This window comes from Streptomyces hygroscopicus subsp. hygroscopicus, assembly GCF_030269125.1.
In the GTDB taxonomy this organism is placed as follows: Bacteria; Actinomycetota; Actinomycetes; order Streptomycetales; family Streptomycetaceae; genus Streptomyces; species Streptomyces hygroscopicus_C.
In genome coordinates this window covers 1-56,025 of record NZ_BSSM01000001.1, presented here as the reverse complement: position 1 = coordinate 56,025, position 56,025 = coordinate 1, and the positions used below count along the sequence as shown (strand labels likewise).

Genomic DNA, 56,025 nt, shown 5'->3' with positions numbered 1-56,025 from the left:
GAGCGGGCCCGCTCCGCCTTCCTGGCGGAGGCGGGGAAGCAGCTCGCGGCCTCCCTCCACCACGGCCGTACGGTGCGTGCGGTGGTGCGGGTGGCGGTCCCCGCCCTGGCGGACACGGCCATCCTGTTCCTGCCGGTCCGGGGACGTTGCGTGGCCTGGCACCTCTACGGGCCGGACGAGTGCGCCGGCCAGTTGCCGGCAGTGGCGTTGGACCAGGCTCCGTCAGTGGCCCACGCCCTGAGAGGACTGGTGGAACAGCCCGTACTGTGCGACTGGCAGGAAGTGGTGCGGCTGGGCGGAGCGCTGCCGCGGGATCCGAGTCCGGCTGGTCAGGCCTTGGTGGTCACGCTCCCCGGGCCCGGGATGCCGGCCGGCGTACTGGTGCTGGCGCACGGGCCGCAGCGGACGGGCTTCGGCGCGGCGGACGTCGAGTTGGCGCGGCAGTTCGCCGCGCGTGCGAGCCTCGCGCTGGAGGCCGCGACTTTCTATGCCGAGCAGGTGCACACCGCTGCCGTGCTGCAGGACGGGCTGGAACCCGACCCGCTTCCGCACGTGGCGGGGGTCCACCTCGGGGCCGCGTACCGGCCCGCCCGCGAAACGTTGCGGCTCGGCGGCGACTTCTATCAGGTCCGGGCGGACGCCGAGGGCGGTGTCGGCTTCTTTTTCGGCGACGTCTGCGGCAAGGGAGTCGAGGCGGCGGTGTTCGCCGGACGGGTGCGGCAGAGCCTCCGATCGCTGGCTCTGGTGGAATCCCGGCCCGTAAGGATGCTGCAGCTGCTCAATGAGGCGCTTTGGGAGGGAGATCCCACTCCCTTCACGACACTGGTGACGGGGTCCGTCGGTTCGGCGCGAGACGGCGCGCTGGTCGTCGTGCTTGCAGGTGGCGGGCATGTGCCACCACTGGTGCTGCGCAAGGACGGCAGGGTGGACGAGGTGCACATCGGTGGGACGCTGGTCGGCGCCCTGCCCGACCCGGACTTCCACCAGACGGAGATCCGGCTGGCAGCCGGCGAACTGTTGCTGTTGTACAGCGACGGTGTGACCGAGGCGCGCGGTGGGCCGACGGAGCAGGAGATGTACGGCGAACGGCGGTTGATGCGCGACCTGGCCGCCTGCCTCGGCATGCCGGCCGGCGCGGTCGCCGAGCGGATCGACCTGCGCACCGGACAGTGGCTGGCCGGAGCCGACCACGACGACCTTGCCGTTCTCGCCGTGCAGGCCCCCGCCCTTGCGCCGTCAGCGGACGTGGAGCGGCCGCGGTGACCGCCGAGCGCTCCGACCCCATCGAGAGTGTTCGCACGGCCTTCGACGACCACCTGGCCCGAGCGGACGAGACGGCCGCCGTGGCGCTCGTCCTGGACCTTCTCGCCCGCGGCGTCGGCGCCGAGGACGTGCTGCTCGACCTGATCGCACCCGCCCAGGCAGCGGTCGGCGAGCGCTGGGTGACCAACGAGTGGAGTGTGGCCCAGGAACACGCGGCCACCCATGTCAGCAACCGGGCCGTCGCCGCACTCGCCGCCGTGACCGTGGTCCCCGACCACCCTCTCGGGAGCGTGGCGGTGGCCTGTCCGGACGGCGAATGGCACACCCTGCCCGCCCATATCGTTGCGGAGGTGCTACGGCTGCGCGGCTTCGCGGTACGGTTCCTCGGTGCCGGTGTACCCACCGCACACCTGATCTCGTATCTGCATCAGAACGGCTCTGATCTGGTCGCCCTGTCGTGCATGCTGGCGGTGCGCCTGCCCCGGATATACCGCACGATCGAGGCGTGCCGACTGGCGCGGGTACCGGTCCTGGCCGGTGGGGCCGGCTTCGGGCCGGACGGTATCTGGGCTCGTGCGCTGGGTGCCGACCTGTACGCGCGCACCGCGGTGGACGCCGCTGACCTGCTGGCGGAGCAATGGCCGCCGCCGCTGACCGGGGCGCCCGCAGTGGACCACCTGGCTGACGGGGAGTACGCCCAACTCGTCAGCCGCCGCGGTGATCTTCTGCGGCACCTGGTCGACCACCTGCGCCGATGCTTCCCGCCGATGCGGCGATGTGCCGGCGAGCGGCATGAGGACGCTGTCGAGGACCTGGGGTTCCTGGTGGACTTCCTCGCCGCCGGTGTCTTCGTCGACGACCCGCGCGTTTTCACGGACTTCCTGGTGTTCCTCGCCGATTTGCTGGCCCCCCGCGGGATACCGCCAGCCGGCCTGGACCTGGTGGTTCGGGCCCTCTGCGAGCCGCTGAGCGATCTTCCCCGCACCCTGACCCACCTGGCAGCGGGTCGAGGACGACTGGAGCGCGCCGGACACACCTGGACGGACGCCTGAGCCCTGCGGCAGGTTACCGGAGACGCACGCTGGTGGCGGCCCGACTCCGCCCCTGGCCCGGACGACGGGCCACTCTTCGACCCACGGGGACTCCGGAGGAAGCGGAACATCGTTACACGCGGGCATGTGCGGCAAGTCACCTGGGTACTCCCGCTCGCGCTGCTGCTTCTCACGCGCCTCTCATGGACTGGATTTCATGAGGTGGCATCAGGCGTCATGCCGGTTGGACGGGACAGGCCCTGACCTGCGCGATAGGGATCGGTGAGCATCGGTCAGACGTCCGTTCGACCGCTGGGGGTCAAGGGGTCGCAGGTTCAGATCCTGTCGTCCCGACTCGAGAGAGTCGTGGATCAGGGCCGGCTTCGGAGACATCCGGGGTCGGCCCTCGGTCGTGTTCGGGGACGGGCGCGGCGGTCGGGTCACCGGAGCCTGCCGGTGCCGCCCGAGCCGCGTACCCCCGGGGTCCGAGGGGTAGGGGACGGACGTGAGGGGACCGGGGGAAGAGGGGCTGGACGCGGCGCGGGTCGCCGAGGTGCTGGTGGAGGGGAACCCGGGGCGCCGGGGGTCCGGATACCGCGTCGGGGACGGGTGGGTGCTGACGGCCGCTCATGTCGTCGCGGGAGCCGCGTCCGCGCGGGTACGGTTCGACGCCGACCGGCCGGGGGAGTGGAGCGCCCCCGCACGGGTCGCGCTGGAGGCCGGGGCCGCCGATGTCGCGCTGCTGGAGATCGAGCGCGTACCGGAGGACCGTACCGGCATCGCGCCGCCGCGCTATGCCGCCGTGCCCGACGCGGACGTGGTGCTGTCCTTCAGCGCGATGGGGTTCCCGCGGTTCAAGCTGCGCGCGGACGGCGACGCGCCGGGCCGGTTCCGGGACTCCTGCCACGCCACCGGCACCGTCTCGGTCCTGTCCAACCGGCGCGAGGGCACCCTGGAACTGGCCGTCGCCGCACCGCCCGCCGACACCGAGCCGCACCGCTCCCCCTGGGAGGGCATGTCGGGCGCGGCCGTCTGGTGCGGGGGCGCGGTGATCGGCGTGGTGAGCGCGCACCACCGGTCCGACGGCCTCGGCAGGCTCGCGGCGCGGCGGGTGGAGCGGTGGTACGAGTCGCTCACGGACGCCGAGGCGGAGTGGTTCCAGCGGTACGCCGGTCTGCCCCCGCGCGCCGCGCTCGGCACCGCCGACGGCGTCGAGGGGCACCGCCCGCTCGTCGGTCTGGCGGGGCTCCCCTCCGACCTGCCGCTGCGCGAACTCGCCGAGCTGGTCGACGCCTTGACCGCCGTGCCGGCACTGCGCAGCGGCAACGGCCTGGGTCTCGTACTGGACAGCATCAGCGACCGGGTGGCGGCCAACAGCCCCCGTGATCCCCGGCTGCGGATGGACGTCTACGGTATCGTGCGCACCTGTCTGCGCTATCCGGGCACGCTCGATCAACTGCTGGAGGCGGTACGGCTGTTGGAAGGTCCTTCGCCCGAAGTCGACCGGGTGGACGGCGCGGCGGTCAGGCTCGCCCGGTTTCGCGCCTGACTCGATCTCGCGGCGCCGGAACGCCGCAGGGTTGCGGGGCGTGCGGTGCTGGGTCATGCTGGTTGATACATCGATAGTGCATAACTGACAGACACGGGAGGGGACTTGGCAGCCATGGAGCATCCGATGCCTGCCGTGGAGTCCGGTCTCGTCGATCTCTCGGGCGTCTCCCTCGAAGCGCTGCGCTCCCTGGACGGCGGGGCGTTCACCGAGTCCCTGGAGAATCTGCTGCACCACATCGACGGCCCGCAGGCCATCGCGGTGTCCTACGGCGGCCCCGGCGGCTCCCGCCTCGACTGAGCGACGAGGTGATCAGCAGGGTGCTGTGGGGGACACGTGGCCGCTGACGCCACGACGACGGGGGAACAACCGTCGTACCACCGGCTCTCGGCAGCCGGTCTCAGGGATCTCGCGCATGGTGAGGGCGACGGCACGGTCATAGCGGAACTGCTGCGCGCGGAGCGCAGCCGCCGGCTCCTGTTGCTGAGAGCACTGCGTAACGGAGTCTCCGGGGACGGTGTGGGCCCGGACGGCGTGGATTTCTTCGCCCAGGGCTGGGACCTGCTGGAACGCGCCCAGCGACACGCTCCCGAGGCGTGTGAGGAACTGCTGATGTCCCCGAACACCGGCATGTGGGTGTCGCTCGCGGTGCGCCGCGTCAGGGGACGGGCCTATGAGGACGCGCCGCACTGGGTCGCCCTCGGGCATCTGGCCGCGCTCGCGGCCGCCGCGGCGGCACGGGCCGGGCTGGACTTCGACATCACCGTTCCCATGCGTCGCGGCCGGGTGCACCTGCCCACGCTGGGCTGCGCGGTCCTCGCTGACCGCAAGCCGTGGGACGCCGCCTTGGTCACCGGGCGTGACGGTCGGGTCCGGGTCATCGGCGCCGGGGGCGAGGTAGCGGTCCCCGCCGACCCGGAGCGGCGCGCGCGTGACTGGATGCCGGTACGCCGTATGACGCTGGGGGCAGGGGCCAGGGCGAAGACCTTGGTGCTGGAGGAGCTGGACCCCTACCGTACGTTCCCCCGCCCGAGCGAGCCCCGCCTGCTGCCCCCGGCTGAGGCGGCGTACTGGGAGTCGTCGCTCACCGCGGCCTGGGAGGTACTGCTCCGGGATGACCCGGGTACTGCCGAGGCGATGCGCCGGGGCCTCGTGTCGGTGGCGCCGACCCCCGTGAGAGAAAGGTTTCGGCCGCATAGCAGCACGGCCGGTGATGCCTTCGGCGGCGTCACCGCGTCCCGGCCGGACGACGTCGCCCAACTCGCCGCCACCCTCGTGCACGAGTTCCAGCACACCAAGCTCGGCGGGCTGATGCACCTGGAGCCGCTGATCGAGGCGCCGACGGCCCCCGAGGCACCCGAAACCCTGTTCTACGCCCCGTGGCGCGACGATCCCCGCCCACTCGGCGGACTGCTCCAGGGCATCTACGCCTTCCTCGGCGTGACCCGCTTCTGGCGCAGTCACCGGTATACCGCCGATCCGGCCTACGCCCCCCTCGCCCACTTCGAGTTCGCGCTCTGGCGCACCCAGGTATGGGCCACGATCAATTCCGTTCACGGACACGAGCGGCTGACCCCGCTCGGGCGGTACGTGGTCGAGCGCCTGGCCGACCGCTGTGCCGCGTGGCTGACCGAAGAGGTCCCCGCGACGCCGCTGCGCCTGGCCCGGGAGGCCGCGACGGACCATCACGCCCGTTGGCGGGTCCACCATCTGCGCCCCCCGGCGAAGGCCGTCGAGGAAACCGTCCGCGCCTGGCAGCAGGGCGCCCCCCGGCCGCCGTCGGCCCTTGCCGCCGAACCCCTCCTGGTCCCCGACGCGGAGGCAGGTTTCTCGGACAGCACCGCGGTCCTCGCCCGGTACCACCTCAGCGAACCCGATGGACCCTGGCGGCGCCCCGGCGGTGTCGACGGCGCCGACACCGCCGAGGTGCGGCTGATCCTCGGGGAACGCGCCGAAGCCCGCGCCGCGTTCATCGCCCGGTTGTCGGACAAGGGGGCACCCGTCTCCGCCTGGCCGGGACTCGGCCGCACCCTCGCGGCGGAGCCGGCCCAGCAAGCCGCCGCCGGCCTTCTCCTCCACCACCCCGAGCGCGCCCGCGCGGTACAGGACGCCATAGCGGCGATGACGGGCCGCCGCGCGGATCCTGTACGGCTGGCGGCCTGGCTGGGGTCATGAGGCGGAGAACCGAATTCGCCGGGACACTCTGATCCGGAACACGCTGATGTGGGGGCCTGCGGCAGGACAGAGCCCCCACTCCCCGTTACAGCGGCAATGGATCGATGTCGCAGTTGGCCCGCTCCCGCTCCCGGAACTGCACGGTCGCCGGGTGCCGGGTCCCCGAGTCCGCCTGGAGGCGCGGGGCGTCGAGGACGCGCTCCATGCGGATCAGGGTGTCCTCGCGCAGCGCCCTGCAATCGGCCTCGGCACCGGTCGCGTCGAGGTCGAGGGACAGGTTGGCGGCGCAGGCCAGCGTGGTCGGATGGTCCTCGCCGAAGGACTCCCGGCACAGGACCAGTGTCTCCTCGCCGCGACGCCGCGCCTCCTCGTGGTGGCTCAGGGCGGCCAGGTCACTGGCCAGGTTGATGGCGCAGACCAGGGACAGGGGATGCGCCGCGCCAAGCCGGTCGGTGAGCGAGCGGAGCGCGGCCTCGTCCAGGCGTCGTGCCTCCTCGGGCCGGCCGAGCAGCCGCAGGGTGACGGCGAGGTCGACATCCGCGGACAGGACGTGCGGGTGGTGCGGGTCGTAGATCTGCCGGTAGCCCTCGCACGCTGCGAGACCCCTCGTCCGTGCCGCCTGGAGGTCGCCGTTCTGGCGCAGCGCGATCGACAGGGCCAGCGCGGAGGCGAGCGACTGGGGGTGGGTCTCGCCGTAACGGCGGGTGAAGTGGGCGTGTGCCTCGGTGGCCAGCTCCAGCGATCGGACGTGGTCACCCGCCTTGCGGGATGCTTCGCTGAGCTGGCGCTTGGCCTCGACCGTGGCCGGGTTGTTCGGGCCGAACACGTTCTCGTAGGCGTTGAGCACGGACTCCTGAAGAGTGAGCGCTCCGATGTAGTCCCCGGTCTCGCGGGTGTCGATGGCGACGTGGTGCTCGGAGTGCAGGGTCCGCCGGTCCTCCCGTCCGAAGAGCCGCAGTTTCAGGGCCAGGACCTGCCGGTCCAGTTCGAGTGCGCCGTTGAAGTCGCCCATCAGGCGCAGGCTCACACAGAGATTGTGCGAGACGCTGAGTGTGGTCGGGTCGTCCTCGCCGAAGGCGCGGTGCGCTCGGTCGTACGCGATCCGGTCCAGCTCGGCGCCGGCCGCGAACCTGCCCTCCACACGCTTTACGGCCGCCTCCAGTTGGAGTGTGTCGATCGCGTCTTCCCGTGTGTCCTCGCCGTCCGCCGGCGCGGTGCGCTCGTACACCTCCCTGAGGTGGTTCACCAGCCGCGCCGCGTCGTCGAACCGGCCCACCACCCAGTACATGAAGCAGAGCCACTGCCCCATCAGGAGGGTCTGCTGGTCCTCCTCGCCGAAGATGTCCAGCCAGGACTTCCATGCCTGCTCGGAGAAGTCGAGCGCCACCTCGTGATCGCCCCACCAGTACAGGTACTTGGCGATGTTGCTGACCAGTTGCCGTACCCAGGGCTGGTCGGACCGGATCGCGTCAGCGGCGATGGCATGACTGTACAGCTCCGCGTATCGCGGCCAACTCGTGGGCTCGGACGGCGTTTTGGGGTCCGCGGCCGCCAGCAGGGTGTGCGCCCCGTGCCGCATCCGCGCCTGCTCCTCGGGCGACATACGGTTGTTGAGGACCAGCTGGACCAGGCGGTGCATCTCGATGGAGTTCGTCCGGTGGTCGATCCGCGCGAGCGAGTACCGGTTGACCTCTCTTATGGCGCGGGCGAGCCGCATCGGGTCGTTCAGCGCGGCGTCCAGCTCAGGGAAGATGCTGCTGTTGCCGAGGCCGGAGAAGATCGAGCGGGAGATCGGGTCGGGCGCGAAGTAGGAGCACAGCTGGAGCAGGCGCAGGGCCGCGGGGCTGCGGGTCTCCAGGTGGTCGAGGGACACGTTCCACGCGGCGGCGACCGGGAGCTGGTAGTCCGGCGGCGGGGCCACCTCCAGCAGTTCCATGCGCTTGTTCTCGAACAGCCGCAGGTACTCGGACGCCGGCATCCCTGTCTCGGCCCGCCAGGCCGCGGCCTGTTCGAGGGCCAGCGGCAGATCGCCGAGCGCCTCGGCCAGCGCGTCGGCCTCCTCCTCGCGCAGCGGCGGTCCCGAACGGCGCAGCAGCTCCTTGCTCTCCTCACGGGTGAAGACGTCCACCTCGAGGGAGCCGCCCACCTGCCCCCAGCGCCGGTTGCGGGAGGTGACGAGGATGGTGCCGTGGCCGCCCTGCGGGAAGTAGTGGCGCACCTGCTCGGGGTTGTCGGCGTTGTCGAAGATGAGCAGCCAGCGCGAGTACGGCCGGCCCTCGCGCAGCGCCTCGCGGACGGCGGGGCCCGCGATGTTGGCCTCGGTGGTGGTCACCAGGCCCAGCCGCTGGGCCAGTTCCACCAGGGCCTGGCCGATCTGGCCGGGCCGCTCGGAGGGGATCCACCACACGATGTCGTACTCGGACTGGTGCCGGTAGGCGTACTCGATCGCGAGCTGGGTCTTGCCGACGCCGCCCATGCCGTGGATCGCCTCCGGCAGCACCGTGGTGGTGCCCTCCCGCAGCCGCTGGTCGAGCAGCTCCAGCAACCCGCTGCGACCGGTGAAGTTGGGGTTGCGCGGCGGCAGGTTCCCCCAGACGCGCGGCTGTGTGGTGCGCTCTCCCTCCACGGTCTCCTGAGGCGGTGTCGGCATCGATGAGGCTCCTTCGGAAACGGTCCGGGATTCCGGCTCGGCGGCGGGTCCGTCCGCATCGGAGGCCGAGGCGGGCGGCGCGGATCCCGTGGATGTGCGTCGCATCTTTTCCAGGCTGAACTTTTCCAGGCTGACTGCGTAGCGCCGATCGTGCCAGCTCAGCACCTTGGCCAACATCGCGGCGCGCTGGTCGTACCGCCCGGACAGGGCGCGCAGCGCGGTCAGCTCCACCCGGAAGAAGGTGATGTTGCGGCTGGTGACGCTGGGCATCGCCAGCGTGTCCAGCGGTTCGTCGGGAGACGGCAGCAGGGAACGGGTCGCCTCGTCCCCGGCCAATAACCCCCGGACGTCGTACAGCACCCGCGCGGTCGCGCTGCGGCGCCCCAGCGCCAGCAGCTCCTCGCGGACATCGGGCGCGAAGTCGAACACCACGTCCGTGGGCCCGTCACCCTGCGCCGGTACGGTCCGCACCAGACCGCTCATCAACAGCTCGGAGACGTGCACCGGGGCCGCGTCCGGGGTGGCCGCGACGAGCGCCCGGATGACGGGCAGGCTCAGCGGCGCGGCGGCCAGCCGGGTCGCCAGCGTGAAGGCGGTGGGGCTGGCCGCCGCCCGGAAATCGGAGACGCGTTCGGCCGCGGGCACCGGGCTGTACGGGTCGGGCACGTCCTGCGCCCAGGGCAGCGCACGCGCCGCGTCGGGCCTGCTCTTCCACTCCCGCGCCTGTACGGCGGACAGGTCCAGCCATTGCGGCTCGGCACCCGACACCAGCCGGATCAGCGCGGCCGCCCACCGCTCGGACAGCGCCAGCACGGGGACGACGACGGGGACGGCCGCCTCCGCCTCGGCGCCGGCCTCCCCGATGTCCTGCGCACCGGCCGGAGCCTCGCGCTCCGCCCAGCGCCAGGCGCTGTTGGGGGTCCACGGACGCGGGGAGCGGATGCGCATCCGGTACACGTCGAGCCCGGTGCGGAACCACAGATGCGGGGGCAGCAGGTGCACCACGGCGACCGGGTGCGCGCGCCCCCATTCGCGCAGCAGCGGATGCACGGTGCCCAGGCGCCAGCCGGTGGCGATGCCGTCGGTCAGCACCAGTACCACCCGGCGCGCGCCCGCGGCCGAGCCGAGCGGCTCCTCGGCGCGCACCTGCGCCGGAGTCGTCTCGTCGGTCCCCAGCAGCCGCACCACCCGCACCCGGGTGAACTGGCCGGCCCGCTCCAGCTCGTCGACGAGATCGCCCCCGACCGGGCCGTCCCACACCCGCATCGTGGGATGCGCGTCGACGACGAGCACCGCCTCCACGGGGTGCCGCCCGGCCGCCCGGCCGAGGCGGCTCAGCACGCGGGCGGCCTCCCGGCGGGCCCGCTCGGCCTTCGCCGGTCGCTGTTCGTCGTCATCGTGCATGGGTGCTCTCAAGGCGCCGTAGTGACGGTGAGAGGGCGGTGGAGTCCCGCAGACTCCAGGCATGCGTGACATCCACGAACCAAGCCTCGCAGCGCGACCACCCCCGAAGCAAGGACGCACGGAAGCACGCGGGCGGTGTACGGCGCAGCATGGCGGAAGCAGGGTGGCGGATTCGGAGCGGACGCGGGCCGGTGGAATCACGCCGGTGCATGTCGGGCACCCCCACTCACCTCTCGAGGACGGTTGGTGGACACACGGACCCGGCCGGCCGCCTCACGGCTTCACCGGCGTGAGAGCGGGCCCCGGCGGCTCCGGCTTGCGCTCCGGATCGTCGAGCAGGATCGCCAGATGGCGCCCCACATGGTTGTCCCACCCCTCCGGCCCCATGGCCAGTGCCTCCTTGCGCCAACGTCCGGTCCGCTCCAGCAGCCCGGCCAGCCCCCGGTCCTGCACGATCTCGGCCACCGCCTCCTTGAAGGCGGGATCCGCGCAGTCGCCGCGGTGCCAGATCATGGCCGGAACACCCGCCCTCAGCCCGGCCAGATACTCCTGGCGGCTGGTGGCCGAGTCCGTGCCCGGCGGCTCGCTGAGCACCAGACAGACGGCCTGCTCGTCCTCCTTCAGCTCCCGCTCCAGATGGAAGTGCGAGTGGCCGGGGCGGTTCCAGTACGAGTGCGTCTCCGCCGGACGCTCCTTGAACTGGCGCCACTTGTTGTGCCAGGGGCGGTGCCACGCGGCCTTGCGCAGGCGTTCGAAACTGCGCACGAGGACCGTGTAGTCCATCACCAGGGGGGTGGGCGAGTCGGAGTCCGCCTCTTTGTGCCACCACTCGACGGGTTCCCCCAGCAGCTCCCACGGAAGGATGAATTCCAGTACGACCGGTTGCCGCAGGTCCGACCAGCGCTCCTCGGTCTGCTCGATGAGCGTGTCCACCTCGGCCGGCAGGTCGTCGCGGTGCAGATGGAGTGTCTCGCCCGGCACCGGGTGCCAGCTGTCGGCGTCCGACTGGCGCCAGTGCGAGAGGTAGTACCGGTCGGGGTCGACGCCGTCCGGCTCGAACTGGATCATCAGATAGGCGGGCATCAGCGAGGCCGGCTGATCGGTGAGGCTGTCGCGCTGCCACTCCGCCATCTGGTCCTCGAAGCCCCACGTGCGGGCCTGCCCGCGGTTCCAGCGGCGCAGCCGCTCGGCGGCCTCGCGCAGCCCGTCCTCGACCAGTTGGTCGGCGGCCAGCGACAGGAACGCCATGCTCACGGGCAGCTCCCGCGCCGCCGAATTGCCGCCGGCCAGGCGTAAGAACACCGCCCAGCCCGTGTCGCACCAGGCGGGCAGCTCCTGGGTGCGCGAGCGGCTGGCCCGGCGCGCCATCGCGGCCAGCGTGGCCGCGGAGCGCAGTTCCATCAGGTCGGGGCGCAGCGGGTGCAGATCGGCGCCGTCGAAGAAGTCGACCGCCTCCCACTCGTCCACCAGGCGGTGCAGCGCCAGCACGGTGACGGACTGCTCCTCCACATAACCGAGGCAGCGCACCAGGCAGGGCAGCCCGTCGGGGATCCGCGCGCACACCTCCACGAGCTGCAGCAGATACGGGCGCAGCGCCCTGTTCTGCAACGGCTCGACGGACGTGCCCAGTTCCTGGCTCAGCATGGTCACCAGCAGCTCGGCACTGGTCGGGTGCCGCAGGGTGGCCGATCCCTGGAGCACGTCGACGACTTTGGCCACCAACTCGTTGCGTACCCGCGCTGGGTTCCGCCCTTCCACCCCCGTGACCTCCGATCGCCACCTGTCGCCGTCCGTTCCCACTGACGGTGCCGACCAGCGTACGACCACCCGTCCCCCCACGTCAGGGTGTTGGGACAGCGCGGCGACCGTACCGCCTCGGCGCCTGTGTCAGCGTTCTCCCTCTTCTTCCTCCCCCGAGATCAGCACCTTCACGTGTGTCCCGTCCGGGGCGACCAGCTCCGGGTGCAGGGTGAGGCGGATCCGATGGGTGCGCGAGGACTCCACTCCGCCCTCGGCGCCCGCCTCGACCACCCAGAACCGCACCTTGCCGTTCGCGCCGCCCTTGCGGCTCACCACGACGTCCGCCTCGACCTCGACGGGCCCGAGCTCGAACCGCACGACACCGGACGGGCCCCGGGTCAGGGCGTCGTTCAGCTCCTGGCCCAACTCACTGATCATTTCAGCCAGTTCGATCACCTGTCGATCCTATCGGGGGAGGGCGGTCCGACGCAGGGTGAAAGGGCGTCAGTCCGCCGAGACCCCTGGTTTCGATCCGAACGGAGCCGGTGCCGCTCCCCGTCGCTCACCGGGAGGCGTCGCCGGTGCCGCACGCGGTTCGTACGCAGGGCCATACGGGTGATGCCGCGTCACCTCCTCTTGATTCACGGTCACCCTGCTGGCGTACTGCAAGTACCAACCAGTTGGGCCGCCCATCCCTCCGCTGGGGAGCGAGGCAGCCGACTGGGACCGTACGGCCCCAGCTCGCGACGTCGTGACGGGCACCCTGGTGGGGAGACGGATCCTTCAGCTGACGCCTCGGCACTCCTGGCGCCGGCTTGTGCCGCGGCTCAAGGACCCGCTGAGAAGAGGAACGCAGTATGGCCAGCATCACCGCAGTCAACACGGCAACCGACGGCAACCGGGGCGGGACCGGGGACGCTCTGACGATCACCGGCAGTGGCTTCACCGCGGTCGGCTCCACCGTGAGGGTGAACTTCGCCGCCGCGTCGGAGACGATCGTGGTCAACGGCACCGTCGCCACCGCCACCACGGTCACCACCACCGTCCCGACCCTGACCGGCGCCGGCGTGTACAGGGTCTCGGTGACCATCCCGAGCACCAACTCAAGCAGCAACAGCCTGACCTTCTACGACATCGCCGCCCCGGTGTGCGATTCGCTGAGCGTCACCACCGGGATCGTCACCCCCACGACGCCGACGAACATCATCGGGACCGGCTTCGCGGGAGCGTCGGCGACGGACGTCAGCTTCGGCACCAGCAACCCGGGCACGACGGGCTTCTCCGTGACAGGGGACACCCTGATCACCTGCATCCCCCCGACCGGAGGCACCTTCGTGACGGCCACCGAGACGGTGGACGTCACCGTCACCAACCTCGGTGGCACCAGCCCCGTGACCAGCAACGCCCAGTTCACCTACTACAACCCTCCCGCCCCGACAGCCGCGAACCCCGCCACGAGCGCGGCCGTCGACCTGCCCCGCTCGGTCGATGTGACCGGCAACTTCCTGGGCGAGGCCAGCGGCGTGGAGTTCTTCCTCACGGGCACCACCACCGGCGGGACGCCCGGCACCGACCTCGTGCCCATCGGCGACGGAGAGATCCTGATCACTGCGCCCGCTCTCGCCGCGGGAACCTACTGGATCGCGGTCACCACTCCGGGAGGTACGAACGTGGAGGCCGGGTCGGCCACGCTCACTGTCACCTGACCACGACTCCCCGCACTCCCGATGGTTCTCCGGTACTTCACCTCTACAGGGCCGTGCCGGTCACCGTGCCCCGGCTCCGGCCGGGGCGCACCGCAGTCGGCACACACGAAAGGGCCCTCCATGACTCCGGTGATCAGCGCCCTCAATTCCGACCAGGGCCCTACCACGGGCGGGAATCCGGTCACCATCACCGGCACGGCTCTCACGGGCGCGACGTCGGTGCGGTTCGGGACGACGTCGGCGTCCTTCAGCGTCGTGAGCAGCACGCAGATCACCGCCATCGCGCCGCCGGGGACACGGCCGGTCACGGTCACGGTGTCGACACCGGGGGGCATCAGCAACGGCCTCGTCTACACGTACGTCTCCACTCCCGCCCCTCAAATCACGGCCCTCGCTCCCGTTCAGGGTTCCACGGCGGGTGGGAACGCGGTGGTCGTCTCGGGCTCCGCGTTCACCGGTGCGACGAGGGTCTCGTTCGGTGGTGCGGCGGCTGTCTACAGGGTGGACAGTGATGGTCAGATCACCGTCACCGCGCCGCAACACGCGGCGGGTTCGGTCGACGTCACCGTGACCACTCCGAGGGGCACCAGCAACGTGGTCGGCTATACGTACGTCTCCGTTCCTGCCCCTCACATCACGGGTCTTGTTCCTGTTGAGGGTCCGACTGCGGGTGGGAACGCGGTGGTTGTCTCGGGTTCGGCGTTCAGTGGTGCGACGTTGGTTTCGTTCGGTGGTGTGGCGGCTGTGTTCACGGTGGATGGTGATGGTCAGATCACTGCTGTGGCGCCGCAGCATGCGGCGGGGTTGGTCGATGTCAGGGTGACCACCGCGAACGGTGTCAGTAACGCGGTCGGCTACACGTATGTCCCCGCGCCGGTCGTCAACAGCGTCGACCCCGGCCTGGGGCCGGTGGCAGGGGGGAACACCGTCACGATCTACGGCACTGACCTGTCGCTGACCAACTCGGTCACGTTCGGCCCCGGCACCGGCACAAACCTCGCCGTGACCTCGGACAACGAGATCACGGTCACCGCTCCCCCGGGGACCGGAACGGTCGTCGTCACCGTCACCACACCGGGTGGCAGCAGCCCGTCCGACCAGGGCAACCCCTACTACATCTATGTTCCGGTCCCGCATATCACCAGCATCGCCCCCGACCACGGACCGACCTCCGGGGGAACCGGTGTCCTCATCTCCGGGAGCGGTCTCACCTTCATCGACGACGTCTCCTTCGGGGCCGGCCCGGCGGCCTCCTTCGCCCCGATCTCCGACGACCAGGTCGTCGCCACCTCTCCGGCCGGACCGGCGGGGACCCTCACCGTCACCGTGCACTCACCGGGCGGGACCAGCAACGGCCTCTCCTTCACGTACGAGCCCTGAAGCGCTCCCCCGTGTAACCGGACCGAGCAGGCAGCACCGCCGCCCCGCCCGGCCTCGCCGCGGTGGTGGTCCTCGTGCGACAAGACATCAACAGCCGAGCCCGCGGAGGACAGCGTTCGTGGCATATACCGGCCGAAAGATTGACAAGCCATAACTCACCGGTTTTTCCCGCCGTTTACCTCCGTGCGGGCGAGTGCCCGCGATCAAGTCTGGAAGGCAGGGAACCTATGAAACGGGTTACCCGAAACGGTGTGATCGCCCTCGCGGCCGCCTCGGGTGCGATCGCTGTGGCGGGGCCGGTGTACGCCGACTCCACGGCGGACGGCGCCGCGGTCGGCTCGCCGGGGCTGATCTCCGGCAACGGGATCCAGCTCCCCGTACACGTCCCGGTGAACGTGTGCGGGGACACCGTGGACGTGGTGGGGCTGCTCAACCCCGCGATGGGCAACAGCTGCGCCAACACCGGAGGCGGCACCAAGACCGGGGGCGGGGCCACGGCCGCCTCGGCGGAGAAGGGCTCACCGGGCGCCGTGTCCGGCAACGGCATCCACCTGCCGATCGACCTGCCGGTCAACGTCAGCGGCGACAGCGTCAACGTGGTGGGGCTCCTCAACCCCGTCTTCGGCAACCACTCCGAGAACACGTCGAGCACCCACGCCACGCAGCCGGTGACGCCCCCGCGCGGCACCCCGCCGCGCGCCGAGCACCCGGCCCGGCCGCACGTGCCGCCCACGCGCCCGGTGCCGGAGCCGTCCGCGGCCGTCCACCAGCCGCCGGGCACCCTTGCCCACACCGGCGCCGACGGCACGCTCACGGCCGCCTTCGCCGGCGCGGCCTCGCTGGTCGGCGGCGCGGCCCTGTACCGGCGCTTCCGCGCGGGAGCGACGCGCTGACCCCCAGCCGCCGCGACAGCGGGCAGGCCCCGTGGGACGTGTCCCACGGGGCCTGCTCCGTCACCGGTCCTGGCGACCCGTCACCTGCTGTCCCGCCGCGACACCGCCAAGAACGCCACGAACGCGACGATCGCCACGGTCCACGACAGGGTGACCGGGCCCAGCCCCCAGCCGAGGCCCCCGCGCCCGGTCGGTTCGGCCATCCAGTCCGCGAGCGAGGCGCCGAGCGGGCGCGTGATGACGTACGCCGCCCAGAAGGCGGTCACCGCGCCGAGGAGGCCGCCGCGGTGGGCGAGGGCCGGGACCGCGATGGCGACCGCGAACAGGACGACCGAGCCCAGGTATCCGAGGCCGACGGTCGCGGTGAGGTCGCCCGCCGCGGTGCCCAGGGCGAAGGTGGCGAGCACGGCCGCCCAGTAGAAGGACTCCCGCCGGCGGGTGCGCACGGTGTGGATCGACAGGGTCCGCTCGGCGGCGTACCAGAGGGCGAAGACCGCGGCCAGCGCGACGAGGAAGAGCGGCGTGGACAGGGTGTACGGCACACCGAGGCCCACGTGGAGCACGTCCGCGGCCATCGTGCCGAACACGCTCACCATGACGATGGCCGTCCAGTAGATCCAGGCCACGTACCGGCGGACGGCGAACTGCAGCACGAGGGCGGCGACGAACGCGAGGCCGCCGAGGCCGACCGCGGGAATCGGGCCCAGCACCCGCGCCAGGAGGTCGGAGGCGGTCTCGCCCATGCCGGTGGTGAGGACCTTGACGATCCAGAAGTAGACGGTGACCTCCGGCACCTTGCTCGCGCTCTCGCGTACGCGCGCGCGTATGTGCCCGTCGGGCCGGTGGTCGAGGACGTGCTCTGTGCTCATGTCACGCACCCTCGCACGCGCGGCAGACCGGCTCCCAGCCCCCTTTGCCATTGTTTTGTGGCCTCTGGCGCAGCCGTTGCCCGGCTCTTGCCGAATCCGCAGGCAACCTGTGACCTACGGTGGAAAACCCCTGGTCGGCAGCGGTGCCCGACCGGTGGCGATCAGCCGTCGGCCGAGGGTGTGCCGAAGGTGGCCGTGACGTCGCGCCCCTGGATGACCGGCGCCGAGAACGTGCCGCCCGAGATGGAGTTGTGGACGTCCCCGCTCGTGAGGGAGACCCGCCGGGCGGACTCGCCCCACCGCCGCAGCCGCTCCCCGAACTCCGCGTCGGCCGCGGCCCGCACCGCCAGCACGGCGCTCAACGCCCGCGCGGCCGCCGCGTCGCCCGGGTCCCGGGCCAGCCTGGCCAGCTCCGCCTCTCCGGACCCGTCCGCATCTCCCGGTCCGTCCGGCACACGCGCCCCGTCCGGCGCTCCGGCACGCCGGAACGGACGCCGCACCAGCTCCCCGAGCCCCGTCCACGCCTGCCGGCCCAGCTCCCCGCCGGCCCCTCCCGCCAGAGCCGTCAGCAGCCCCACCGATACCGGATCCATGTGCGACATCCTCCCCCGTCCCGTTCGTCCAACCCCTCCACTGTGCGGGGTGGACGCGCCGTCTTCAAGAGCGCCACGGGATGCCGCCATGGCCGGAATGTTCCCCGTGCCGAATACGGCGTGCCGTGTCAGGGCAGAGCTGGGTGACCGGTGAATAGGACAACGGGCGGGGGAGAAACGGATGGGAGCGACGGGAGAGGCCGGGCGGGACGGCGGAGTCGGGAACAGCATTTCGAGCGGCACCTTCGCGGGCCCGGTGGTCCAGGCCCGTGACGTCCACGTCCACATGCCGGCGAAGGAGTCGTTACCCGTTCCCCGGCAACTCCTCCCAGTACCCCATCATTTCACCGACCGCACAGCCGAACTCGCGCGACTCGACGACTTGTTGGCCGGTGAGGGCGACGCGCAGGCCGGGCCCGCGCTGATCGTGGTCAACGGTCCGGCCGGGATCGGCAAGACCGCCCTGGTCTCCCGCTGGCTGCACACCCATGAAGCGGCCTTCCCCGACGGTCAGTTGTACGCCGACCTGTACGGCCACGCGGCGGAGGGCCCCGCGGACCCGGCCGAGGTCCTCGGGCAGTTCCTGCGGGCCCTCGGTGTCGCCTCCCCGCCCGTCGGGCTGGCCGAACAGGCCTCGCTGTGGCGGTCGGTGACGGCCCGGATGCGCGTCGCCGTCATGTTGGACAGCGCCTTCACGGCGGCGCAGATCCGGCCGTTGCTGCCCGGGGGCTCCGGCGCCCTCGTGGTCGTGACCAGCAGACGGCGGCTGACCGGACTGCGCCTGGACGGGGCGGCGTTCTTCCGGCTGGACGCGCTCGGCCCCGCCGCCGGCCTGGAGCTGCTCACGCGCGGGGTGGGCGAGGAACGCGTGGCGGGTGAACTCCCCGCCGTGGAACAGGTCGTGGAGCTGTGCGCCGGCGTCCCCCTGGCGGTGTGCCTGGCGGCGGCCCGCCTCGCCGCACGCCCCCGGCAGTCCATCGCCGCCCTGGCCAGTTCCCTCGCGCCGGACACCGACCGGCTGGCCGCACTGGAAGTGGAAGGGGAGATCACGGTGAGCAAGGCCCTGGACGCGTCGTACGCGGTGCTGGACCCGCGGGCCGCCCGTCTCTACCGCATGCTGGGCACGCTTCCCGTGCCCACCTTCGACACCCGCACGGCGGCCGCGGGCTGCGCCGAGAGCGAGCAGTGGGCGGAACGCCGGCTGGACGAGCTGATCGAGGCCAACCTGGTCGAGGACATCGGCCCCGACACCTTCCGCTTCCATGATCTCGTCCGGGTCCACGCCCGCGCCCGCGCCGAGTCCCACGACGGCGAGGACGACCGGGCCGAGGCGCTGCGCCGTGTCGCCGACTGGTACCTGCGGACGACCACCGCTGCCGAACGTCTCATCACCCCGGCCCAGCTGACCCTCCCGAGGACCTACGCCCATCCGTCCTCGCCGCCCGCGCCGTTCGACACCGAGAAGGGGGCGCTGGACTGGCTCGACGCCCACCGCCACCACCTGATGGCCCTGCTGCGCGCGGCCGCCGGGCGGGGCTGGCACACCACCGCCTGGCAACTGGTCGACGCCATGTGGCCGTTGTTCCTCCGGCTGCGCTACTACGACCTGTGGGCCGAGGCCCACACCATCGGTCTGGAGGCCGCGCGCGCCGACGGGCACGCCGAGGCCGAACGCCAGATGCTCAACTCCGGCGCCATCGGCCTCTCCGCCGCGGGGCGCACCGAGGAGGCCGCCGTCTGGTACACCCGGTCCCTGGAAGCCGCCCGCGCCGCCGGTGACGTCCGTGACGAGGGGCAGGCCCAACTCGGTCTCGGCTCCTGCCACATGGCCGGAGGCCGCACGGACGAGGCGGTGCGGCACCTGAACCTCGCCGTGCGGGTCTGGGAGGAGTGCGGCTATCGCCGGGGCGTGGCGCTCGCCGGCATCCTGCTCGGCGAGACCGCCCTGCGCCGGGACGATCCGGTCCGGGCGGTCCCGCTCTTCGAACAGGCCCGGCGGATCCTCGTCGAGGTGGCCGACCCGCACGACGCCACCCGGGCCCTGGCCTTCCTCGGCCGGGCCCATGCCCAGGGCGGGCAACACGCTCTGGGCATGGCGGAGTTGACCGAGGCACTGGCGGCGTTCCGAGCCTCCGGCGCCCTGCACTGGCAGGCCCGCACCCTGGAGATGCTGGGGCGGAGCGCACAGGAACAGGGCGACGGCGACGAGGCCCGCGCGTACCTCGCCGAGGCGCGCTCACTCTACGAGGTCACCAGCCCCGCCGACGCGCGCCGCCTGGAGTGAGCGCACGCGCCGGCCGCCGTCGGACCGCCCCCGGTGCCCTGCCGCAGGGGCCGTACGTACTCCAGTTCCGCAAGTGAGCGCCCCCGGACCAGCCACGCGTGCAGACAGGACGCCAGCAGCGGCTGGTCGGGGCCGACCGCGCCGGCCACGACCCGCGGACCGCCGCCGTTCCCGCCACCACCGGCCGAGCCCGTCAGGGCCAGCCAGCCGCCGCCGGTCACGGGCGCCGCGGCGAGCGCGCACGACGGATGGCGGGCCGCCACCCGGGTCAGCCAGTGCGCCGCCGCGGCCAGGGGCCGTGGCCGCACCGCGTACAGCACGTCGGCGCAGGCCAGCCGGCGGTTCTCCAGGGCCGCCTCGGCGTTCACGGCGTAGTGTTCGTCGCCCTCCGGCACCGCCCGTGACCCGGACCGGACTCGACCGGCCTCGGCGATCACCTCCGCACCGGACCCCGCCGACCCCATGCGTACCCGCAGCACCGGACCCGCCCACGGAGCGGCACCGAACGCCTCTCCGTCCGCGGGCAGCAGCCGTACGACGACCAGGCCGCTCATGCCGGCACCTCCTGCCCCGCCGTCGGCCGGGCGCTCAACGGCGCCGGCGTCGGCAGCGCAGCGGTGACCGGCGCATGGGCGGGCTGCCCGAGCCCGAGGGTCCGGTACAGCAGCCGCCGCATGTTGCGGTGGAACCGCCCCGGTTCGGAGGTGATGCGCGCGCTGATCGCCGCGTACTCCTCGCGCCGGTACTCGGCGGCGGCGTAGTGGAGTTGGTCGACCAGCGGGTGCACCGGGGACAGCGCCGGTGCCGTGAGGGCGAGCGCGGCGGCCGGGGAGGCGGGGTTGATGTCCTGCGCCGGTGACGACGCCAGCAGGATCGGTGCCTGGGTGAGCGTGCCGTACAGGGTGACCGACCCGTGGTCGCCGATGATCCAGTCCGCGGCGATCAGCACACTGCGCCACTCCGCCTCGGGCGGCAGCAGGCAGATGCCCAGCCGGGCGCAGCGCTTCAGCCAGGACCTGACCTGCCAGGCGCCGTGGCCGGACCACACGTTCGGGTGGGCCAGGACGACGCAGCGGTACCGCTCGCCGGGCAGTTCGGCCAGCAGCCGGGGCAGCAGCGCCTCGAACCGGCCGAAGGAGGACCGCGCGCCCCAGGTGGACGCGACGACCACCAGCTTCTCCGACTCCCGCAGCCCGAGGGCCGCGCGATAGTGGTCGCGCAGCGGCAGGCTGACCGACATCCGGTCGTACACCGGATCCCCGACCACATGGGCGAGCGGTACCGCCTCGGGGCAGTGGCGGGCCAGCTCCGCGAGGTCGGCGCGGTGCGGCATGACCACGGCGGCGGGCAACTTCCCGCCGGGCGCGACGTCCTGCCGGCGCAGTCCGGCGACCCCGGGTTCGGTGGCCGAGGGAACGAGTTTGAGGTAGGCGGCGCCGTGCGGCAGCGTGATCAGGGGCGCCGAGAGCCGCTCGACGCCCCTGGGGCCCGCCGCCACCGCGACGTCGAAGGGCAGGCGCGCGGCTTCCTCCCACGGCAGCACCGCGCAGCCGAGCCGCCGCAGGAACCGCGGCACCTCGTCGCCGAAGACGTGCGGCGGCGCGGTGAACGCCACCTGGACCCGGAAGTCGTCCTCCACCAGCGACAGGATGTCGACCAGTCGTTTCGCGTAGGTGAGCGTGTGTGCGACGGTCAGGACCGTCTTGCGGTCGACCAGCGTCCGCCATTCCCGGCCGGTGGCCGACGGATCCGCCTGTGAACCCAACGCCGACATGCTGTACCCCCGTCTCTCCCGAGTGGCCCCCTGCGGGCCGTTGCTCCGGATCTGCCCGGTGGACCGGACGGAAGCCTTGCCGGCGCCTTGCAAAAACCTTGCGGGGAAGGGGAGTCGGGCGCGGCCCGGTGCCGGGGCGGGTCGGCCGCCCCGGCACCGGAACCGGGTCAGTACACCAGGCCCACGTGGGCCAGTGCCTGCTTCAGCAGCGCGCCGTGGCCGCCCGGCATCTCGCTCTGGAGGGCCACCGACGCGGCCTCCTCGGGGCTGAACCACACCAGGTCCAGGGCGTCCTGGCGGGGACGGCAGTCACCGGTGACCGGGACGACGTAGGCGAGGGACACCGCGTGCTGGCGCGGGTCGTGGTACGGGGTGATGCCCGCCGTCGGGAAGTACTCGGCGACCGTGAAGGGCTGGAGCGAGGCGGGGACCCGGGGCAGGGCCACCGGTCCGAGGTCCTTCTCCAGATGGCGCAGCAGCGCGTCGCGGACCCGCTCGTGGTGCAGCACCCGCCCGGAGACCAGGGTCCGGCTGACCGTACCGTCCGGTCCGATGCGCAACAGCAGTCCGATGCTGGTGACTTCACCGCTGTCGTCGACCCGCACGGGCACGGCCTCGACGTACAGGATCGGCATCCGGGCCCTGGCCATCTCCAGCTCGTCCGTGGTCAGCCAGCCGGGCGTGGTCTCGGTCATGTCAGACATTGCTTGATCATACTTTCCGGGTGGGGCGTCCGCGGGGATCGCGGACCGGTTCGATACGGGCGGTCCGCACAGGCGGCGGGCGTTGTCGCGGCCGGTCCGGGACGCGATCCGCGGGGCGTCGGACAGGGGTCGACTCATCCGCGTGCACACGGCTTCGCCGGCCGCTCCGGCGGGCGCCATGGTCAGTACGTCCAGCGGTAGGCCGCCGCCACCTGCGCGTCGTCCAGCTGCTCGGCGGCGGCCGCCTCACCGAGGCGTACGGCGCTCACCGCGTCCGCGAGGACCGGGCCGAGCGCGGCCCGCAGCACCTCGTCCGCGCGGAACTCCGCCACCGCCTCGGGCAGGGCGGTCGGCAGCCGTCGAACGCCGAGCGCCGCCGCCTCGTCCGCGCCGTAGCGGGCCGGGTCGCCGGTGACCTCCTCGGGCAGCGGGCGTTTCGCCGCGAGCCCGTCGAGTCCCGCGGCGATCAGACAGCCCAGCGCCAGATAGGGGTTGGCGGCCAGGTCGACGGGTTTCACCTCCAGGTTGGCCTCCTGCCCCTGCCGGCCCGCGCTGCCGGTCACCAGCCGGAGCGCCGCCTCCCGGGTCTCGCGGCCCCACGCGGTGAACACGCCGGCCCACTGGGAGGGCCGCAGCCGCAGATAGCTGGCCGGGCTGGGCGCGGTGACCGCCGTCAGCGCGGGCAGGTGCGCCAGGATCCCGGCGGCGAAGGACTCCGCCTCGGGCGTCATGCCGTACCGGCGTTCGCCGCCGGCGTGCAGGTTGGCGCCGTCGTGCCAGCAGGACAGGTGCACATGGCCGCCGTTGCCGACGCTCCCGGCGAGGACCGCGGGGGAGAACGACACCCGCAGCCCGTGCCGCTGCGCGACCGCCCGGACGGTCTGGCGCACCAGCAGGCTGCGGTCGGCCGCCGCCACCGGGTCGAGGGCGCCCGTCGACAGTTCGAACTGCCCGGCCGCGTACTCGGGATGGACCTGTTCGACGTCCACGTCCTGGGCGTCGAGCGCGCCCAGCAGATCGGCGAGGTAGTCGCCCAGCTCCACCTGCCGGATCGCGCCGTACGCCGGTCCGGACACCGCCGGCACGAACTCCCCGGCGGGCGCCGAGCCGAGGCCGACCGCCCACTCGACCTCGATCGCCGCCTTGAAGGCGAGCCCGTGCCGCTCGGCCGCCTCGGCGACGGTTCGGCGCAGGAAGGTGCGGGCGCAGCCCGGGTGCCGTTCGCCCTCCTGTGTGATCCGGTCCACCGGTGCCCACGCCCAGCCGGGCTGCCCGGCCAGCGCCACCAGGGGGTCGAGGTCGGGGTAGAGCCGCAGATCGCCGTCGGGGGAACCGAGGACGTCGGTGGTGACGATCGAGTCGTCGGCCAGGAAGGTGTCGAACACCGGGGACATCCCGACACCCCAGGAGACCGCCGCCTCCAGGCGCGCCGTCGGGACGGTCTTCACCCGGGTGACGCCCGCCGTGTCCACGTAGGCCAGGACGATGCCGCGCACGCCCCGGGCGGCCAGCGTGGCGGTGAGGGAGGCGACCCGGCTGAGGTCGGCGGGACGGCCGCCGGGCACGGGGTCGGCGAGAGTGGTCATACGTGTCCTCCGCGGGCGGGGCCCGGTGGGGTCGGGGGTACGGGTGGTTCCGGTGGGGGACGCCGTCCGCGCTCGTGCGCGGCTCCGCGGCATGGCACGAGGGCCGCGTCCCGCGGGTGCACCGCCGCCGCGACGTCAGCGCTTCATCGCGAGCGCGCCGAACTGCGGCACCGCGGCGGCGCCCGGCTCGGCGCGCCACTGGGAGCAGGGCACCAGGCCCGGCTCGGCCAGGTGGAGGCCGTCGAGGAAGGAGGCGATCTCGGCGCGGTCGCGGGCGATGATCGGCGGGGTGGCGTGGGCGTTCCAGAACTCCATCGCGGCGACATTGCCCTCGCCGCCCACCTCGGTGTCGGTGGTGGGGTGGGTGAGCACCAGGTGGCTGCCGGAGGGCAGCGCCGCCATCAGCCGCCGCACGATCTCCCGTGCCTCGTCGGTGTCCAGGACGAAGTTGACGATGCCCAGCATCATCAGCGCGACCGGCTGGTCGAGGTCGAGGGTGTCGGCGGCGCGCCGCAGGATGGTGTCGGGATCGTGCACATCGGCGTCGACGTAGTCCGTGACGCCCTCGGGGGAGCTGGTGAGCAGCGAGCGGGCGTGCACCAGCACGATCGGGTCGTTGTCGACGTACACGACCCGCGACTCGGGGGCGACCCGCTGCGCGATCTCGTGGGTGTTCTCCACGGTGGGCAGGCCGGTGCCCACGTCCAGGAACTGCCGGATGCCCTGTTCGGCGGTGAGGTGCCGCACCGCCCGCGCGAGGAACTCGCGGTCCGCGCGGGCCACCTCGCGGATTACCGGGAACATCCCGGCGATGTGCTCGCCGACCCGTTGGTCGACCTCGTAGTGGTCGCGGCCGCCGATCCAGTAGTTCCACACCCGGGCGTTGTGCGCCACGGACGTGTCGAGCCGCGCTCCGGTGGTCCCAGCGTCACCGTCGGTCACGTCTTTCGCCCCTCTGTCGTGCGGGTGCCCGCCGTCATTGTGCCGCCGCCCGATCGCGCTGTCCCGGGAACCGCGCACGGTCGGCGGTTCGGGGCGGCCCCGGGACGTTCTCCCCCATGAGGGACACTGGACCGGTACCCTGACCCCGGCCGGAAGCAGGACATGTCCGCCATACCCACGCCCCTCCTCGACGTTCCCGGCCTCCCGGCGGGCCCCGCGGACATCCGTCTCATCGTCACCGACATGGACGGCACGCTGCTGGACGACGACAAGCGGATCCCGGCCGGCCTGTGGCCGATGCTCGCCGAACTGCGGGGGCGCGGGGTGCTGTTCAGCCCCGCCAGCGGCCGCCAGTACGCCACGCTGGCCCGGCAGTTCGCGGACGTCGCCGAGGGCATGGTCTTCATCGCCGAGAACGGCACCTACGTGGTCCGCGACGGCGCCGAACTCAGCTCCGACCCGCTGGATCGCTCGGTCGCGGCCGGGGTCGCCGAGGCGGTACGGGGGCTGAACGCGGCCGGCGGCGACGCGGGCGCCGTCGTCTGCGGCAAGCGGGCCGCGTACGTGGAGCGGACCGACGAGGCCTTCCTGGCCGAGGTGCGCCGCTACTACGTCGAGCACCGCGTCGTCGACGACGTCACCGCGGTGGACGACGACGTCATCAAGGTCGCGGTCTACGACTTCCGGTCCGCCGAGCGCTCCACCGCGCCCGCGCTCGCCCCCTTCGCCGGCACCCACCAGGTCGTCGTCTCCGGCGAGCACTGGGTCGACGTCATGACCCGCACCGCCAACAAGGGCACCGCCCTGCGCGCCCTCCAGCGGACCCTGGGAGTCACCCCCGCCCAGACCATGGTCTTCGGCGACTACCTGAACGACCTGGAGATGCTGGACGCCGCCGAGTGGTCCTTCGCCATGGCCAACGCCCACCCGGAGGTCGTCCGCCGGGCCCGCCACCTGGCACCGTCGAACAACGAGAACGGCGTCCTGCGGACGATCTCCCGGGTTCTCGGGCTGTGACCCGGCCGGCGCGCCCGGCTCGGTCCGGGCCGTCGGCCGGGGTCCCGCGACGTCCCGCTATGCCGCGCTCGGCGGGGTCACCTGGGCGCGGCGCCGGCGCGCGCGCACGACGGAGACCGCGCCGCTGAGCAGAATGACGAGCAGGGCGCCCACGCCCGCGGGCGAAACCGGATACAGCAGTGACACGGTCATCTTCAGCGCGCCGGGAAGCAGAGCCACCGCCAGCCCCGCGGCGGTCAACCGGTCACGCCTGCTGAAGAGCAGAGCGGCCGCGAGGATCCCGGCCCAGAGGGCATGGGTGAGGGGAGGGCCCCCCACCAGAGGGTGGTAGACGCCGACGAGTTCGGCCACCCACAGCACGGTGGTCAGGGCGGTGGTGCCCGCGATCGCGGTGCGCTGCGGCCGGGAGGAGCCGAGCAGGTCCCCGGGCGCGGCGAGGACCACGGCGCCGGTGAGCAGCGGCACGATCAGGTTCAGCGCGGCGCCCGCGTAGGTGTCGTGGAAGGAGTGGGCGAGCAGGAGCAGGGGAAGGTCGGCCAGCCGCAGCAGCGTCGCCGGCACGACCAGCGTCCGGGCCACGCCCCAGCGGCCGGTCCAGACAGCCGTCAGCGCGGCCAGCCAGAACAGCGGCACGAGTCCCTGGTCGGCCAGGAGGAGCGCACCCGGGAACGAGGACGAGGGCAGGCCCCGCACGCCGGGGGTGTAGAGCCACAGCAGGCTCGCCACGCTGCCGCCCGCGGCGGCGGCGACGGTCAGCGGTGCCGCGTGCGCGAGGACCTGACCGGCCGTCCGGTCGGAGCCCAGACCGGTACGCCGCCGCAGGCCGTGGCCGGCGACGTCGAGCGCCTCACGCAGCCGGCCGAGCGGGCCGGCGTCCTGTGTCGCCTCGGTGTAGATCGCGGTCAACTCGGCTTCGTGCTCGGCGCGGTAGGCGGCCGGATGGAAGCGCACCGCCCAGCGAAGGGCGCGCGGCGGGCGCTGCTCCGTCATGCGAGGGCTCCCTTCGGGCGGGTGGCGGTGGCACGGCGGGCGGCCATCCGGCGCTCCGCCTCGGCGACGACGGTGCGCAGGCGCTCGGTCTCGGCGGCCAGCACGGAGCGTCCGGGCTCTGCGAGGGCGTAGACCTTGCGTGCCCGGCCGTCGACGACCTCCTCGCGTTCGACCCGGATCAGACCCTGTTGGAGCAGCCGGTCCAGCGCGCCGTAGAGGGTGCCGGTGCGCATCCGCACGCGGCCCCGGGAGATCGCGTCGATCTCCTGTATCAGTCCGTAACCGTGCCTGGGCTCGTCGGCCAGGGCGGTGAGGAGGAGCAGCGTCGGCTCCTGAAGCGGTCGGTCACTCATGCCACCTATATATATCGGCGACCGGCATATGTTGTCGAGTGGAGTGTCGGCAACGCGGCTCCGAGGGCCGATGCGCCGCCTCGGCGGAGCTTCCGCCCCGCGGGGTCCGCGATCTGGAGGCCGCCATGTCGAACCGCGGTCGGTGGCAGGCGGTTTCGCCCGGCACGGCCGGTATGCGGTCAGCGCGACGTCAGGGACCGGTCAGCGGTACCTGACACTGTTGTTCCTGTGACCGGCACGGGAGACCGGACGTCGGGAACAGGGAGAGGTGCCCGGAGTGGTTGATCGGGGACCAGCGAGCTCGGCTCACGGTCGGGCCCCCTCGGGGGCCCACGCAGGTTCGAATCCTGCCCTCTCCGCCGGAGCCCCCGTCGGCGTCCTGGGACCGCGACCGGCTCCTTGAGAAGCGGCCCGCCCAAGCCGCGGTCACGGTGGCGAGCAGGCCACGGATTCGGCCACGTCGCTGCCGGCCGGTCCGGCCGAGAGGTCGACCAGGTGCCGGACGTGGACATGGACCGCCTTCACGAGCGGGTGGCGGGCAGGCTCGGGACGGACCCGCTCCGCAACGGCGGGCGCTGGACGGTCAGTCAGGGCGGAGCCTTCGGAAGGGACACGTCGGCGTGTCCAACCCGCCCATGAGGACGCCGCCGCCGACGACCCCGTGCAGACAGGGGCCGGCCGCGGCCCGGACCCTCGGCGGCACGAGCCTCGTCAGCGCCGCCGGACCCTCGGCGGGCGGGCCCGCGACAGGGCCGAGCGGGACCGGCGTCTCCTCACTGTCAAGGTGTCTTCGGACGCGCGACGTCCGCGGGCCTGTCATGCTCCGGGCCGGCGGAGTCGGTGGATGAGAGTGCGGCGAGGAGCCGGAGTTTTTCGTCGCTGTCGCTGTCCCTGTCGGGGTAGTAGACGACGAGGATGACGTCCTCGATGGGGAGTTTGTCCCGGTGGAGGCGCAGTTCACCGACGACGGGGTGGTGGACCGTGGTCGTGCCTCCGTCGAGACCGCGGACGTCGTGGCGGGCCCACAGGGTACGGAACCGCTGACTGGACAGCGCGAGTTCTCCGACCAGCTCGACGAACCGGGGGTTGTCGGTGTCGTCCCCGATGGTGGTGCGAAGGGCGGCGACGAAATCGGCCGCGGCCTTCGGCCAGTCCAGGTGGAAGGCTTGTTCCTCCGGATCGAGGAAGAGGGAACGCAGCCGGTTCTGGCCGGGCCGCAGGCGGGGGGAGAGCGCGACGGCCATGGGGTTGGAGGCCAGGACGTCGAAGGCGCGCCCCTCGACGAACGCGGGGATCTGGAGGTGGGCGAGCAGCTCGTGCACCCGGGCCGGTACGTGCTCGGGCCGCCTGCGGCGCGGCGCCCTGGGGCGGGCCGCCGCGAGGCCGAGCAGATAGGTCCGTTCGACGTCGTCGAGCCGCAGCACGCGCGCGAGTGATTCGAGTACCTGGGGTGAGGGGTTCTTGTCACGGCCCCGTTCCAGGCGCAGGTAGTAGTCGGGACTGATGCCGGCGAGCAGGGCGACCTCCTCACGGCGCAGGCCGGGCACGCGGCGGTTGCCGCCGGGCGGGAGTCCCGCCTGCGCCGGGGAGACCAGCTCGCGCCGGGCCCGTAGGTAGCTGCCGAGCCGGTTGCCGGATTCCTCGTCCTTCATACCCACACCGTAGTGCGATGTGCGTGTCCCAGAGGGGGTCCTGGCAGGACCAGGGAGGACGGGGGCCCTGCCGCACTCGGCGGATGCCGTCAAGACTGCAGGAGCACTGTTTCGAATGAGGCAGAGAGCATCACTGTCTGTGCCGGGCTTGAACGCCGTCGGCGCCCTGGACTGAAGGGAAGATCTCGTGGATCTCTCCAACCGCACCGTTCTCGTCGTCGGCGGAACCTCGGGTATCGGGCGAGAGCTGGCCCGCCGATTCGCCGCGGCGGGCAGCACCGTGGCCGTGGGCGGCCGCAGCCCGGAGGCACTCGCGGAACTCGCCCGGGAAGGATTCGGCACGTTCCGCATCGACGTCACGGACACCGCCTCCGTCGCGTCCTTCCGTGAGGCCGTGCTCGCCCGGTACCCCGGGTTGGACACCGTGGTGACCATGTCGGGCGTCATGCTCCTGGAGGACCTGCGCGACCCCGCGCACTTCGAGGCGGCGGAGACGACGATCGACACCAACCTGCTCGGCACCATCCGGGTCATCGACGCCTTCACCCCCCACCTGATCCGGCGAGGCACCGGCACCTTCGTCACCGTCACGTCCGGAATCGCCTTCCTGCCGTTCCCGCCCATGCCCAGCTACGCCGCCTCGAAGGCCGCGGTGCACGCCTACTCCGAGGCACTGCGCGCGCAGCTCGACGGCACCGGTGTCGGCGTCGTCGAACTCGTCCCCCCGGCCGTCGCCACAGCGGGCCAGGAAAAGGTCAACCCGCACGCGCTGCCGCTCGACGACTTCGCGACCGAGGTCATGCACCTTCTCGCGCAGGACCCCACCCCGCACGAGATCCTCGTGAAGGGCGTCCTCATGCACCGCTGGGCCGAGCGCGACGGCACCTACGACGACCTCGTCGCACGGCGCTCCCAGGCTCTGGCCATGCTCCCCGGCCGCGCGGGCTGACGCCCTTCCCCCACGGGACGCCTCCTCACTCGTCGCCCCGGGCGGCCGACGGCCGGCCACGCGTCCCGTGCCCGGAGGCCCGCGCCGCCGGGCGGCGACGGCCGGGCGGCGGACCCGTCCGGAAGCGGGCCGACGACCCCGGCCGGTCCCGGGCGGCGGCGGGCGGAAACACCACCGGGCACCTGCCCCGGGCCACCGCACGCTGCCGGTACGCCGCCCGGCCCCGGGCCGTCCCGGCAAGGCGTCACGCGGCGCGCTGGAGGCAGTCCTCGACCACGGCCTTGTCGAGCGCCGCCCGCACCAACGCCGCGGCCAGCACGGCCGGTTCGGTGTCCTTCGCCAGCTTCGTCAGCTTCTCCGCGTCCTTCGGCAGCCCGAGCCGTTCGGCGCCGTCGAGGGCCTTGCCGTCCAGGTAGGGACCGACGTCCGGCCACACGCGCTGCGCCTCGCGCAGGAAGATGTCGGCACCGGCCGGGCCGATCCCCGGCTCCTCCTGGAGCAGCCGCTTCAGCTCCCCGGTGTCTCCGCCCGCCTCCTCGTGCAGCCGACGCAGGTCGCCGCCCCACCGTTCGCTCAACAGCTCGGCGCCGTCCCCCAGTTGGGTCGCCGTCCGCTCGTCGTAGCGCCGGTATCCGCCCCGGCCCAGCGCGTCGACCCGCCGCTGCCAGTCCGCGTCGGCCATCCGGCTCGGACTGTCCAGCCGGTCCTCGTGCAGGGCGCGGGCGGCAGCCACCGCCACGGAGGCCCGGATCCGGGCGCTGAGCAGCAGTGACAACACCAGTAGCCGGTACAGCGGCTGCGGCGTGTCCGCCAGCCGGATGCCCGCCTCCTCGGCGTACGTCCGCCCGTACCCGGACACCAGTTCCCGTACGACGCGTTCGTCCCGTTTCATGGCTGCCGCTCCCTGCCGCTTTCTGCCGCCGGGGCCACTAGCTAGGGCTTGAGCGGATCGTGGCCCAGTGTCATCAGCCGGTGCCGTCGCCGGGTGTCCTCCGGCGCCCGTTCCGGCTCCGGCTCGTCCTCCACGTCCACCAGGCCTCCGACGGTGTCGACGACCTTGTACATCACGCGGACGTCGTCGTCGGTGAGATCGGTGCGGCGCTTCTGGAGGATGGCGAGGACATGCCGACCGGTCGCGGTGCCCGCCTCGTCGGGCAGCGGCTCCGTGTCCTCCTCGGCGTCGCGGACCCTGAGCCAGGCCGCGAGTTCCGCCGAGGTCATGTTCACCACGCGGTGGAAGTCCTCCCACAGCGCCTCGGTCTCCAGGGCGTCGGCCATGGGGCTCCCCTTTCCCTGCGGGTCGTTCGATGCGGGTCGTTCCCGACGGGGTCGGTGTCAGTGCGTCTGACTCTCCGCCGCGAACATCCAGCGCTCCTTCTCCAGGTCGGCGGTGATCGAGATCAGCAGGTCCTGCGTCACCGGATCGGACTCGTCCGTGGCGGCGATCCGCTCGCGCAGCCGCCCGACGGCCGTTTCCAGGGCCGAGACCATCAGCTCGACCACCTCGGTGTCCCGCAGCCAGCCGTCCTTGGCCCCGGGCAGCGCGAAGGTCGCGGCGATCGTCTCGGGCCGGCCGTCCGGGGGCACGCCCAGCGCCGCGGCACGCTCGGCGACCGTGTCGGAGTGGGCACGGGCGGTCGCCACCACCTCGTCCAGCTGGAGGTGGATCGAGCGGAACCGGGGACCGACGATGTTCCAGTGCGCCTGCTTCCCGATCAGTGACAGGCCCAGCAGGTCCACCAAGGTGTCCTGGAGGGCGGTCCCGGTGACACCGAGGGCCTTCTCGGGCAGCGTGCTCTTCACCGCGGTCATGGTGCGTGCGTCCCCTTTCGTCAGCGTCGTATCCGTCGCGGTCGTACGCCTCGTGGCGGCGTCGGCGGCCCTTCGCCGGTATCAGGCCCGTACGGCCCTCGTCGGGCCGTCGGACTCCGTACGGCGGTCTCGGTCCGCGCGACCTCGGATCTCGTCCGAAAGGGCGGGTGCCCAGCGTCGGGGGAGGCAAACAGCCCTGCTCAGCGGGGCAGCGCCCGGTCAAGGAAGCGCGTCACCTCCGCGAACGCCTCGTCCTTCACCGTCTCGTGGAACACCTCGTGCCGCGCCCCGGGGAAGATCCGCTCGGTGAGGTCGCCGCCGAGCCGCTCGACGCCGGGCCGGCTACCGGCCGACGGCACCAGTCGGTCGTCGGCCCCGTGCAGCCACAGCACGGGCAGATCCTCCACGTCGCCGCCCTCGGCGACGGCGTCCAGGGTCCGCGCGAACGCCTGGAGCGTGGCCCGCTTCATCGGACCGTGCCACACCAGCGGATCGGCGGCGTACGCGGCGCCCACCGCGGGATCGCGGGAGAGCGCGGACGGGCTGACCGGGGTGTCCGGGATCTCCGGCAGGGCCAGCAGCCGGCCCGGCAGCTCCCAGGCGCCGATCACCGGCCCGGAAAGGATCAGCGCGCCGAGTTCGGGGCGGTGGAGCTGGGCGTAACGGGCCGCGATCAGGCCGCCCATGGAGTGGCCGGCCAGGACCAGCGGCAGCCCGGGGTGCGCGGCGCGGGCGAGATCGGCCACGGAGCCCACATCGGCCACCACGTCCTCGAAGTCCTCGATCAGGACCCGCTCGCCCGCCGACCGGCCGTGCCCCATATGGTCGGGTGCGTACACGGCGGCCCCCTGCCCGGCGAGCACGGCGGCGAGCCCGTCGTACCGGCCCGCGTGCTCGCCGTACCCGTGCACCAGCAGGGCGAGGAAGCGAGGTGAGGGGTGGGGCCACTCGCGAACGGCGATTTCGCCGCGGGTGCCGTCGAGGAGGTGCGCGCGAACGTGGGGCATCTCTCCTCCAACTGCCTCGGTACGGTCCCGGAGGATCTTCCCAGGGGGCCGTTCCGGGGTCTATAGTCCAAAACTAGCAGTGCTAATTAAGTGCTGTCCCGGTCCGCTGATCCACACCGTCGTAGGTCAGGAGTCGAAGCCGTGCGTCCCGTCCACTTCGCGGCTGCCCGCCGCACCCCCATCGGCAAGCTGCGTGGCGCCCTCTCGTCCGTCCGGCCCGACGACCTCGCGGCGGCCGTGATCCGCCGGTTGGTCGCCGAGGTGCCCACGCTCGACCCCGCCAGGATCGACGACGTCTACTGGGGCGCCGCCAACCAGGCGGGCGAGGACAACCGCAACGTCGCCCGGATGGCCGCCCTGCTCGCCGGACTGCCCGAGTCCGTGCCCGGCGCCACCGTCAACCGGCTGTGCGCCTCCGGCCTCGAAGCCGTCACCACCGCCGCCCGTGCCATCGCCGCGGGCGAGGCCGACATCGTGATCGCCGGCGGTTCCGAGTCCATGAGCCGGGCCCCCTTCGTGCTGCCCCGCCCCGACGAGGCCCTGCCGCACCGCATGGAGACCTTCGACACCCGGCTCGGCTGGCGCCTGACCAACCCCGCGATGAAGGACCTGCACGGAGTGCTCGCCATGGGCGAGACCGCCGAGGAGGTCGCCACGCGCCACGGCATCACCCGCGAGCGGCAGGACGAGTTCGCGCTGCGCAGCCACCAGCTCGCCGCCGCCGCCCGCAAGGACGGCGTCTTCGACGACGAGATCCTGCCGATCGAGCGCCCCGACGGCGTCGTGGTCCGGCAGGACGAGTGCATCCGCGAGGACACCTCGCTGGAGAAGCTGGCCCGCCTCAAGCCGGTCTACCGCGCGGGCGGCACGGTCACCGCGGGCAACACCTCGCCGATGAACGACGGCGCCGCGGGGCTGCTCCTGGTCAGCGAGGAGGCGCTCGGCGAACTGGGCCTGGAGTCCCTCGGCCGGTATGTCGCCGGTGCCTCCGCGGGCGTCCACCCCGACGTCATGGGCATCGGGCCGGTGCCCGCCACCCGCAAGGCGCTCGCGCGGGCCGGCTGGGAGATCGGCGACCTCCAGGAGGCCGAGTTCAACGAGGCGTTCGCCGCGCAGGTCCTCGCCTGCGTCGACCAGCTCGGCATCGATCCCGGCCTGGTCAACCCCACCGGCGGCGCCCTCGCCCTCGGTCATCCCCTCGGCTCCTCCGGCGCCCGCATCCTCACCACCCTGCTGCACCGCATGCGCCGTACCGGCGCCGAGCGCGGGCTCGCCACCATGTGCGTGGGCGTGGGCCAGGGCAGCGCGGTGCTGGTCGAGCGGCGCTAGCGACCGTCCGACGAGGGATTCCCGCCGCGGGACCGGTCTCCGGAATCGATCTCCGGGGACCGGTCCCCGGGGTCGATCTCCCGGGAGAGATCTTCGAGGGAACGGTCTCGGAAGGATGGGCCTCTGAGGGAGAGGTCCCCGAGGAATGGTCCCGAGGAAAGGTCCCTGAGGGAAAGGTCCCTGAGGGAACGACAGTACGACCGGTTCGCACCCCGAGCCGCAGCAAGGAAACGGAGCCGCACTCCATGGCAACCCTGTCCGTCGCCGCCATCCTGGCCGAGAACGCCCGGCGCCGCCCCGCCCGCACCGCACTCGTGGAAGGGGAAAGGCGGCTGAGTTTCGGCGAGGCATGGCAAGCGGCGCTGGCCCAGGCGGGCGCGCTCACCGGCCTCGGCGTACGACCGGGCGACCGGGTCGCCCTCATGGCTCCGAACACCACGGAGTTCCCGCTCGCCTACTACGCCGTCGCCGCGGCCGGCGGTGTCGTGGTCCCCGTCCACCTGCTGCTGTCCGCGGGCGAGATCGAGCACGTGCTCAGGGACAGCGGTGCCCGGCTGCTCCTCGTCCACCCCGCGCAGGCCGAGACCGGACGGGCCGCCGCCGACGCGCTCGGCGTCCCCGTGGTCACCCTGGGCGGAGAGTTCGACCGGCTCGCCGCCGAGGCCGAGCCGCTGCCGACGTACGCCACCCGGGCCGCCGACGACCCGGCGGTGATCCTCTACACCAGCGGCACCACCGGCGTCCCCAAGGGCGCCGTGCTCACCCACTTCAACCTGGTGATGAACGCGACCGTCTGCGCGTTCGACGCCAACGACGTCCGCCCCGACGACATCGCCCTCGGCGCGCTGCCCCTCTTCCACGCCTTCGGGCAGACCGTCTCCCTGAACTCCACCTGGCGGGCGGGTGCCACGCTGGTGCTGCTGCCCCGCTTCGACGCGGCCCGCGCGATCGAGTTGATGGTGAAGGAGGACGTCAACACCTTCCACGGCGTGCCCACCATGTTCGTCGCGCTCGCGGCGGCCGCGGCGGAGGCCGATGTGCTGCCCGAACTGCGCGTGTGCATCTCCGGCGGGGCCTCGCTGCCGGTCGCCGTGCTGGAGCGGTTCGAGGCCGCGTTCGGCGCCCGGGTCTACGAGGGGTACGGGCTGTCGGAGACCTCCCCGACGGCCACCGTCAACCAGCCGGTCTTCGGCACCAGGGCCGGCACCATCGGGCACCCGCTGTGGGGCGTCGACGCGGAGATCGCGCGCGCCGAGGTGGAGGACCGTGTCGAACTGCTGCCGCCCGGCGAGCTGGGCGAGGTCGTCATCCGCGGCCACAACGTGTTCTCCGGCTACCTCGGCCGCCCGGAGGCCACCGCCGAGGCCCTCGTCGACGGCTGGTTCCGCACCGGCGACCTCGGCACCAAGGACGAGCAGGGCTTCCTCAAGATCGTCGACCGCAAGAAGGACGTCATCATCCGCGGTGGCTACAACGTCTATCCGCGCGAGGTCGAGGAGGTCCTGGTACGGCACCCCGCCGTCACCCAGGTCGCGGTCATCGGCCTGCCCGACGAGCTGCACGGCGAGGAGGTCTGCGCGATCGTCGTACCGGCCGAGGGCGGTGCCGCCGACGCCGCCGCGCTGATCGAGTGGTCCAAGGAGCACCTCGGCCGCCACAAGTACCCGCGGCGCGTGGAGTTCGCCGAGGAACTGCCGCTCGGGCCGAGCATGAAGGTCCTCAAGCGGGAGCTGCGGGCGCGGTACACGGGCTGACGGCCGGGGGTTCGTTCGCGGAGCCGATGCCCGCGCATAGCATCGGTCTCCGCATGAACATGATGACGCTCTGGCACCTGTCCGGCTGGGGGTTCGCCGCCCTCGCCCTCGCGGCCCTGCTCGTGGGCTTCTCCAAGACCGCGGTGAGCGGCGCCAACACGATCAGCCTCGCCGTCTTCGCGGCGATCCTGCCCGCCCGCGCGTCCACCGGCGTCCTGTTGCCCGTACTGATCGCCGGCGATGTGCTCGCCGTCCTCACCTACCGGCGGCACGCCCACTGGCCCACCCTGTGGCGGCTGTTCCCGGCGGTCGCGGCCGGCGTGGTGGCGGGCACGCTGTTCCTGATGTGGGCCGACGACGGGATCGTACGGACCTCCATCGGCGCGATCCTGCTGCTGATGACCGGTGTCACCCTCTGGCGCCGGCATCGCGAGAAGGCGGGCACGGACGACGCGCCGGACGCGGTGACGACCCCCTCGGGCCGCCTGAGGGCCCGTTCCTACGGCGTGCTCGGCGGCTTCACCACGATGGTCGCCAACGCGGGCGGCCCGGTGATGTCCCTGTACCTCCTCTCCGCCGGCTTCCGCAAAATGGGCTTCCTCGGCACCTCCGCCTTCTTCTTCCTCATCGTCAACGTCTCCAAGCTCCCCTTCAGCGCCGCCCTCGGCCTGATCGACACCCGCTCCCTCCTCCTCGACGCCGCCCTCGTGCTCTTCGTCGTCCCGGGCGCGTTCCTCGGCCGCTGGGCCGTACACCGCATCAACCAGCGGCTCTTCGAACAGCTGGTGATCGCGGCGACGGTGGCGGGCGGCCTGCAACTCCTGCTGGGCTAACTCCCGGCGGCGTCCTCGGCCGGCGTGTCGAGGAGGGCCAGCTCCTCCGCGGACAGCCGCAGGGCACCGGCCGCGATGTTCTCCGCGAGATGGGCCGGGTCGCGGGTGCCGGGGATGGCCAGCACATGCGGCCCGCGATGGAGGGTCCAGGCGAGCCGTATCTGAGCCGGTGTCGCCCCGTGGGCGCGGGCGACGGAGCGGACGCGCGCGTCGTGCCGCTGCTCCGCGGACGCCTCGCGCCGCAGGCCGGAGATGGCGAAGAACGGGACGAAGGCGATGCCCAGGCCCCCGCACAGTTCCACCAGGCCGGTCTCGTCGGCGCGGCGCCAGTCCAGGCCGTAGGAGTTCTGCACGCAGACCACGGGCGCGATGGCCAGGGCCTCGGTCACGTGCTCCGGGCGGACGTTCGAGAGCCCGAGGTGCCGGATCAGGCCCGCCCGGCGCAGCTCGGCCAGGGCGCCGAAGTGCTCGGCGACCGAGGCCGTGTCGGGTCCGTTGCGGCGCAGGTTCACCACGTCCAGGTGGTCCCGGCCGAGCTGGCGCAGGTTCTCCTCGACCTGGCCGCGCAACTGGTCGGGGCGGGCCATGGTGAGCCACTCGCCGGAGGGGTCGCGCCCCGGCCCCACCTTGGTCGCCACGACCACGTCGCCGCCCCAGGTGGACAGGGCGCGGTTGACGAGTTCGTTCGCGGAGCGCAGCGGCGAGAAGTAGAAGGCGGCCGTGTCGATGTGGTCGACCCCCTGCTCGAACGCGCTGTGCAGCAGGTTGACGGCGGCGGCGCGGTCGACGGGTGTGCCGTCGGAGTTCCCCATCATGCCGTTGCCCGTCAGCCGCATCGCGCCGTATCCGATGCGGTTCACCTCCAGATCCCCGAGCCGCCATGTACCTGCCGCCGCCGCTGTGTTCACCGTTCTCCTTCGGCCGTGGGTTCGTCGGACCCTGGAGTATGAGGCGGGTAGGGCGCACCGCGGCAGGGTGTCCGGCCGGGCGAAATGTCACATCCGCCGCGGGAACGATCCACGGTCGCCCGGCCGTTGACTCTGCGGAGAAGGCGCCCGCCCGCTCTGCCGGGAGTACACCGCCGGGGACGCGTTCTTCCGCGTCGCCGCCTGTCGTACGCTCACCCCCATGCCCTCACCCTCCCCTCGGCCCCCGCGGCGGCACGTCCTCGTCCTCGGCGGCACGGCCGAGGCCCGCCGCCTCGCCGCCGGTCTGGCCGCGCACCCCTCCGGCGTCCGGGTGACCACCTCGCTGGCCGGCCGCACCGCCCGGCCGGAGGCGGTGGCGGGGGAGTCGCGGATCGGTGGCTTCGGAGGAGCGGAGGGGCTCGCGGAGTGGCTGCGGGCGCACCGGGTGGACGCGCTGGTCGACGCCACCCACCCGTTCGCCGAGTCGATCACCGCGCACGCGGCACGCGCGGCGGTGGCCACCGGGGTACCGGCGATCGTGCTGCGCCGCCCCGGCTGGCGGCCGCTGCCCGGCGACCGCTGGTACGACGTCCCGTCCCTGGCCGCGGCCGCCGACGCGGTGCCCGGCCTGGGCGACCGGGTGTTCCTGACCACCGGGCGCCTGGGCCTCGCCGCCTTCGCGCACCTGACGGGCCAACACTTCCTGGTGCGCTCGGTGGAACGGCCGGACCCGCCACTGCCACCGCGCACCGAGATCGTCCTCGCGCGCGGCCCGTTCACCGTCGCCGGCGAACGCGAGCTGCTGCGGGCGCACCGCGTCGACGTCCTCGTCACCAAGGACAGCGGGGGCGAGGCCACGGCGGCGAAACTCACGGCGGCGCGGGAACTCGGACTGCCCGTGGTCGTCGTACGGCGGCCGGCGCTGCCCGCGGGGGTGACGGCCGTACCCGATGTGGAGGCCGTACTGCGCCGGCTGGCCCTCGTTCCGGAGGAAGACGGCTGAACCGAGGAACCGGCTGAACCGGCCTACCGCTCGCCGGGGTTCCTCCGCAGCAGATACGTGTCCATGATCCACCCCTTGCGCTCCCGGGCCTCCGCCCGCACCCGCTCGATCTCCGGCCCCGCCTCGGCGAGCGGCCCGGAGACGAGGATCTCGTCCGGGGTGCCTATGTAGGCGCCCCAGTAGATGTCCATGTCCTCGTCCGCGTAGTGCCGGAAGGCCTGGTGGGCGTCGAGCATCACGACCACGTCGTCCACCCCCTCCGGGAAGCCCTCGGCGAGCCGCCGCCCGGTGGTGATCTGCACGGGCCGGGCGACCCGGTTCAGGCCGGTGCGATGGCGGGCCACCAGCGCGGAGACACTGCTGACCCCGGGCACCACGTCGTACTCGAACGCGACCGCGCCCCGCGCCAGCACCTCGTCCAGGATGCCGAGCGTGCTGTCGTACAGCGCCGGATCGCCCCACACCAGGAACGCGCCGGTCTCGTCGTCGCCCATCTCCTCGGCGATCATCCGCTCGTAGATACCGGCGCGGGCGCTGCGCCAGTCCCCGACCGCGGGCGAATACGCCGACCCGCCCGCCTTGCGGTCCCGCTCCGGATCCCGGGCCTCGACCACCCGGTACGACCCCTCGGTCAGATGCGCGTCCAATATGTCCCGGCGCAACCGGGTGAGATCGCTCTTCGTCTCGCCCTTGTCGAGCAGGAAGAACACGTCCGTGCCGCGCAGCGCCCCGACCGCCTGGAGAGTCAGCTGCTCGGGGTCGCCCGCGCCGATACCGATGACATGAATCTTTCGCACGCCACCGAGTCTGCCGTATGCCACTGACAATGCGTCCACCGCCTCCACACGGACGGCGACAGCAGGGGGTCGCGAAGGTGTGGGGCGGGGCGGGACGGCGATCGCCCAGGGGCAGGGGCAGGGGCAGGGGCAGGGGCAGGGGCAGGGGCAGGGGCAGGGGCAGGGCAGGGGCAGGGGGACAGGTATCGGGTGGCGGGAACCGAGCCGAGCCGGGCGGTGTCCGCTCCCGTGCCCGGCGTGAACTCCTCCGGTTCCCGCACCCGTGTCAGCGGTGAGCCGGCAGGGCCCCGCGTCCGCGCAGGGGTACTCGGAACACCGCCCGCCTCCATTCGGGACCGAGCCGCCGTTGTGCCGGCGCCCGCGTCGACTTGTGGTGCCGGCACAGCACCGCGCCCGTGTCAGCCTTGAGCAGCCATGGGCCCCGCGCCCGCGCAGGGGCCTGTCGAAAGGGCCGGTGCTCGCCCCGGGGGCCTGCCTCGATGGGACCCCCGCCCCCCTCAGGGCCTGTCGGCACGACGCCCCCGCCCCCCTCAGGGCCTGTTGCACGGCGCCCCGCGTCCCTCAGGGCCTGTCGGCACGGCGCCCCGCACCGTTCCGCCGAAAGGGCCTCGTCATCCGTGTCAAGGGCATCGGCACCGCGGACGCGCACGTCAGGGCCCGAGTCTCGGCGACTCGGCCGCGGCGTCCACGGGGCCGCTTCCCGCCGCCACCCGCCCGGCCAGCTCCCGTGCCCACCGGACGACACCGGCGAGATCCATGCCGTACGGACGGTCCTCGTCCCTTTCCCGTTCCCAGTCCTCGACCGCGCCCGCGCCGCGGCGCAGCAGCCGTGCCCCGCCGACCGCGTTTCCCCGGGCCGCGTGCGTGAGACCCACCGACAACTGCGCGAGCCCCCGCCACAGGGCCCGCTCGTCCTCGGGCCCCGACTTCCAGGCGTCCTCGAACACCTCGTGCGCGTGGAACGGCCTGCCCGCGTCCAGCAACGACTGCGCCTCGGCGACCGTTGCCTCCGGCGCTCGTACGACGCCCTCCGGCTGCCGCGGCACGCCCTCCGCGCCGTACGGCAGCGGCCGCCCGAGCCCGTCCCGGGGCCGCGCGCTCCGCGCCCGCCCCTCCGCGTCCCGGTCCCGTCCCCCCGCTCCGCCCGCACTCGTCATACCGCCGATTCTCCCCCGACCCGCTCCGAGCCCCTTTCTGCGCACCCCCGCACGTGCGGTAAAGTTCTCTTCGCGCGATCACGCGGTTCACCGTGAGTCGGCGCAACGGGACGTGGCGCAGCTTGGTAGCGCACTTGACTGGGGGTCAAGGGGTCGCAGGTTCAAATCCTGTCGTCCCGACTCGGCAGAGTCGCGGTTCAGGGCCGGTTTCGGAGGAATCCGAAACCGGCTCCTGGCATTTCGGGCCGACGGTATCGGCCAGGACACGCCGACCGCCGGCCCGCGCGTTCACCGCCGGTGCCGCACGAAGCGGGGGCGCGGATGCCCGACTCCCCGCTGGAGCGCCCCTTGCCGCGCCCCCCGTTGTCACCATCCCGTCACAGGCGTCGGCCGGTGAAACCCGCCCCCGCGGTCCGCTATCTCCCTTGGCGTCAGCAGAACTTCGTAGCAGAGGATGCTCATGAAGCACCGTTACGTCTCCGCCGCCGTGGTCCTCGCCTCCGCCGCCGCGCTCGTCGCCACCGCGTGCGGGTCGTCCAGCGCCGCCCCGTACACGGCTACGGGCACCCCGACCGCCTCCGCCGGGACCGGGCCGGCCACGACCGGTGCGGCCGGGACTCCGGTCACGACGACCTGGAAGCCCTGCTACCTGCCCAAGGGGTACCAGCACTTCTTCAAGCTGGAATCCGCCAAGGACTCCCACGGAAAGACCGTCGTCCGCGTCACCCCGGAGACGTGCAAGGTGAACACGCGCGACGACGAGGACGTCGTCTACACCCCGACGGGGGCGGCCCGGTCGCTCGGATTCGCGTCGGGCGCCTCCGTCAAGGTCCTCAAGGAGACCACGACCGTGCAGGTCACGCCGAAGTGGCTGGTGAACCACAAGCTCACCAACACCCCGTACTTCTACTACCGCGTCAACGGCAAGAACCAGATCACCGCCATGCAGGAGATCTACCACCCGTAGACGTGTCCCCCGCCCGGCGGGCCGGTCGACGGACCGGGCCGCCGGGCGGTGTCACGCCGGCGGGCCGCATCGACCCGCGTCGGTGAGCGGATGGGCGGCGAGCGCGCTGTCCAGGCCGGGGAGGAGCCGGTCGAGCGCGGCGCGCTCGGTGTGCAGGAAGCTCACGGACGTCCCTTCCGTGGGCCGCGGCCCGGCGCGGGGCGCTCAGCCCGAGGTGACGAGCGGCAGCCGGGTGAAGGCCCGCAGGCTGACGCTGTCCCGGCGTACCGGGCGCCGGGCGTGGGCCAGCCCGGGAAAGCGGGCCAGCAACTGCCGTACCACCGCCGCGCCTTGGAGGCGCGCCAGCGCGGCGCCCGGACAGTAGTGCGCTCCCGCGCCGAAGCTGAGCACCCGGATGTCGGGACGCAGCACGTCGAAGGCGTCGGGATCCGGATGCCGGGCGGGGTCCCGGCCCGCGGCCGCGAGCACGGTGGTGATGTTGCCGCCCTGGGGGATGGCGACACCGCCCACGGTCAGCGGGCGGGTGGCGATCCGCTCCGTCATCCGTACGGGCGTGTCCCAACGCAGCGACTCCTCCACCGCGTTGGGTACCAGGGCCATGTCCTCGCGCAGCGGTTCCATCTGCTCGGGATGGCTGAGCAGGGCGTGCACGGTCAGGCCCAGCAGGCTGGTGGTCGTCTCGAACCCGGCCACGAACACCAGCAGCAGCATGTCCAGCAGTTCGTCCTCGCCGAGCCTGCCGTCGTCGGTCGCGCGCACCGCGAGCAGCGCGGAGACCAGATCGTCGGCGGGTGCGCGCCGGCGCAGGGCGACCAGCCGGGCGAAGTACCCGCGCAGGGCGGTCACGGCCTCGTCGGCGCGCTTCCAGTCCTCCTCGGTGCGCACCGGCTCCAGCAGTCGGCCGGCGTCCTGCCCGTGGTGGTGGAACCGGTCCTGGTCCCCGTGCGGCACTCCGATGAGATCGCCCACGACGGCCACGGGCAGCGGATATCCCACCAGTTCCTGGAAGTCGGCCGCGCCGCCGTCCCGGGTGGCGTCGGCGAACCGGTCGATGAGCCCGGCGGTGGTGGTCTCGATGCGCTTCGCCAGGACGGCGACCCGCCGGGCGCTGAACCGGTCGGCCACCAGCCGTCGCAGCCGCACGTGGTCGGTGCCGTTGGCGCGCAGCAGTGAGGAATAGAAGAACACGGCGGCCGGATGGTCCCGCCAGTTCGGCAGTTCCGTTTCGCACCAGGTGAGATCCGGAGTGAGGCAGGAAGGATCGCTCAGGACCTGCTGGCAGTCGGCGAACCGGGTCAGGAAGTAGGTGTCGAGTTCCTCGTGATAATAGACGGGGGCGATACGGCGCAGTTCGGCCAGTGCCGGATAGGGGTCTTCCTTTCCCTCGGCAGTGAACATCGACGAAAGCAGCGTTTCCGCATCCACCGTTGTGGCCTTTCCGGCCATCCGGTCCGTGAGCGGAGTGGCACGCCGCCAGTATGTCTCCCGACTGGTCCGGCTGCCATACTGGTGAATTCTCCGGCCAATTATGATGCACCTCTGGCCGGATCCGATGAGAGGCTCAAAAAATGCGCCCTCTTCACCACCCCGGAGTGCGACCGGGTGGTGAAGAGGGCCGAATTAATAATTCATATGAGTTGGATTTATCCCTTGCTTGAGCCGAGTGTCAGCCCGTTGACGAACTGCCGCTGGAGCGCGAAGTACACGAGCAGGGTCGGGACCGCGGTCAGCAGCGATCCCGCGGCGACGAGGTTGGGATCGGTGAAGTACTGCCCGGACAGGTTGTTCAGGGCCGAGGTGATCGGCATGTTCGCGCCGGTCGAGATCAGCACCAGGGCCCAGAAGAAGTCGTTGTATATCCAGATGGACAGCAGGGTGGCCAGGGCCGCCATCGCCGGCCTGCACGGCGGCAGCGTGATCCCGGCCTTGCCGATCATGTCGAACGCCTTCTTCTGCAACGGCGAGCAGGCGGAGGTGTCCGCCTTGTCGGAGACGGCGACCACGCTCGAGTCGGTCTTCAGGTACAGCTCCTCGGTCGCCGGGGTGCCCTCAACAGGGCGGCGCACGGCGGGAGTCGTCTTGCCCGAAACGGGACCGTCGGCGCCGGGTGGCCATGTGCCCGCCTGTCCTGCCTGCCCGGGGTTTGTGCTGACATCCTGACCTAGGAGTGTGGCTATGTCTGGACAAAGTATTGACAGGGGTCCCGACGAGGACTTGGATCGCGTCCCGACGCAACCAGCGCCCTTCCCGTCGCACGCACAGTGAGGTGCAAGGAACGATGGATCGCTCTTCTCGCTCGGGTTCGCGCAGACCGGTGTCGCTGATCGCGGTGGCCGCCGCCGCGGGCAAGGCGGACACTCCCCGGATGACCGTCGCCCTCGTCACGCACCAGGCGCCCGGCGACACCTTCTGGGACACCGTCCGCAAGGGCGCGGAGGCGGCCGCCGCCAAGGACGACGTCAGGCTCGTCTACTCGGCCGACCCGAACGCGGGAAACCAGGCGAACCTGGTGCAGAACGCGGTCGACCAGAAGGTCGACGGCATCGCCGTCACCCTGGCCAAGCCCGACGCGCTCAAGACCGCGATCGGCAGGGCGGAGCACGCGGACATCCCGGTGGTGGGCCTGAACTCCGGACTGGCCGACTGGAAGAGGCTCGGGCTTCTGGAGTTCTTCGGCCAGGACGAGAGCGTGGCAGGCGAGGCGTTCGGGAACAAGCTCGCCGGGGCCGGCGCCAAGAAGGTCGTCTGCGTCGTCCACGAGCAGGGGAACGTCGGCCTCACCCAGCGCTGCGACGGGCTGACGAAGACCTTCAGGGGCACCACCGAGACGCTGTACGTCAACGGCACCGACATGCCCTCCGTACGGGCGACCGTCACGGCGAAGCCGAAGCAGGACCCCTCGATCGACACCGTCGTCACCCTCGGTGCTCCGTTCGCCGCCACCGCGGTGCAGTCCGTGGGCGATGCGGGTAGCAAGGCCGAGGTGGCCACCTTCGACCTGGACAAGGACCTCGTGAAGGCCGTGCGGAACGGCAGCGTCGAGTTCGCCGTGGACCAGCAGCCGTACCTCCGGGGCTATCTGGCGGTCGACGCGCTCTGGCTCTACAAGAACAACGGCAACTACAGCGGTGGCGGCGTCGAACCGGTGCTCACCGGCCCGGCCTTCGTCGACAGGTCGAACGTCGGCGAGGTGGCCGGGTTCGCCGCCAAGGGGACCCGGTGACGAGCGAGGGCGGCCGGGTCGTCGGCACACCGCGGGCGCCCGGCCCCGAGAGCGGCCGGAAGGACGGCCGTACGGCCCGCCGCCCGCCCGTCCCGCGGCTGCCGGCCCGGCCCGAGGTGGGCGTCCTCCTCGGCGCCCTCGCCGTCCTGGTCTTCTTCCTGATCGCCGCGCCCTCGGTCCGCCAGGGCGACTCGATGGCCACGGTCCTCTGCCAGTCCTCCACCATCGGCATCATGGCGCTGCCGGTGGCCCTGCTGATGATCGGCGGCGAGTTCGACCTCTCGTCCGGGGTCGCCGTGATCACCTCGGCGCTCACCGCGAGCAGCTTCGGCCAGGCGAAGAAGATCTTCGCCTCCTCCTTCGGCGTCGGCGGCGTCCAGGTGAAGATCACCGTCGTGTGGTGGCTGGTCTACGCGGCCCTCGTCACCTGGCTGCTGCTGCGCACCAGGTACGGCAACGGGGTCTTCGCCGTCGGCGGCAGCCAGGACAGTGCCCGCGCGGTCGGCGTCCCGGTGTTCACCAAGATCACACTGTTCATGCTGGTCGGCTTCGGCGCCTGGTTCGTCGGCATGCACAACCTGTTCTCCTTCGACACGGTGCAGTCCGGCGAGGGCGTCGGCAACGAGCTGATCTACATCGCCGCGGCCGTCATCGGAGGCTGCCTGCTCACCGGCGGCCAGGGCAGCGCGATCGGCCCGCTCTTCGGCGCCTTCATGTTCGGCATGGTCAACCAGGGCATCGTGTACGCCGGGTGGAACCCCGACTGGTTCAAGGCCTTCCTCGGCGTGATGCCGCTCGGCGCCGTCCTGATCAATCTGTGGGTACAGCGCACGGCGACCGGAGGCAACCGATGAACGACAACGCGGCCGGCGCCCACGGCGCCGTCCTCGCCGACACACCGTCCCCCGGGGACGTCCCGCTGGTCGAGCTGCGCCGGGCGGGCAAGTCCTACGGCGACGTCCGCGCCCTGCACGGCGTCGACCTCACGGTGCGGGCGGGCCGGGTGACCTGCGTGCTCGGTGACAACGGGGCCGGCAAGTCCACCCTCATCAAGATCATCTCCGGGCTGCACCGGCACACCGAGGGCGAATTCCTCGTCGACGGCCGCCCGGTGCGTTTCGGCACCCCGCGCGAGGCGCTCGACCAGGGCATCGCCGCGGTCTACCAGGACCTCGCGACCGTCCCCCTGATGCCGGTGTGGCGGAACTTCTTCCTCGGCTCCGAGCTGACCCGGGGCCCCTGGCCGCTGCGCCGCCTGGACATCGCCCGCATGAAGGAGACGGCCGACCGGGAACTGCGCCGCATGGGCATCGTCCTGGACGACCTGGAGCAGCCCGTCGGCACTCTCTCGGGCGGCCAGCGCCAGTGCGTGGCCATCGCCCGTGCCGTCCACTTCGGCGCCCGCGTCCTCATCCTGGACGAACCGACCGCGGCGCTCGGCGTCACACAGTCCGGGATGGTGCTCACGTACATCGCCGCCGCCCGGGAACGCGGCCTCGGCGTCCTCTTCATCACCCACAACCCCCACCACGCCTACATGGTGGGCGACCACTTCAGCGTGCTGCGCCTCGGCACCCTGGAACTGTCCGCCGACCGCGGCGACATCACCCTCGACGAGCTGACCGACCACATGGCCGGCGGCGCCGAACTCGCGGCGCTCAAGCACGAACTGGCCCAGGTGCGCGGCGTGGACGTGGACGAGCTGCCCGAGGACTTCAGCGACACCTCTCCCGACGCCGAAGGGAACACCTGATCATGCCGCACGCCCTCGACCGCATCCGGGTCGGCTCCGCCCCCGACTCCTGGGGCGTCTGGTTCCCCGACGATCCCCTCCAGGTGCCCTGGGACCGCTTCCTGGACGAGGTCGCCGAGGCCGGCTACGAGTGGATCGAACTGGGCCCCTACGGCTACCTCCCCACCGATCCCGCGCGGCTCACCGACGAGGTGGCCCGCCGCGGCCTCAAGGTCTCCGCGGGCACCGTCTTCACGGGACTGCACCGGGGACCCGCGGTCTGGGCGGATACCTGGGCGCACGTCCGCCGGGTCGCCGCGCTCACCCAGGCGATGGGCGCCCGGCACCTCGTGGTGATCCCGTCCTTCTGGCGCGACGACAAGACCGCCGAGATCCTGGAGCCGTCCGAGCTGACGGCCGAGCAGTGGGGGCACCTCGCCCGGGGTACGGAGCGCCTGGGCCGCGAGGTGAAGGAGACCTACGGCCTCGACATCGTGGTCCACCCCCACGCCGACACCCACATCGACACCGAGGCCCACGTCGAACGCTTCCTCGACGCGACGGACCCCGGCATCGTCGGGCTCTGCCTGGACACCGGCCACTATTCCTACTGCGGGGGTGACAGCGTCAGACTGATCGAGAGGTACGGCGAGCGTCTCGGCTACCTGCACCTGAAGCAGGTCGACCCGGGGATCCTCGCCGAGGTGGTCGCGAACGGGGTGCCGTTCGGGCCCGCCGTGCAGCGCGGCGTCATGTGCGAACCTCCGCACGGCGTACCGGCGTTGGGGCCGGTCCTGGAGGCGGCGCAGAAACTGGGAGTGGAGCTGTTCGCCATCGTGGAGCAGGACATGTATCCGTGCGAGCCGGAGAAGCCGCTGCCGATCGCCGTGCGGACGCGGCGGTTTCTCCGGTCCTGCGGGGCGTGATGGTCACGGACCGCGCCGAACGCGTGCCGGACCGGCCCGCGATCCCGCCGGCCCAGTCCGGCGTCCCGCCCGAGCGCCTCGACGACGTGCGGGCGTTCCTCGACCGCCTCACTCGGTGGGCCACGACCCGCGGGGACATCGTCGGCCTTCTCCTCGTCGGCTCGTACGCACGCGGGGCCGCGCGCCCCGCATCCGACGTCGATGTCGTCCTGCTCACGACGGACCCGGCGCCCTACGTCACCGGGGCCTGGACCTCCGGTGACGCCGGCGTCGACCGGGCCGGTGCACTCGGCCTCGGCCGACCGGTCCGCACCCGCGTGTGGGGCCCCGTCACCGAGCGGCGCTTCGCCCTCGCCCGCGGCCCGGAGGTCGAGTTCGGCATCGGCACCCCGCGGTGGGCCCGGACCGACCCGGTCGACCCCGGCACCCGCCGCGTCGTCGCCGACGGCGCGCTCCCCCTGTACGACCCCCTGGGCGTACTCGCCGAGCTGGTCCTGCGCTGCCGGCCGTGACGCCGGACGTCCGGGCGTCGTTCCTGCGCAACCCTGACGGATTCGGGCCGGGCCCGGCCGGGAACCTACCGGAGGCACGCGGGCGTTGTAGAGGTGAACGGGGGCGCCCGCGCAGACGGGAGGACGAGATGACACACCGCACGGAACCCCGGAACACGGCACAGGACACGGCCGACGCGGCTGCCCTGCGCCGGGACCGCTTCGGCACCCTGCCCGAGCGGATACGTCCCGAGGACACGGTCGAGACGACGCCGGCGACCCTGCCGGACCCGGCCCGCGACCGGTATCACGCGGACGAATGGCTGGTGCGGTACTGCGGCTGACGAAGCCGCCGGTACCGCCGTCGAGGGTCAGGCCTGCCGCACTTCCGCGATCGTCACCGGACGGTGCTCGGTCCGGGAGAGCGTGCAGGCCTCCGCGATCCAGCCCGCCTCCAGGGCGTCCTCGACGGTGCACGGGGACGGCCTGGTGCCGGCCACGACCTCGGTGAACGCGGCGAGTTCGGCGCGGTAGGCGTCGGCGAAGCGGTCCATGAAGAAGGCGTGCGGTGTCCCGGACGGGAAGGCGGCCCCGGGCTCGGCCGAACGCAGCGGCAGCTTGTCGTCCAGGCCCACCGCGAGTGCGTCGGCGAAGCCGTGCAGGTCCATACGGACGTCGTAACCCCGGCCGTTGTGGCGGGAGTTGGAGACCACCGCGATGGTGCCGTCGTCCAGCGTGAGGACCGCCCCGACGGTGTCGGCGTCACCCGCCTGCTCGATGTAGGCGGCGCCCCGGTTGCCGCCGACCGCGTACGCCTCGGTGACCTCGCGGCCCGTCACCCAGCGGATGACGTCGAAGTCGTGCACGGAGCAGTCCCGGAAGATGCCACCGGAGGCGGCGACGTACGCGGCCGGCGGCGGCGCCGGGTCCAGCGTCGTACAGCGCACGGTGTGCAGCGGGCCCAGTTCACCCGAGCGTACGGCGGCCCGCGCGGCGGCGAAGCCCGTGTCGAACCGGCGGTTGTAGCCGATCTGGATCGGCACCCCGCTGCAGCGCACGGAGTCGCGCACCGCCACGCCCTCCGCCATGGTGCGGGCCACCGGCTTCTCGCAGAAGACCGGGACACCCGCCTCCACACCGGCCCGGATCAGCGCGGGATGGGCGTCCGTGGCCGCCGCGACCACCAGCGCGTCCACCCCGGCGGCCAGCAGCTCCTGCGGCGAGTCCGCGATCTCCGCCCCGAACCGCCGGGCCGCCGCCTCGGCGGCGTCCGGATACGGATCGGCGACCACGAGCGATTCGACGGCGTCGAGGCCGAAGAGGGTCTCGGCGTGGAAGGCGCCGATGCGGCCGAGGCCGAGGATTCCGATGCGCATGGGTGGTGCCGCTCCTAACGGTTGCGGGGTTCCGAGGGTTCCGAGGGAATTCCGGACGACGTGCCCGTGGAGCCCGCCCCCGGACGGACCCAGCCGCCGGTCGCCGCGGACTCGGCCATCGCGTCCAGGACGACCGCGCCGCGCACCGCGTCCGCGAGCGTCGCGCCGTACGGCGTGTCCTCGGCGATGGAGCGCACGAACCGGTAGGCCTCGACGACCTTCAGATCGTCGTAGCCCATCGCGTTGGCCGCGCCCGGCTGGAACGCGGCGAACTCACCGGCGCCGGGCCCGACATGGACCGTGCTCACCGGCTGGTCCTGGTAGGACGTGCCCCGGCTGACCGCGAGTTCGTTCATCCGCCGGAAGTCCCAGAACACCGCGCCCCGGGTGCCGTGCACCTCGAAGCCGTAGGCGTTCTGCTCGCCGACCGAGACCCGGCAGGCCTCCAGGACGCCCCGGGCGCCGGAGGCGAAGCGCAGCAGGCAGCCGACGTAGTCCTCGTTCTCGACCGGGCCGCGCTCGCCGCCCGGGGCGAGGGCGTGACCCGTGGTGGCGCCGCTCGGGCGGGCGCGTTCGGGGACGAAGACCGCGGTGTCGGCGGTGAGCGCGCTGATCTCGCCGAGCAGGAAGCGCGCCAGGTCGGCGCCGTGTGAGGCCAGATCGCCGAGCACCCCGCTGCCGCCGCGCTCGCGCTCGTAGCGCCAGGTCAGGGCGGCGTCCGGGTGGGCGGCGTAGTCGCTGAAGAGCCGGATGCGCGCATGGGTGACGGCGCCGATCCCGCCCGACGCGATCAGGTCGCGGGCGGCCTCCACGGCGGGCGCGTTGCGGTAGTTGAAGCCGACCGCGCCCTGCACCCCCGCCTTCGCGACCGCGTCCGCGACCGCGCGCGCGTCCCCGGCGCCGAGGCCCACCGGTTTCTCGATCCAGAGGTGCTTGCCGGCCTCGGCCATGGCCACCCCGATCCGGCGGTGCAGGAAGTTCGGCGCGGTGACGCTGACCGCCCGCACGCGCGGATCGGCGGCGACGTCGCGCCAGTCGCGGGTCGCGGTGGCGAATCCGTACCGCTCGGCGGCCTCCTCGGCCAGCCCCGGCAACTCCTCGGCGACCGCGACCAGCCTCGGCCGCAGCGGGAGTCGGGGATAGTGGTGGGGGAGGCGGGCGTACGCGCGGGTGTGGACCCGGCCCATCCAGCCGAAGCCGACGACGGCCACACCCAGCTCCTCCGTCATGACAGCACCTCTCGGCCGCGCGGTTTGGACCGGTCCATCCCCATGTTCCAGCCACCTTTGTCCGGACATGGCGAGGCTGTCAACCGTTTGACAGCCCGATACACCCCATGGATCGGTCCATCCCATGAGACCGCCGACCGTCCGTGACGTCGCCGAACGGGCCGGGGTGTCGAAATCGCTGGTCTCGCTGGCGCTACGGGGCTCGGGGCCGGTGCGCCCGGAGAAGCGGGAGGCCGTGCGGCGGGCCGTGCGCGGGCTGGGGCACCGGCCCGACGCGGCCGCCCGCAGCCTCAGCGAACAGCGCACCCGCACGGTCGGCGTCCTCCTGGACGACCTGCGCGACCCCTGGTTCGTGGACCTGCTCGACGGCCTCAACCCGCCGCTGCACGCGGCCGGGCCGCGCATGCTGCTCGCCGACGCCCGGCTGGACCGGCGCCACGGCCACGACCTCTCGGAACCCTTCCTCGACCTGGGCGTCGGCGGACTGGTGGTGGTCGGCGCGGTCCCGGACGCGGGTGCGCTCGGCGCGCTCGGCCACCGGACGCCGGTGGTGGTGGCGGGGACGCGCGAACCGCGGCCGGACGGTGTGGACGTGATCGCCGGGGACGACGAGCGGGGCGCCCGGCTCGCCGCGGAGCACCTGCTCGGGCTCGGACACCGCCGGATCGCGCACCTCGCGGGCCACGGCGCCGTCGGCGAGTCGCGCCGGCGCGGCTTCGAGGCGGCGACGCGGGCCCGGGGCGCAGAAGCGCTGGTCGAGCCCGGGGACCTGACCGAGGAGGGCGGGTACCGGGGCACCGTACGGCTCCTCGGCCGCGCCGAGCGGCCCACGGCGCTGTTCGCCGTCAACGACATGGCGTCCGTCGGCGCGCTGTCGGCCGCGGAGGAACTGGGGCTGAGGGTCCCACGCGACCCGTCCGTCGTCGGTTACGACAACACGAGCATCTCCCGGCTCCGCCACGTCTGGCTGACGACGGTCGACACCGCCCCGCACGAGGCGGGCCGACGCGCCGCCCAGTGCCTCCTGGACCGCTTGGCCCGGCCGGGGGCGCCGGGGCGGCGGCGTCTGGCGGCGCCGACCCTGGAGATCAGGGGGACGACGACACCGCCGGACCTCAGAGACTGATCGCGTACGCCTTGCGCAGCGTCTCGTGCACGGTCCACGTCGTACGGTCGCCCGCGCGCAGCACCGCCATGTCACCCGGCCCGACCCGCAGGGTCGGACCGTCCTCGAAGTCGATCGTCGCCGAGCCGCTGACCACGACGAACAGCTCGTCGGCCTCGGTGTCGGTGACCACCCCCGGGGTGATCTGCCAGATGCCGCGGATCTGCCGGCCGTCCGCCGACTCCCAGACCACCTTTCCGGTGACCTCGGGGTTCCCGGAGACGATCTGCTCCGGTGCGAGGGGCTCGGGTTCGAGCTCGGCGTCGGGGATGTGGAGCGCGAAGCTGTGCGTCATGGGCCGACCCTAACGGGGGCCGGGCCACCGCCGCCGTTGACAGAGTGTGGGGCATCGGGCCCGGTCGGCGGACACTTCGTCGGGCCGCGCGGACTGGCGGGGGCGCGCGGCGGGGGTGATCGTGGGAGACATGGCCGACTCGACCGCGGCGGAACCCGCCGGGCACCTGGCGGGCGGGCCGTACCCCGGCGGGCACAGCACCCGGGAGGCGCTCCTGTTCGGCGGGGTCTACGGCGCCGTCCTCGCCAGCTCGATGGTCGCCGCCCTCACCCGGTACAGCGCCACCACCCCCGCGAGCCGCCGCTACGACGCCCTCTGGCTGGTGGTGACCGCCCTCGCCTCCGCCCTGGCCCACGGCTACGCCCACTACATCGCCGAGCGCGCCCCGCACCGCCGCTGGGACGGCCTGCGCGCCCTGCGCAACGAGTGGCCGCTGGTCGTGGCCGTACTGCCGACGGTCTTCCTGCTCGCGGGCTCGGGCTGGGGGTGGTGGCCGGCGAAGGGCGTCGAGTACCCCGCCTTCACCCTGAACATCCTCATCCTCTTCACCCTCGGCCTGACCACCGCCCGCCAGGCGGCCCGTTCCTGGCCCGCCGCCGTCCTCATGGGCCTCGGCGACGCCCTCCTCGGCCTGGTCGTGGTCCTGGCCAACGCCCTCATCAAGTGACCCCACCCCCGGCGTCCCCGGGCACCCGCGCGCATACGGTAGGGTTGACCTGTGTGATCACGCGGAACACCGTGTGAGCCGCAACGGGACGTGGCGCAGCTTGGTAGCGCACTTGACTGGGGGTCAAGGGGTCGCAGGTTCAAATCCTGTCGTCCCGACGTGCGAAGTCGCAGGTCAGGGGATTTTCTGTCTGGCGATGCGATGGCGTCGACGTGAGGCTCTCAGGAGTTCTCACAGTGGCCCGCGCCTGACCCCGTCAGGCGCGGGCCACTGTTGTGTGTGGTCGGGGTGCTACACCGGCATGCAGGCCGCAGCCGCGATCGTGGGACACCTGACAGGACGCCTTCCTGCACTGGCAGGCCGCCGACCGGCAGCGGATCAGGGTGCCGGAAGCATGTTGGCTGACCAAGGTCGTGACGAACCCGTGCCTCGACCAGCTCCGCTCGCGAGACCGCCGGGATCCTCGACATCACCGAGTCCGCAAGCCGGCAGCACCTCCACCGGGCCCGACGCCGCATCAGCGCCGCGCGCCGTGGCGGGGAAGCCGACCCGGCAGCCGCCCGCCGGATCGTCGAGGAATTCCTCGCCGCCGCCTCCTCTGGCCGCACCGAACGTCTGGTGGCGCTGCTCACCGACGACGCGACCGCGATCTCCGACTCCCACGGCGCCGGCCCGGCCGCGAGGCTGCTGCGGTACGACACGCCGCGGCGCGTCACCGCCGTCGCACGGGCCGGATTCAGAGCACACCGCGAAACGGCGGATCGCCGGCGGCGCGCCCCCCGTCCACCACGCGGTCGTCAACGGCGGGCCGGCCGTCCTCTTCCTGCTCGGCGACGGGGTCGTCGGCGTGGTGACGTTCGACGTCGCGGACGGCGGGATCGCAACCGTGCGCGGCATCGCCGTCCCCACCCGCCTCGTCCGCCTCACCGAAGCCCGGCGGCAGCTCGGAACGGACCCGTCGCCCGTCACCCGGTGGTGACCTGACGCCGGCTGCGGCCGGCGAGCCTCGACGGGAGCGATGTCGCGCAGCAGCAGGTGCTCGGCGGGGACCGCCTCGCGCGGGCGGTCGGGAGGCCCGCCCACCGGTACATCGGGTGGCGGGCGGGAAGGCCGACCGTCCGGTCCGCCGGTCTCAGGAGGTGCGAGGAGTCACCAGGCCGGATTCGTAGGCGAGAACGACGAGTTGGGCGCGGTCGCGGGCATGGAGTTTGGTCATGGCCCGGTTGACGTGGGTTTTCGCGGTGAGGGGGCTGATCACCATCCGGTCGGCGATCTCGTCGTTGGTCAGACCTCGCGCGACCAGGCACACAGCCTCGCGTTCGCGGTTCGTCAACTCATCGAGCCCGACACCGGTGTCGAGCGGCTGGCTGACGTACCGGTCGATCAGTCGCCGGGTGATCGACGGTGCGAGCAGTGCGTCGCCGCGTGCGGCGACGCGTACGGAGTGCAGGAAGTCCTCAGGCTCGATGTCCTTGACGAGGAATCCGGCTGCCCCGGCGCGCAGGGCGTTGAAGACGTGTTCGTCGAGGCCGTAGTTGGTCAGGATGACGACGTGCACCCCGGACAGGGCCGGGTCCGCGGCGATGCGGCGGGTCGCCTCGATGCCGTCGACGACCGGCATCTGGATGTCGATCAGCGCGATGTCGGGAAGGTGCCGCCTGGCCAGTGCCAGGGCGTCGCTTCCGTTGGCGGCCTCGGCCACCACCTGGATGTCGTCCTCGATGTCGAGGAGCGCGCGGAATCCGCTGCGGATGAGCGGCTGGTCGTCGACCAGCAGGACGCGGATCATGTCGTTCGCTCCACGGGCAGTTCGGCGTGTACGGAGAAGCCGCCCTCGGTGCGCGGCGCCGCCCGCAGGCGACCGCCGAGGGCGGTGACCCGTTCGCGCATCCCGAGCAGCCCGACTCCGGGCACGGGCGTGGTGTCCGAGGTGGCCGGGCCGTCGTCGTCGACCTGGATGACGAGTGCGTGGGGACGGTAGGTGATCCGGACCGAGGCCGTCGCGGCGGCGGCGTGGCGGGCGACGTTGGTCAGCGACTCCTGGACGATCCGGTAGGCGGTCCGGTCCACCGCGGCGGGCAGGGTGAGAGGTCGGCCCTCGATCGTCAGTCCGGCGTTCAGGCCGGTCGCCCGGGTCCGTTCCACGAGGTCCGGGACGTGGGCGAGCCCGTGCGGAGGGCTCTTGCCGTCGTCGCGCAGCACATCGAGGGTCGCGCGCAGTTCCCGGGCCGCTTCGCGGCCGGCGTCCCGGATCGCCAGCAGGGCCTCCGGCACCTGTTCACCCCGCTTGCCGGCCAGGTGGACGGCGACCTCGGCCTGCACCTTGATGACGGAGATCTGGTGGGTGAGCGAGTCGTGCAGTTCCCGTGCGATGTGCAGCCGTTCCTCGTCGGCGCGGCGCCGCGCGGTCTCCTCGCGGGTCCGCTCGGCCTCGTCCGCCCGGCGCTCGGCCTGGCGGAGCGCTTCCCCCGCCGCGCCGGCGGCGATCAGCCAGGCCAGTTGGAGGACGTCCCGGGTCTGCTTGAACGCGTCGGCCACGGGCCAGTGGTGCGGAGAGACCACGAGCGCCGGCGGAATGACGGCCAGCATGATCGCCGAGCACGCCACGGTGGCGACGCGGTGTCCGGCCCGCATCGCGGCGTACACCGCGAACAGGTACGCGACCGCGGGGACGTCGAAGCCGACGGCTTGGTAGCCCAGCGCGCAGGCCGCGGTCACGGCGAGCACCAGGACCGGAGCCCGGCGGCGCGCGGCCAGAGCAAGGCCGTCGGCCACCAGCGCCGCGTAGCCGAGCGGGTCGGCAGGAGAGGGGGGGTGCTGCCGGGACACCCCGGCGATCAGCAGGCTCCCGGCCATGCCGACGGCGATCGCCCAGTCGCCGACGCCGATCCGTTCCCTCCGCCCCCTGCCCATGCGTGCACCCTAGCCGGGAGGTCGACGGGGCGGCTCCTGCGCGCGGATGACCGGGCGACTACTGCTCTCGCGGTACGTCCGCGGCCCCTGCGGCGTTCGCGGCAGTCGGTTGCGGTATCGGCGGCAGGGCCGATCGTCTGCGCCCGCAGGACGACCGGCGGCCGTCCGGCGGACATGATCGGGCGATGTCCCTCGTGGAAAGAGAAGGAGCGCCTGATGCCTCTCCGTCATCTGATCGTCGCGCCGGCGGCCGCGCATGCCTCCGTCCAACCGCTTGCCGCCGCCGGAGCGTCCGCCGTGACCCCTGAGCGGATCTGGGCGGTCACGGCCGCACTCCTGGCGCTGGCCGGTGTGGTCGTCGGCGGGCTGGCGCTGTTCCGCCGCACCGGTCGCACCGGCCGCCTCGCCGGAGGAACGGGTTCCGTTGCCGCCCTGGCCGCGGGGCTGATCGCGGTGGTCAATGGCGGGCTGGTGGTGGTGACCGCCGATGGTGGCCTCGGCACCGGCAACGGGATCGCCGGTGGCTACGTCGCCCTGGCGCTGGGCCTGGTCGCCATGACGCTCGGTGGACTCGCGCTGGCCCCCTCCAGGCGCGACGGGCACCGCCCCTGAGCCGCCGTGGCCCGCGACGCCACCCCGATGCGGACGCCGCGGGTCAGGGGCCGCAGGTTCGAATCCTGCCGTCCCGACGGGTAAAGCGGCGGGTCGAGGGCCGGCTTCGACCCACCGTCGAAGCCGGCCCTCGACCTGTTTCCGGTGACCGGCGAGGACGCGGACGATCCGGGTCCGCGTCCTCACCGGTCGCCTCTCCGGCTCAGTCGTCGTTGGGGGTGGTGGGGAGTTTGGACTGGATGAGGTCCATGACGCTGGAGTCGGTGAGGGTGGTGACGTCGCCGAGTTGGCGGTTTTCCGCGACGTCGCGGAGGAGTCGGCGCAT

Annotated in this window: 51 protein-coding genes, 2 tRNA genes and 3 pseudogenes (1 of these 56 only partly in view); 29 read left to right on the top strand and 27 right to left on the bottom strand. The window is 72.6% G+C overall.

Annotation, left to right across the window (positions count from 1 at the left end; genetic code table 11):
• From QSK45_RS00280 to QSK45_RS00260, 5 genes are all read left to right on the top strand, one after another.
• Positions 1–1,263 carry the 3' portion of a SpoIIE family protein phosphatase gene (locus QSK45_RS00280; protein WP_285552015.1) on the top strand. It extends 282 nt beyond the left edge of the window, so 1,263 of the gene's 1,545 nt are visible here — the last part of the coding sequence; its start codon lies off the left edge, out of view; it ends in the stop codon at positions 1,261–1,263.
• On the top strand, positions 1,260–2,315 hold the full coding sequence (locus QSK45_RS00275; RefSeq protein WP_285552014.1) for a cobalamin B12-binding domain-containing protein: 1,056 nt from the start codon (positions 1,260–1,262) through the stop codon (positions 2,313–2,315). Before QSK45_RS00280 ends, QSK45_RS00275 begins: the two co-directional genes overlap by 4 nt.
• A 484-nt stretch (positions 2,316–2,799) precedes the next feature.
• Positions 2,800–3,843, top strand: coding sequence for an effector-associated domain 2-containing protein (locus QSK45_RS00270; RefSeq protein WP_285552012.1), 1,044 nt, complete (start codon positions 2,800–2,802; stop codon positions 3,841–3,843).
• Positions 3,844–3,969: 126 nt separating this feature from the next.
• A complete protein-coding gene (locus QSK45_RS00265; RefSeq protein ID WP_285552011.1) occupies positions 3,970–4,143 on the top strand; it encodes an FxSxx-COOH-like cyclophane-containing RiPP peptide in 174 nt (57 codons plus the stop codon).
• Between the two features lie 36 nt (positions 4,144–4,179).
• Entirely contained in the window at positions 4,180–6,018 is a 1,839-nt protein-coding gene (locus tag QSK45_RS00260) for an HEXXH motif domain-containing protein (RefSeq protein ID WP_285552009.1), read from the top strand.
• Positions 6,019–6,103: 85 nt separating this feature from the next.
• Here the strand turns inward: QSK45_RS00260 and fxsT are convergent, their stop codons facing one another.
• The 3 genes from fxsT to QSK45_RS00245 form a co-directional block, all read right to left on the bottom strand.
• Positions 6,104–10,072: an FxSxx-COOH system tetratricopeptide repeat protein gene (fxsT, locus tag QSK45_RS00255; RefSeq protein WP_285552008.1), complete on the bottom strand. Its 3,969-nt coding sequence runs from the start codon at positions 10,070–10,072 to the stop codon at positions 6,104–6,106.
• A gap of 273 nt (positions 10,073–10,345) precedes the next feature.
• Positions 10,346–11,791 carry a VMAP-C domain-containing protein gene (locus QSK45_RS00250; protein ID WP_285552006.1) on the bottom strand — a complete coding sequence of 482 codons (1,446 nt, stop codon included), beginning with the start codon at positions 11,789–11,791 and terminating at the stop codon, positions 10,346–10,348.
• A gap of 168 nt (positions 11,792–11,959) precedes the next feature.
• The gene (locus QSK45_RS00245) at positions 11,960–12,268 is read right to left on the bottom strand and encodes a trypco2 family protein (protein ID WP_285552000.1); all 309 of its coding nucleotides are present in this window, start codon (positions 12,266–12,268) and stop codon (positions 11,960–11,962) included.
• A gap of 401 nt (positions 12,269–12,669) precedes the next feature.
• On the opposite strand from QSK45_RS00245, the gene QSK45_RS00240 reads away from it, so the two are divergent.
• From QSK45_RS00240 to QSK45_RS00230, 3 genes are all read left to right on the top strand, one after another.
• Positions 12,670–13,518, top strand: a complete 849-nt coding sequence (locus tag QSK45_RS00240) for an IPT/TIG domain-containing protein (protein ID WP_285551999.1) — start codon at positions 12,670–12,672, stop codon at positions 13,516–13,518.
• 129 nt (positions 13,519–13,647) lie between these two features.
• Positions 13,648–14,898, top strand: coding sequence for an IPT/TIG domain-containing protein (locus QSK45_RS00235; protein WP_490993487.1), 1,251 nt, complete (start codon positions 13,648–13,650; stop codon positions 14,896–14,898).
• 251 nt (positions 14,899–15,149) lie between these two features.
• Entirely contained in the window at positions 15,150–15,791 is a 642-nt protein-coding gene (locus QSK45_RS00230) for a chaplin (RefSeq protein ID WP_285551998.1), read from the top strand.
• Positions 15,792–15,871: 80 nt separating this feature from the next.
• Here QSK45_RS00230 and QSK45_RS00225 read toward each other — a convergent pair whose 3' ends face one another.
• The gene (locus QSK45_RS00225; RefSeq protein ID WP_285551997.1) at positions 15,872–16,660 is read right to left on the bottom strand and encodes a COG4705 family protein; all 789 of its coding nucleotides are present in this window, start codon (positions 16,658–16,660) and stop codon (positions 15,872–15,874) included.
• A gap of 161 nt (positions 16,661–16,821) precedes the next feature.
• On the bottom strand, positions 16,822–17,253 hold the full coding sequence (locus tag QSK45_RS00220) for a hypothetical protein (protein ID WP_285551995.1): 432 nt from the start codon (positions 17,251–17,253) through the stop codon (positions 16,822–16,824).
• A gap of 181 nt (positions 17,254–17,434) precedes the next feature.
• On the opposite strand from QSK45_RS00220, the gene QSK45_RS00215 reads away from it, so the two are divergent.
• On the top strand, positions 17,435–19,537 hold the full coding sequence (locus QSK45_RS00215; protein WP_285551994.1) for a tetratricopeptide repeat protein: 2,103 nt from the start codon (positions 17,435–17,437) through the stop codon (positions 19,535–19,537).
• Here the strand turns inward: QSK45_RS00215 and QSK45_RS00210 are convergent.
• The 5 genes from QSK45_RS00210 to QSK45_RS00190 form a co-directional block, all read right to left on the bottom strand.
• Positions 19,495–20,091: a hypothetical protein gene (locus QSK45_RS00210; RefSeq protein WP_285551993.1), complete on the bottom strand. Its 597-nt coding sequence runs from the start codon at positions 20,089–20,091 to the stop codon at positions 19,495–19,497. The two genes, QSK45_RS00215 and QSK45_RS00210, sit on opposite strands and share 43 nt — an antisense overlap.
• Entirely contained in the window at positions 20,088–21,311 is a 1,224-nt protein-coding gene (locus tag QSK45_RS00205) for a hypothetical protein (RefSeq protein ID WP_285551991.1), read from the bottom strand. The genes QSK45_RS00210 and QSK45_RS00205 overlap by 4 nt, the downstream gene beginning before the upstream one ends.
• 167 nt (positions 21,312–21,478) lie before the next feature.
• Positions 21,479–22,006 (bottom strand): NUDIX hydrolase family protein, encoded by a 528-nt coding sequence (locus QSK45_RS00200; protein WP_285553337.1) that lies wholly within the window; start codon positions 22,004–22,006, stop codon positions 21,479–21,481.
• Positions 22,007–22,197: 191 nt separating this feature from the next.
• Positions 22,198–23,601: a glutamine synthetase family protein gene (locus tag QSK45_RS00195; RefSeq protein WP_285551990.1), complete on the bottom strand. Its 1,404-nt coding sequence runs from the start codon at positions 23,599–23,601 to the stop codon at positions 22,198–22,200.
• 135 nt (positions 23,602–23,736) lie between these two features.
• Positions 23,737–24,543: an SAM-dependent methyltransferase gene (locus QSK45_RS00190; protein ID WP_285551988.1), complete on the bottom strand. Its 807-nt coding sequence runs from the start codon at positions 24,541–24,543 to the stop codon at positions 23,737–23,739.
• A 162-nt stretch (positions 24,544–24,705) separates the two neighbouring features.
• Here QSK45_RS00190 and QSK45_RS00185 point away from each other — a divergent pair, with 162 nt between their 5' ends.
• Positions 24,706–25,560 carry a Cof-type HAD-IIB family hydrolase gene (locus tag QSK45_RS00185; RefSeq protein ID WP_285551987.1) on the top strand — a complete coding sequence of 285 codons (855 nt, stop codon included), beginning with the start codon at positions 24,706–24,708 and terminating at the stop codon, positions 25,558–25,560.
• A 57-nt stretch (positions 25,561–25,617) separates the two neighbouring features.
• On the opposite strand, the gene QSK45_RS00180 is transcribed toward QSK45_RS00185, so the two are convergent.
• Together QSK45_RS00180 and QSK45_RS00175 are read right to left on the bottom strand one after the other, a co-directional pair.
• Positions 25,618–26,550, bottom strand: a complete 933-nt coding sequence (locus QSK45_RS00180) for a hypothetical protein (protein WP_285551985.1) — start codon at positions 26,548–26,550, stop codon at positions 25,618–25,620.
• Positions 26,547–26,903 (bottom strand): PadR family transcriptional regulator, encoded by a 357-nt coding sequence (locus tag QSK45_RS00175; RefSeq protein WP_285551983.1) that lies wholly within the window; start codon positions 26,901–26,903, stop codon positions 26,547–26,549. The genes QSK45_RS00180 and QSK45_RS00175 overlap by 4 nt, the downstream gene beginning before the upstream one ends.
• Positions 26,904–27,165: 262 nt before the next feature.
• Here QSK45_RS00175 and QSK45_RS00170 point away from each other — a divergent pair.
• Positions 27,166–27,262: pseudogene (locus QSK45_RS00170) on the top strand.
• 420 nt (positions 27,263–27,682) lie between these two features.
• Here QSK45_RS00170 and QSK45_RS00165 read toward each other — a convergent pair.
• Entirely contained in the window at positions 27,683–28,555 is an 873-nt protein-coding gene (locus QSK45_RS00165) for a helix-turn-helix transcriptional regulator (protein WP_285551981.1), read from the bottom strand.
• Between the two features lie 187 nt (positions 28,556–28,742).
• Between QSK45_RS00165 and QSK45_RS00160 the strand changes: the two genes are divergently transcribed.
• Positions 28,743–29,504 (top strand): SDR family oxidoreductase, encoded by a 762-nt coding sequence (locus tag QSK45_RS00160; RefSeq protein WP_285551980.1) that lies wholly within the window; start codon positions 28,743–28,745, stop codon positions 29,502–29,504.
• 244 nt (positions 29,505–29,748) lie between these two features.
• Here the strand turns inward: QSK45_RS00160 and QSK45_RS00155 are convergent, their stop codons facing one another.
• The 4 genes from QSK45_RS00155 to QSK45_RS00140 all read right to left on the bottom strand — a co-directional run bounded on the left by QSK45_RS00155 (position 29,749) and on the right by QSK45_RS00140 (position 32,323).
• Positions 29,749–30,396, bottom strand: a complete 648-nt coding sequence (locus QSK45_RS00155; RefSeq protein WP_285551979.1) for an endonuclease — start codon at positions 30,394–30,396, stop codon at positions 29,749–29,751.
• A gap of 41 nt (positions 30,397–30,437) precedes the next feature.
• Positions 30,438–30,782 (bottom strand): DUF3140 domain-containing protein, encoded by a 345-nt coding sequence (locus QSK45_RS00150; RefSeq protein ID WP_285551978.1) that lies wholly within the window; start codon positions 30,780–30,782, stop codon positions 30,438–30,440.
• Positions 30,783–30,839: 57 nt separating this feature from the next.
• A complete protein-coding gene (locus QSK45_RS00145; protein WP_285551977.1) occupies positions 30,840–31,316 on the bottom strand; it encodes a Dps family protein in 477 nt (158 codons plus the stop codon).
• 200 nt (positions 31,317–31,516) lie between these two features.
• Positions 31,517–32,323: an alpha/beta hydrolase gene (locus tag QSK45_RS00140; RefSeq protein ID WP_285551976.1), complete on the bottom strand. Its 807-nt coding sequence runs from the start codon at positions 32,321–32,323 to the stop codon at positions 31,517–31,519.
• 141 nt (positions 32,324–32,464) lie between these two features.
• Between QSK45_RS00140 and QSK45_RS00135 the strand changes: the two genes are divergently transcribed.
• From QSK45_RS00135 to QSK45_RS00125, 3 genes are all read left to right on the top strand, one after another.
• Positions 32,465–33,652 carry a thiolase family protein gene (locus QSK45_RS00135; protein WP_285551975.1) on the top strand — a complete coding sequence of 396 codons (1,188 nt, stop codon included), beginning with the start codon at positions 32,465–32,467 and terminating at the stop codon, positions 33,650–33,652.
• Positions 33,653–33,897: 245 nt separating this feature from the next.
• Positions 33,898–35,406, top strand: coding sequence for a long-chain-fatty-acid--CoA ligase (locus QSK45_RS00130; RefSeq protein WP_285551974.1), 1,509 nt, complete (start codon positions 33,898–33,900; stop codon positions 35,404–35,406).
• Between the two features lie 53 nt (positions 35,407–35,459).
• Complete coding sequence (locus QSK45_RS00125) at positions 35,460–36,239, top strand: sulfite exporter TauE/SafE family protein (RefSeq protein ID WP_285551973.1); 780 nt, start codon at positions 35,460–35,462, stop codon at positions 36,237–36,239.
• On the opposite strand, the gene QSK45_RS00120 is transcribed toward QSK45_RS00125, so the two are convergent.
• Positions 36,236–37,147 carry an aldo/keto reductase gene (locus QSK45_RS00120; protein WP_285551972.1) on the bottom strand — a complete coding sequence of 304 codons (912 nt, stop codon included), beginning with the start codon at positions 37,145–37,147 and terminating at the stop codon, positions 36,236–36,238. The genes QSK45_RS00125 and QSK45_RS00120 overlap by 4 nt on opposite strands.
• Before the next feature lie 220 nt (positions 37,148–37,367).
• Here QSK45_RS00120 and QSK45_RS00115 point away from each other — a divergent pair, with 220 nt between their 5' ends.
• Positions 37,368–38,150: a cobalt-precorrin-6A reductase gene (locus QSK45_RS00115; protein ID WP_285551970.1), complete on the top strand. Its 783-nt coding sequence runs from the start codon at positions 37,368–37,370 to the stop codon at positions 38,148–38,150.
• Positions 38,151–38,173: 23 nt separating this feature from the next.
• Here QSK45_RS00115 and cobF read toward each other — a convergent pair whose 3' ends face one another.
• Both cobF and QSK45_RS00105 read right to left on the bottom strand, forming a co-directional pair.
• Positions 38,174–38,947, bottom strand: a complete 774-nt coding sequence (gene cobF, locus QSK45_RS00110; RefSeq protein WP_285551968.1) for a precorrin-6A synthase (deacetylating) — start codon at positions 38,945–38,947, stop codon at positions 38,174–38,176.
• A 650-nt stretch (positions 38,948–39,597) separates the two neighbouring features.
• Complete coding sequence (locus QSK45_RS00105) at positions 39,598–40,104, bottom strand: DUF309 domain-containing protein (RefSeq protein ID WP_285551966.1); 507 nt, start codon at positions 40,102–40,104, stop codon at positions 39,598–39,600.
• Between the two features lie 106 nt (positions 40,105–40,210).
• On the opposite strand from QSK45_RS00105, the gene QSK45_RS00100 reads away from it, so the two are divergent.
• Together QSK45_RS00100 and QSK45_RS00095 are read left to right on the top strand one after the other, a co-directional pair.
• Positions 40,211–40,284: transfer RNA gene (locus tag QSK45_RS00100), tRNA-Pro, on the top strand.
• Positions 40,285–40,564: 280 nt separating this feature from the next.
• Positions 40,565–41,071, top strand: coding sequence for a hypothetical protein (locus QSK45_RS00095; RefSeq protein ID WP_285551965.1), 507 nt, complete (start codon positions 40,565–40,567; stop codon positions 41,069–41,071).
• A gap of 204 nt (positions 41,072–41,275) precedes the next feature.
• Here the strand turns inward: QSK45_RS00095 and QSK45_RS00090 are convergent, their stop codons facing one another.
• Positions 41,276–42,469: a cytochrome P450 gene (locus QSK45_RS00090; RefSeq protein ID WP_285551963.1), complete on the bottom strand. Its 1,194-nt coding sequence runs from the start codon at positions 42,467–42,469 to the stop codon at positions 41,276–41,278.
• Positions 42,470–42,714: 245 nt separating this feature from the next.
• Positions 42,715–42,990, bottom strand: a pseudogene (locus QSK45_RS00085) (carbohydrate ABC transporter permease); the annotation flags it as partial.
• A gap of 359 nt (positions 42,991–43,349) precedes the next feature.
• On the opposite strand from QSK45_RS00085, the gene QSK45_RS00080 reads away from it, so the two are divergent.
• The 6 genes from QSK45_RS00080 (at position 43,350) to QSK45_RS00055 (ending at position 47,787) form a co-directional block, all read left to right on the top strand.
• Complete coding sequence (locus tag QSK45_RS00080) at positions 43,350–44,294, top strand: substrate-binding domain-containing protein (protein WP_285551960.1); 945 nt, start codon at positions 43,350–43,352, stop codon at positions 44,292–44,294.
• Positions 44,291–45,148 carry an ABC transporter permease gene (locus QSK45_RS00075; protein ID WP_285551959.1) on the top strand — a complete coding sequence of 286 codons (858 nt, stop codon included), beginning with the start codon at positions 44,291–44,293 and terminating at the stop codon, positions 45,146–45,148. Before QSK45_RS00080 ends, QSK45_RS00075 begins: the two co-directional genes overlap by 4 nt.
• Entirely contained in the window at positions 45,145–46,047 is a 903-nt protein-coding gene (locus QSK45_RS00070; RefSeq protein WP_285551957.1) for an ATP-binding cassette domain-containing protein, read from the top strand. The genes QSK45_RS00075 and QSK45_RS00070 overlap by 4 nt, the downstream gene beginning before the upstream one ends.
• Before the next feature lie 2 nt (positions 46,048–46,049).
• Positions 46,050–46,952: a sugar phosphate isomerase/epimerase family protein gene (locus QSK45_RS00065; RefSeq protein WP_285551956.1), complete on the top strand. Its 903-nt coding sequence runs from the start codon at positions 46,050–46,052 to the stop codon at positions 46,950–46,952.
• A complete protein-coding gene (locus QSK45_RS00060; RefSeq protein WP_285553335.1) occupies positions 46,952–47,464 on the top strand; it encodes a nucleotidyltransferase domain-containing protein in 513 nt (170 codons plus the stop codon). Before QSK45_RS00065 ends, QSK45_RS00060 begins: the two co-directional genes overlap by 1 nt.
• A 128-nt stretch (positions 47,465–47,592) precedes the next feature.
• Complete coding sequence (locus QSK45_RS00055) at positions 47,593–47,787, top strand: hypothetical protein (RefSeq protein ID WP_285551955.1); 195 nt, start codon at positions 47,593–47,595, stop codon at positions 47,785–47,787.
• A 27-nt stretch (positions 47,788–47,814) separates the two neighbouring features.
• Here QSK45_RS00055 and QSK45_RS00050 read toward each other — a convergent pair whose 3' ends face one another.
• Positions 47,815–48,819: a Gfo/Idh/MocA family protein gene (locus tag QSK45_RS00050; RefSeq protein ID WP_285551953.1), complete on the bottom strand. Its 1,005-nt coding sequence runs from the start codon at positions 48,817–48,819 to the stop codon at positions 47,815–47,817.
• A 14-nt stretch (positions 48,820–48,833) separates the two neighbouring features.
• On the bottom strand, positions 48,834–50,048 hold the full coding sequence (locus QSK45_RS00045) for a Gfo/Idh/MocA family protein (RefSeq protein WP_285551951.1): 1,215 nt from the start codon (positions 50,046–50,048) through the stop codon (positions 48,834–48,836).
• A 124-nt stretch (positions 50,049–50,172) separates the two neighbouring features.
• Here QSK45_RS00045 and QSK45_RS00040 point away from each other — a divergent pair, with 124 nt between their 5' ends.
• Positions 50,173–51,174 (top strand): LacI family DNA-binding transcriptional regulator, encoded by a 1,002-nt coding sequence (locus tag QSK45_RS00040; RefSeq protein ID WP_285551949.1) that lies wholly within the window; start codon positions 50,173–50,175, stop codon positions 51,172–51,174.
• On the opposite strand, the gene QSK45_RS00035 is transcribed toward QSK45_RS00040, so the two are convergent.
• Positions 51,164–51,508: a cupin domain-containing protein gene (locus QSK45_RS00035; protein ID WP_285551947.1), complete on the bottom strand. Its 345-nt coding sequence runs from the start codon at positions 51,506–51,508 to the stop codon at positions 51,164–51,166. The genes QSK45_RS00040 and QSK45_RS00035 overlap by 11 nt on opposite strands.
• Before the next feature lie 130 nt (positions 51,509–51,638).
• Here QSK45_RS00035 and QSK45_RS00030 point away from each other — a divergent pair, with 130 nt between their 5' ends.
• The 3 genes and pseudogenes from QSK45_RS00030 to QSK45_RS00020 form a co-directional block, all read left to right on the top strand.
• Positions 51,639–52,175, top strand: coding sequence for a hypothetical protein (locus QSK45_RS00030; protein WP_285551944.1), 537 nt, complete (start codon positions 51,639–51,641; stop codon positions 52,173–52,175).
• A gap of 84 nt (positions 52,176–52,259) precedes the next feature.
• Positions 52,260–52,333: transfer RNA gene (locus QSK45_RS00025), tRNA-Pro, on the top strand.
• 177 nt (positions 52,334–52,510) lie between these two features.
• Positions 52,511–53,154: pseudogene (locus QSK45_RS00020) on the top strand (sigma-70 family RNA polymerase sigma factor family protein); the annotation flags it as partial.
• Between the two features lie 153 nt (positions 53,155–53,307).
• Here the strand turns inward: QSK45_RS00020 and QSK45_RS00015 are convergent.
• The gene (locus QSK45_RS00015; protein WP_285551942.1) at positions 53,308–53,964 is read right to left on the bottom strand and encodes a response regulator; all 657 of its coding nucleotides are present in this window, start codon (positions 53,962–53,964) and stop codon (positions 53,308–53,310) included.
• Entirely contained in the window at positions 53,961–55,088 is a 1,128-nt protein-coding gene (locus QSK45_RS00010) for a sensor histidine kinase (RefSeq protein ID WP_285551941.1), read from the bottom strand. The genes QSK45_RS00015 and QSK45_RS00010 overlap by 4 nt, the downstream gene beginning before the upstream one ends.
• Before the next feature lie 216 nt (positions 55,089–55,304).
• On the opposite strand from QSK45_RS00010, the gene QSK45_RS00005 reads away from it, so the two are divergent.
• A complete protein-coding gene (locus QSK45_RS00005) occupies positions 55,305–55,700 on the top strand; it encodes a DUF6223 family protein (RefSeq protein WP_285551940.1) in 396 nt (131 codons plus the stop codon).
• Positions 55,701–56,025 lie beyond the last annotated feature (325 nt).

Coding starts and splice junctions, on each gene's coding strand:
- QSK45_RS00195 (WP_285551990.1), bottom strand. CDS start 23,601: ATGACCACTCTCGCCGACCCCGTGCCCGGCGGCCGTCCCGCCGACCTC.
- QSK45_RS00115 (WP_285551970.1), top strand. CDS start 37,368: ATGCCCTCACCCTCCCCTCGGCCCCCGCGGCGGCACGTCCTCGTCCTC.
- QSK45_RS00005 (WP_285551940.1), top strand. CDS start 55,305: ATGCCTCTCCGTCATCTGATCGTCGCGCCGGCGGCCGCGCATGCCTCC.
- fxsT (WP_285552008.1), bottom strand. CDS start 10,072: ATGCACGATGACGACGAACAGCGACCGGCGAAGGCCGAGCGGGCCCGC.
- QSK45_RS00045 (WP_285551951.1), bottom strand. CDS start 50,048: ATGACGGAGGAGCTGGGTGTGGCCGTCGTCGGCTTCGGCTGGATGGGC.
- QSK45_RS00065 (WP_285551956.1), top strand. CDS start 46,050: ATGCCGCACGCCCTCGACCGCATCCGGGTCGGCTCCGCCCCCGACTCC.
- QSK45_RS00060 (WP_285553335.1), top strand. CDS start 46,952: ATGGTCACGGACCGCGCCGAACGCGTGCCGGACCGGCCCGCGATCCCG.
- QSK45_RS00125 (WP_285551973.1), top strand. CDS start 35,460: ATGAACATGATGACGCTCTGGCACCTGTCCGGCTGGGGGTTCGCCGCC.
- QSK45_RS00030 (WP_285551944.1), top strand. CDS start 51,639: ATGGCCGACTCGACCGCGGCGGAACCCGCCGGGCACCTGGCGGGCGGG.
- QSK45_RS00200 (WP_285553337.1), bottom strand. CDS start 22,006: ATGACCGAGACCACGCCCGGCTGGCTGACCACGGACGAGCTGGAGATG.
- QSK45_RS00215 (WP_285551994.1), top strand. CDS start 17,435: ATGGGAGCGACGGGAGAGGCCGGGCGGGACGGCGGAGTCGGGAACAGC.
- QSK45_RS00145 (WP_285551977.1), bottom strand. CDS start 31,316: ATGACCGCGGTGAAGAGCACGCTGCCCGAGAAGGCCCTCGGTGTCACC.
- QSK45_RS00225 (WP_285551997.1), bottom strand. CDS start 16,660: ATGAGCACAGAGCACGTCCTCGACCACCGGCCCGACGGGCACATACGC.
- QSK45_RS00205 (WP_285551991.1), bottom strand. CDS start 21,311: ATGTCGGCGTTGGGTTCACAGGCGGATCCGTCGGCCACCGGCCGGGAA.
- QSK45_RS00070 (WP_285551957.1), top strand. CDS start 45,145: ATGAACGACAACGCGGCCGGCGCCCACGGCGCCGTCCTCGCCGACACA.
- QSK45_RS00185 (WP_285551987.1), top strand. CDS start 24,706: ATGTCCGCCATACCCACGCCCCTCCTCGACGTTCCCGGCCTCCCGGCG.
- QSK45_RS00080 (WP_285551960.1), top strand. CDS start 43,350: ATGGATCGCTCTTCTCGCTCGGGTTCGCGCAGACCGGTGTCGCTGATC.
- QSK45_RS00180 (WP_285551985.1), bottom strand. CDS start 26,550: ATGACGGAGCAGCGCCCGCCGCGCGCCCTTCGCTGGGCGGTGCGCTTC.
- QSK45_RS00150 (WP_285551978.1), bottom strand. CDS start 30,782: ATGGCCGACGCCCTGGAGACCGAGGCGCTGTGGGAGGACTTCCACCGC.
- QSK45_RS00265 (WP_285552011.1), top strand. CDS start 3,970: ATGCCTGCCGTGGAGTCCGGTCTCGTCGATCTCTCGGGCGTCTCCCTC.
- QSK45_RS00140 (WP_285551976.1), bottom strand. CDS start 32,323: ATGCCCCACGTTCGCGCGCACCTCCTCGACGGCACCCGCGGCGAAATC.
- QSK45_RS00165 (WP_285551981.1), bottom strand. CDS start 28,555: ATGAAGGACGAGGAATCCGGCAACCGGCTCGGCAGCTACCTACGGGCC.
- QSK45_RS00220 (WP_285551995.1), bottom strand. CDS start 17,253: ATGGATCCGGTATCGGTGGGGCTGCTGACGGCTCTGGCGGGAGGGGCC.
- QSK45_RS00015 (WP_285551942.1), bottom strand. CDS start 53,964: ATGATCCGCGTCCTGCTGGTCGACGACCAGCCGCTCATCCGCAGCGGA.
- QSK45_RS00210 (WP_285551993.1), bottom strand. CDS start 20,091: ATGAGCGGCCTGGTCGTCGTACGGCTGCTGCCCGCGGACGGAGAGGCG.
- QSK45_RS00175 (WP_285551983.1), bottom strand. CDS start 26,903: ATGAGTGACCGACCGCTTCAGGAGCCGACGCTGCTCCTCCTCACCGCC.
- QSK45_RS00040 (WP_285551949.1), top strand. CDS start 50,173: ATGAGACCGCCGACCGTCCGTGACGTCGCCGAACGGGCCGGGGTGTCG.
- QSK45_RS00105 (WP_285551966.1), bottom strand. CDS start 40,104: ATGACGAGTGCGGGCGGAGCGGGGGGACGGGACCGGGACGCGGAGGGG.
- QSK45_RS00095 (WP_285551965.1), top strand. CDS start 40,565: ATGAAGCACCGTTACGTCTCCGCCGCCGTGGTCCTCGCCTCCGCCGCC.
- QSK45_RS00090 (WP_285551963.1), bottom strand. CDS start 42,469: ATGTTCACTGCCGAGGGAAAGGAAGACCCCTATCCGGCACTGGCCGAA.
- QSK45_RS00155 (WP_285551979.1), bottom strand. CDS start 30,396: ATGAAACGGGACGAACGCGTCGTACGGGAACTGGTGTCCGGGTACGGG.
- QSK45_RS00050 (WP_285551953.1), bottom strand. CDS start 48,819: ATGCGCATCGGAATCCTCGGCCTCGGCCGCATCGGCGCCTTCCACGCC.
- QSK45_RS00035 (WP_285551947.1), bottom strand. CDS start 51,508: ATGACGCACAGCTTCGCGCTCCACATCCCCGACGCCGAGCTCGAACCC.
- QSK45_RS00055 (WP_285551955.1), top strand. CDS start 47,593: ATGACACACCGCACGGAACCCCGGAACACGGCACAGGACACGGCCGAC.
- QSK45_RS00010 (WP_285551941.1), bottom strand. CDS start 55,088: ATGGGCAGGGGGCGGAGGGAACGGATCGGCGTCGGCGACTGGGCGATC.
- QSK45_RS00240 (WP_285551999.1), top strand. CDS start 12,670: ATGGCCAGCATCACCGCAGTCAACACGGCAACCGACGGCAACCGGGGC.
- QSK45_RS00130 (WP_285551974.1), top strand. CDS start 33,898: ATGGCAACCCTGTCCGTCGCCGCCATCCTGGCCGAGAACGCCCGGCGC.